This window comes from Lysinibacillus sp. NPDC097279 (assembly GCF_044761745.1).
Lineage (GTDB): Bacteria > Bacillota > Bacilli > Bacillales_A > Planococcaceae > Lysinibacillus.
In genome coordinates, this window is the sequence record NZ_JBIWDA010000002.1 from 498,232 (window position 1) to 555,902 (window position 57,671).

Here is a 57,671-nt window from a genome sequence, read left to right on the forward strand (position 1 = left end):
CAGGCATCCAGCATGAACTAACACCACATACTTTACGACATTCCTTTGCTACCCATTTAGTGGAAAATGGGGCAGATTTACGTGCAGTACAAGAGATGTTAGGTCATGCAGATATTTCTACAACCCAAATTTATACACACATTAGTAAAACGAGACTATCGGAAGTATATAAGCAGTACCATCCACGTGCTTAACGCAAAAATAAGTGATGGATAGAGTCTCTACCCTGTATAAAAGAATAAATATTTACCTTAGTCGGATGTCTGACCTTTATCCTTTAGCTTGTTTTTGGTAAAATGGAGTCGTGAGATTAGGAGGCAACAATTATGAATAAACCATTTAAAAAAATCCATGTCGTTGTAATGGATTCAGTTGGGATTGGTGAGGCACCAGACGCAGCTCAATTCGGAGATGTAGGCGCACATACATTAGGCCACATCGCTGAAAAAATGAATGGGCTTACAATGCCCAACATGGAATCGTTTGGCTTAGCGAATATTGAGCCACTTCAAGGCATGCAAGCAGTAGATGCACCAAAAGCATACTACGGGAAAATGCAGGAAGCATCTGTTGGGAAAGACACAATGACAGGGCACTGGGAGATTATGGGTCTTAACATTGATAAACCATTTAAAGTGTATCCTGAAGGATTCCCTGCTGAACTGATTGCGGAGCTTGAGCAACGTACAGGACGAAAAGTTCTATGTAATAAGCCAGCAAGTGGCACGCAAGTGATTGATGACTTTGGACAGGAACATATGGACACAGGGGCAATCATTGTCTATACATCTGCTGACCCTGTATTACAAATTGCAGCACATGAAGAAATCATTCCACTTGAAGAGCTATATAAAATTTGCGAAATTGCACGTGAGTTAACATTGCAGCCAGAGTACTTAGTAGGACGCGTAATTGCTCGACCATTTATCGGTACACCAGGCAACTTTACACGTACGCCAAATCGTCATGATTATGCGTTAAAGCCATTTGGTCGCACAACGATGAATGCATTAAAGGATGCAGGGTTAGACGTCATTGCAATCGGTAAAATTTCTGATATTTTCAATGGTGAAGGTGTTACGGATGCAGTACGCACAAAAAATAATATGGACGGTATGGATCAATTTGCAAAAGTTGCACATCGTGATTTCCACGGGATTAGCTTCTTAAATTTAGTAGATTTCGATGCAAACTTTGGCCATCGCCGTGATCCACTTGGCTATGGTAATGCATTACAAGAATTTGATGCACGCCTTCCTGAAATTTTAGAGGCAATGAAAGAAGATGATTTACTGATGATTACGGCTGACCACGGAAATGATCCGACATTCCCTGGCACAGATCATACACGTGAATATGTACCATTAATTATCTATTCACCACGTTTTAAAGGTGGTAGCGAGCTAGCTCTACGTGAGACTTTTGCAGATATTGCCGCAACTGTCGCTGAAAACTTCAATGTAGAAGCACCACCATTCGGTAAAAGTTTCTTAAACGATTTAAAATAAGGAGGAATTTTCGATGAATATGGTGCAACTATTTGAAAAGAAAAAACAAGGTAAGGAGCTTTCGCAGGCAGATATCCAATACTTTGTTGAAGGCTATACAAAAGGTTCTATTCCAGATTATCAGGCTAGCTCTTTGCTAATGGCCATTCGTTTAATCGGTATGACAGATGAAGAAACGTTTTATTTAACGAAGGCAATGATTGAATCTGGAGATGTCATTGATTTAACTTCGATTGAAGGCTTTAAAATAGATAAGCATTCAACAGGCGGTGTCGGTGACAAAGTAACGTTAATCGTTACGCCAATCATAGCTTCACTAGGCATTCCAGTGGCGAAGTTTAGTGGTAAAGGCCTTGGTATTACAGGTGGTACAATTGACAAACTAGAATCGATTCGAGGCTTAAAAACAGAGCTGTCTTCACAAGAATTTATTGATAATGTTAATAAACATAAAATTGCTGTTGCTGGTCAAACAGGTAATCTAGTGCCAGCGGACAAAAAACTTTATGCATTGCGTGATGTAACGGGTACAGTCGATTCTATTCCGTTAATTGCTGCGTCTATTATGAGTAAAAAAATTGCAAGTGGCGCAGATGGCATTGTGCTAGATGTGAAATGTGGCTCTGGTGCATTTATGAAAACGGAAGAAGAAGCTAAAAAATTAGCTGAGGCGATGACAGCAATTGGTGAAAAACTAGGGCGTAAAGTAGTCGCACATATTAGTGATATGGATAATCCACTAGGAAAAATGATTGGTAATAAGCTAGAAGTAGTAGAAGCTTATGCTTTACTAAGTGGTCGCTTAGAAGAGACACATGCTGATTTACTAGAGGAGTGTATCATTATTTCTTCACTTATGTACCAGATTGCAGCAGGAGTAGATGAAACAACAGCAAATGCGGCAGTCAAAAAAGTGCTGGAAGATGGCACAGCAGCTGCTAAGTTTGAGGAGTTTATTGTGGCACAAGGCGGAGATTTAGCGGATATCGTGCAAAATGATACTGCTCATAAAATTGCTGTCACAGCGGCTTCTGATGGCGTTGTAGAGTCTATTAATGCATTGATGATTGGTGAAGCAAGCGTAAGTCTCGGCGCAGGTCGCTTAACGAAGGAATCTGCTCTTGATTATGATGCGGGCATCCAGCTAGTTGCGAAAAAAGGTGACCGTGTATCAACTGGCGAAGCGATAGCATATCTTTATTCAAACAGTGAAATCAACGAGGAAACAGTTGATAAAGTACAGCAAGCTTATACAATTGCATAATTAATCAAATAAAAAGAATACAGAAGTTGAAGATAAAAAAGGCGGAACGCCATACGGGAACATCCCCTTTAGAAAACATCAACGACAACGCAAAAAGTGTTCGATTGACGGCAGTCAATCGAACACTTTTTCTTTTGTTTTTCGGCTGCCCTTTTACTAAATAACTACATAAAAAGGCGTCCTTCACAGTTACACTTACAAAAAATGTAGACCACGTTTAAAACTTTCTTATTTATCCCATACTGCACATAACCTTAAAGCAATAAGAATGTCGATTTTACACTATTTCGAAAGACTTGGCACTAGTTCTGTCAACAGCAAGGATTTGTCAAAAGGAATGTGGAATTGCACGAGGAGGAGGCGATGTTCATGCATTTTCAATTAGAAATGGTAACAAGAGAGACAGTGGTTGTACGTTTATTTGGGGAGCTCGATCATCATGCAGTAGAGCAAATTCGAGCTAAAATTTCTGCAGCAATATTTCAAGGCGCAGTAACGACCATCATTTGGAATTTTGAACGACTATCGTTTATGGATAGTTCAGGTGTTGGCCTTGTCCTTGGTCGAATGCGTGAATTAGAAGCAGTGGCTGGACGAACAATTTTATTAAATCCATCGCCGACAATGCGAAAAGTATTTCAATTTTCTGGTTTAGGGCCGTGGATGATGGATGCAACAGAGGAAGAAGCGATTGATCGAGTTAGGGGGATTGTAAATGGATAACGAAATGACATTAACTTTTTTAGCAATTAGCGAAAATGAAGCTTTGGCACGTGTAGCCATTACAGGCTTTATCGCACAATTAGACCCAACAATTGATGAGCTATCAGAATTTAAAACAGTTGTCTCGGAAGCTGTTTCCAATGCGATTATCCACGGTTATGAAGAGGATGGTAAAGGTGTTGTTACAGTCCATGCAAAACGTGAGGATGATATTGTAACCGTATCTGTAATGGATAAAGGGGTTGGTATTGCAGATGTAAGTCAAGCAATGGAACCTTTGTTTACAACGAAAAGTGCAATGGAACGTTCGGGAATGGGCTTTACAATTATGGATAGCTTTTCAGATCAGCTGACAGTCATGTCTCAATGGCAACAAGGCACAACAGTAACGTTTACGAAAAAATTTTACTCGGTTCGCACAGCGGTAATGTGAGGTTGCTATCGTGAAGCCGATAGAACAGTCGTCCGATAAGCTTTTGTCACAGGAGGAAATGCGTGATTTAATTGCGCGTTCACAACAGGGCGACCATGAAGCTCGTAAACGAATGATTGAGGGGAATACGAGACTTGTATGGTCCATCGTCCAACGCTTCACTACAAGGGGCGTGGAGCTCGAAGATTTATTTCAAATTGGCTGTATAGGGCTTATGAAATCTGTAGATAAGTTTGATTTAGCATACGATGTGAAGTTTTCCACATATGCGGTGCCGATGATTATCGGCGAAATACAGCGGTTCTTAAGGGATGATGGCATGGTGAAGGTTAGCCGCTCTATTCGTGAGCTCAACTTTAAAATACGCCATGCAACTGACGAATTTATTAAGAACAATGAGCATCCACCGACCATTCAAGATTTAGCACAAGTACTTGGGGTGACGACGGAGGAAATCGTCACGGCTTCGGATGCATTAAGGGATCCTGCTTCCTTACATGAGCAATTGTATGAAAGTGAAGGGGATTCCATTACGTTAATGGACCAAATGAAGGATGAAAAGTCTGAGCAACCATTTGAATATATTCCGCTCAAAGAAGTGCTTACAAGATTAGATCCTCGAGAGCAATCCATTATTTATTTACGCTATTTTTCAGATTGTACACAAACGGAAATAGCCAACAGGCTTGGTATTTCACAAGTACAAGTATCTCGTTTAGAGAAAAAGATTTTAGCGCAGTTAAAAAGCTGGATGGCCACAAGTGCCACAGTGGAGCATGGAGTAGAAAAAGACATCTAAGAAAATGGTGACAGCATGACAAATAAACTATTTAACAGCTTAGAAGAAGCCGAAGATTTTCTTAAAGAGCAATTTGGGGACGGCGAATCATTTGACGTTGGCATTAAGCATTTATTTGTCAAAGATTTGCCGGTTCTTTGTGCATATATAAGTGGACTTGTAGATGGGGAAACCTTAACACAGTTACTATCAAGTATGTTACCTGAAGAAGACATCGATATTGACGATGAGAAAGAATATTTTGAAACACTTTTCAACTTCCATGGCCGTTCTGAAGAAACAGAGCGTAAAGCCTACCTGCTCGCCATTTTAAGTGGACAAGTAACATTTATTACGAAAAGTGGTTACTGTTATGTTGCTGAGCTGCGAAATTATCCAGGACGATCACCTGAGGAGCCTGATAATGAAAAGGTAATACGTGGTTCAAGGGATGGCTTTACGGAAGGGATTTCACAAAATACAGCTTTAGTGCGTCGACGCATTCGCAACAGTAATTTACGCTTCGAGCTACATAAAATATCCAAAATCGGTCAGACCGATGTCGCAATTGCGTTTATGAAGGATATTGCAAATGAGGAAATGCTCGATAAATTGCGACAGCGTCTTGGTCAAATTAATCATGATGGTTTGACGATGGCCGATAAATCTCTAGAGGAGTGGCTATTTAAACAAAAGTTCCACCCCATACCATTTGTGCGTTATACAGAACGACCTGACATTGTCGCTGCTCATTTATTAGAGGGGCATGTGGCCATCATGGTGGACACGTCACCTTCTGTTATTTTAGTACCTATTACAATTTTTCATTTATTGCAGCATGCTGAAGAATATAGACAAGCGCCAATTGTTGGGACATTTGTTCGTTTTATGCGTTATTTCGGAACGGTTATGGGGTTACTATTATTACCATTGTGGTATTTATTTGTAACGAACGAATCGTTATTACCTGATTCCTTGTCCTTTTTAGGTAGTCAGGAAAAATCACATATTCCAATATTACTGCAAATCCTAATAGCTGATATAGGGATTGAATTTTTAAGGATGGCCGCCATTCATACCCCTACGCCATTATCCACTGCAATGGGATTAGTAGCAGGGGTCATCATTGGACAAATCGCCATCGATGTTGGCGTTTTCTCATCGGAAGTTGTGTTATATACAGCCGTAGGAGCAATATTTACATTTATTATTCCATCTTATGAGCTAAGTATTTCCATTAAGCTCTTTAGAATTTTCTTGCTCCTTATGACTGGCATTTGGGGGGCGGATGGATTATTCATTGGGATATTTATATTATTCACGTATTTATGTTCATTGCGTCCGTTACAAGCGCCGTATTTATGGCCGCTCGTACCATTTTTCCCGACAGCAATGCTTCGGGTAATTATCCGTTTCCCAATGACGTCGGATGCATTAAGACCATTTATCGTCGATTCCAAACAGCGAAAAAGATCATAGGAGCCGTTGCACTCACTTTTTTCATGTGATAAAGTTCACCTATAGTATTTTGTGATTTTTGCAAAAATTACTTTTGTTAGCAGGCCAATATGTAATGGTCATGCTAATGAAAAATAATGCCTCGATGGAGATGTTTTTAAACTAGGTTTTTAGACACCCACGAGGCGCAAATTCACAAAATGGAGACGTGAAAAAGGGAGAGATGCAAATGCATTTATATGGAACACAAGCGATTTCTGAAGATGGACATTTAACAATAGGACAAGTAGACACACTAGAGCTTGCAAAAGTATACGGTACACCACTTTTTGTGTACGATACAGCGCTTATACGTAAACGCGCACGCGGCTTTATCGATACATTTAAAAAACTAGGTGTAAAGGCAGAAGTAGCTTATGCTTCAAAAGCATTTGCATGTGTAGCGGTGTACCAATTAGCAGCAGAGGAAAATCTATCATTGGATGTTGTCTCGGGTGGAGAATTATTTACAGCATTAAAAGCAGGATTCCCAGCAGAGCGCATTCACTTCCATGGCAATAATAAAAGTATTGCAGAATTAGAGCTAGCCTTTGACTCAAAAATTGGTTGTATTGTAGTAGATAACTTCTATGAAATTAAGCTTTTAAAAGAAATTTCAGAGCGCCGTCAGCAAAACATGCGTATTTTGTTGCGTGTCACACCAGGTGTTGAGGCACATACACATGATTTCATTACGACAGGGCAAGCAGATTCTAAATTTGGCTTTGATTTAAATAACGGCCAAGCAGATGAAGCGTTTGAGCAAACATTTAAACATGAATACTTACAACTTCTAGGCTTACACTGCCATATCGGTTCTCAAATCTTTGATACAGCGGGCTTTGGTTTAGCGGGAGAAAAATTAATCGACAAAATTTCTAGTTGGAACAAGACTCACGGTTTTACGTGTACTGTGTTAAACTTAGGTGGGGGCTTTGGTATTCGCTATACAGAAGAAGATGCACCGCTTGAGCCACAAGTATATGTTGAGGATATGATTACAGTTGTGAAAAACAAAGCAACTGTACTTGGACTAACGATGCCAGAAATCTGGATCGAACCAGGTCGTTCACTTGTTGGCGATGCAGGCACATCACTTTATACAATTGGTTCTCAAAAAACAGTACCAGATGTACGTAACTACATTGCAGTTGATGGCGGAATGAGTGACAATATCCGTCCTGCACTCTACGATGCGAAATACGAGGCGGTTATTGCAAGTAAAGCCAATGCACCAAAAGAAGAGACGTACACTGTAGCTGGAAAGCTTTGTGAATCGGGCGATAAATTGATTATCGATGCAAAATTACAAGAAGCAGCTTCAGGTGATGTACTAGCAATCTTCTGTACTGGGGCATATGGCTATTCGATGGCGAGTAACTACAATCGTTTACCACGTCCAGCGGTGGTATTTGTAGAAAATGGACAGCACCAATTAGCCATTAAACGTGAAAGTTATGAAGATATTGTACAAAATGATCTCCCGTTAACGTTAAAAAAGGGTGAATGAATTTGAGAAAAAATAAATGGGTTTTATTAGCGTCCATGACGACATTTATTTTATTGTGGGGCGTTGTCTATTGGGTGTTAGCATCAAAAGGTATTCTCGGCCCTGGTTCGTAAGACAGAAATTGGCTTGCGGTAATAGTACAAATCGTGTAGGATAGTCAAAGATTATGTACAGCTAGAAAAAGAGGGAATAGACAAATATGTTAATTCGATATAAAAAAGCTTTCGAGAAAATAGCGATGGGGCTACTCTCGTTTATGCCTAACGAAAAAGACATTAAAAAGCTCACAGAGACAATCCAATCTTATGAAAATGATGAGAATTGGGTATTATATTTATGGAAAAAGAACGATGAGTATGTTGGAATCGTCGGGCTTGTAGTTGACAATAACACGGCAACTATTCAGCACGTCTCTGTAGTTCCATCCTATAGAGGTGAAGGTGTAGCCAAAGAGATGCTACAAGAAGTAGCAGATCTTGGCCAGTACGAACAAGTACGTGCAACGGATGAAACCCGTGAATTTGTGCAAAAATGTATAAAATGTAATGAAGAAAAAGCAGACGAAAATTAACGTCTGCTTTTTCTTTGTTTGCTTTCTTGCCGCTCAGCAAGAATATGTGAGCGATCACGTAGCATATGTTTATGAAGAAGATAGTCAGAGCTACTTTCAGGTAAAAGCAATATGCGTGCCATCACTAAATCATGTAAAGCAGGCATTAGCGGTAATTGAAACGCCTGAAAGGACTTGCCCGTTTGAATATGGTCTAGAGTTTCCGTTAATTGTGCGAGAAGAGTGGTGTAGTCTATTTCATTAAAAAATACATTGCCTTTATTAAGTTGAAAATTGTTGAGTGCTTTATGTAGGATTTTGAAAGCACCCGTTGCGTTGCCGCGACGCCAATGATATAATCCTGTCGCTAATTGAACATAACCTACAAGAGGATGATTTTTATTGCCAGGCGCGATGTCCTTCCAATATTCCTCAAGTACTTCATGGCATTCAAAAAAATCCCCATTGCCATTGAAATAGGCACAGTAATCTATAAATAAAGTATGGTGCTGTGGATGCATTTTGGACTCCTTTCCACTATACTAAAAGAACATTGAATATCAGGGTGGTAAAATAATGTCTTACGAAGTAAAATTAGAAGCCTTTTCAGGACCTCTTGATCTATTATTGCACTTAATTCACAGATTGGAAATTGATATCTATGATATTCCAATGGCAGAAATTACGCAACAATATATAGATCATATCCATGCAATGCAGGTTCTGGAATTAAATGAGGCGAGTGAGTATTTAGTGATGGCTGCTACACTTTTAGCCATTAAAAGCCGTATGCTCCTACCGATACATGAAGGAGAGCTAGAGGATGCGGAAATTGAAGTCGATGGACCTGACCCTCGTGAGGAACTGGTGCAACGTTTAATAGAATATAAAAAATATAAAGAAGCGGCAGGCAATCTACAGGAGCTTGAATCGGATAGAGCGCAGGTGTTTACAAGACCACCTTCAGATTTATCGGGATTGGCTTCAGATGAGCAAATGGCGTTGTTCGATATGAATGTCAATATATATGATATGCTTGGCGCCTTCCAAAAGCTGATGCGCAGAAAAAAATTGAAAAAGCCATTGAAAACAACTGTCACGAGGCAGGAGCGCTCCGTTAAGGATCAAATGCGTTCTGTTGTGAATTCTTTACGTTCTACAGGTGGACGTGCGTCATTTTTCGAGCTTTTTCCCTATGAAGATAAACCAACATTGATTTTAACGTTTTTATCACTGCTTGAACTGATGAAACGTCAGATTGTCCTTGTTGAGCAAGACGGTAATTTTGAAGAACTAACGGTCACATTACAGAAGGAGGAATGGGATGATGACGAAAACAATGATCCTACAAAGTAGAATTGAAGCTTTATTATTTGTTGTAGGAGATGATGGCTTAACGATTAAGCAATTAGCACAGCTACTTGGTGATGCGGAGGAAGTAGTTGCACAAGCTATGGATGCTTTATGTGCAGCATATGAGAAAGATGAAAATAGAGGAATTACAATTAAAGAAATGGCTGGTGTTTATCAGTTAATTACAAAGCAAGAGCTTGCAGATACGATTCAAAAATTAGTTGAGAATCCCACTGCACAATCATTATCTCAGGCATCCTTAGAAGTGTTGGCTATAGTGGCATATAAACAGCCTATTACAAGGGTGGCAATTGAAGATTTACGTGGCGTAAAATGTGAACGACCACTGCAAACACTCGCTTCCAGAGGGCTAGTGAAAGAGGTTGGCCGTTCAGAAGGAACTGGACGTGCCATTTTATATGGTACAACGAAAGAGTTCTTAAATTACTTTGGCTTAAATAGTATTGAAGAAATGCCTCCATTACCTGAGGAGGAAAATGGAGATGCAGAGCAAGAAACGGATTTATTTATGACCAAATTCCAAGAAACTTTTAATGGCGTTAAGTAATTGAGGAAATGTGCTAATCGCTTTCCTTTTTAGGTTCATCGTTATACTTATCTATCACTTATAATAAGGAGTGGCTTGTTGCTACGGTTACTACGAGTATTGTTGTGCATGATTGTAGTGGGGATTTTAGTTTTTCCACAAAACGGTTTGGCAAGAGGCGGAAGCGGCCATGTTGTGTTAGACGGCGACACAGGTCGTGTATTATCAGGGACTAATAGTGATGCAAGGCTCCCAATCGCAAGCTTAACAAAAATTTGGACAGCTCTCGTTGCTATTGAAAACAGTGATTTACAAGATGAGGTAGTCATTTCTCCAAGGGCTGCAATGGCTGAAGGCTCTTCTATTTATCTGCAAGCGGGTGAGACGGTAACAGTTGAAACTTTGCTCTATGGCTTAATGCTGCGATCGGGCAATGACGCTGCAACAGCATTAGCCGAACATGCTGGCGGTTCAGTTGAAGGCTTTGTCAAATTAATGAACGAACGAGCGGTTATTGCTGGTCTCAGAAATACAGTTTTTATGAATCCATCTGGCTTGCATCATGACGAGCATTTATCATCTGCAAGGGATACGGCTGAGATGTTGAGATTAGCACTTCAAAACAAAACCTTTGAAAAAATTGCATCTACTATCCTTTATCGAGCTGACACAGAAAACGGCATGCTTTGGGAAAATAAACACCGCTTATTACGAGAAGGCTCAGGAGTCGCGGCAGATATAGATGATGAAACAGAGCAACCTGTTAGTTCGTTAAAATCAGCAACGGGCACGGCTTTTGCTGGAAAGACTGGATTTACAAAGGTAGCAGGAAGAACATTGGCAACCGCTTTTCATAAAGATGGGCAAACATGTATTGTAGTCACTTTAAATGCATCGGATGACTGGAATATCCATCGAGGCTTAGCAAATGAGGTTTGGCAAAATTATGATATGGAGACAGTTGTGAAAAAGGGCAAATACAATGTCAACAATAAACTGGCTATCCGTCTAGAGCAACCAATTCAATTGCAATTAAACAAAGAGGAAAAAAAGATAGTTAGGCAAGTACTTCAGGTGTCCAGAAAAAGAAAGGAAGCAGTGCTTTCGATATTTATTGGGGAAGAGCGTATTTATGCAACGCCTGTAAAAGTAGAATCAGCGGATCGTTAAAAGCGATGCGCTGATTTTTTATAATGACTGATAGGGAGAATTGTTTACTTGAAAGTATTTTATATTTATTGTAAATAGTGTAAAATAATGAGAGTTGTAATAGAGAAGCATTAGGAGGTAAACAATTATCGCTACTAGTGAAAAAAATCGTAAGCAAACGCAAATCGCTATCATCATTATTTTATTTCTTTCAAGCTTTACAGCACCCTTTATTTTGTTATTCCCCATTCAGGAGCTACTTTATCGACCGCAAGAATTTTACCTTTTTGAGACCGTTTTTAAAGCATATATTATTTTAATGTTTGCCTTAATTGCAATGGCCATAATTTTATTAATAAATATTTTGATTTCTACAACTACGAAAAAGGGAAGATATGTACAACGAACGATTGTTGGAACATCTTGGCTGCTCGTTCTTGTAATCTTATTTTTATGTATCAATCATTATCAAATTATTGACGAAAAAGGCTTACATATGAATCAATTTTTTAGTTTACAAGAAGACTCGACAAGCTGGGATGAGATTGTTAAAGTCGAACAAATAAATGTACAAAAAGATGGCGTTACAAAACCAGATAAGCTTATTTTTACGGTAAAAGATGGTTCTTCAATCGAACAATCTTTATCGTCGAAGTTATCAAAAGCGAAAACATATATTAATTATGAATTAAGTAAACAAGGCATGACAATCGAAAATGTATATAGTGAAAATGAATAATTAAAAAGCTGCCCAAGGAGGGCAGCTTTTTTAATTAGGTTATAAAATACACTATATGCGGAAAAATTGTGTGAGTGCCTGGCACTTTTTTTTAATATGCGGACTAAATACGATTTGCATTTTGTTGATTGGTCTATATTAGAAATAAATAGTGTATATCGAAGAATCTTTAGGCTACGTACAGAAAAATAATTGATAAACTAGCAAATAATACACTATTTAGAATTGTCGTATTACTAGTGCGTAATTAGTTTCTCTTTTATATTACACAAAAGTATGACATAATTTTCACAGATTGACGGGAAAAATAATCTTAAAAAGGTTACATTTTTAACTAGAGGTGAAAGAATGGAAAGATTACAAAAAGTTATTGCCTATGCTGGTGTCGCTTCAAGGCGTAAAGCAGAGCAATTAATTGTAGAAGGTAAAGTAAAGGTAAACGGTGTTGTTGTAAGAGAGCTAGGAACAAAAGTATCTAACTCGGATACAATTGAAGTAGAAGGTGTAAAGCTTGAGAAAGAAGATAAAGTCTACTACCTACTATACAAACCACGCGGAACAATTTCTGCTGTAACAGACGATAAAGGACGCAAAACTGTCACAGATTTATTTAAGCATATTCCGCAACGTATTTTCCCTGTTGGTCGTCTAGATTATGATACATCTGGATTATTATTACTGACAAATGATGGAGAGTTTTCTTATATGTTGACGCATCCAAAATTTAAAATTGATAAAACGTACATTGCACGGGTAAAAGGTATACCTACAATTGAGGGGCTAAAAAAGCTACAACGTGGTATTAAATTAGAAGATGGTAAAACAGCACCAGCAAAAGTGAGTATGACTTCTTTTGATGAGCAAGCGGGCAAGGCGATTTGTGAAATTACGATTCACGAAGGGCGAAATCGTCAAGTGCGTCGTATGTTTGAAGCAATCGGTACACCAGTCGTTAAACTGAAACGTGAACGTTTTGCATTTTTAGATTTATATGGCTTAACACCAGGAGAATACCGTGAATTGTCGAAACATGAAGTCAAGCAACTGCGTGTGTTAGCTGAAACGGGACAAATCGGCTAAATTGACACATTTGCGATGGGAAGTAAACATACGGTTATCCGTATAGTGAGTTTTTCACTTTCCACGTGTGAAAACGTTCATAAATCATTCATAATTAATAACTAAGTTAATTTGTATCATTTTGCTATAATAGGTGAGAATAGTCCACCAGTTTTAAATTTATCCAGCAGACGCTGAACAAAGTAAGTCTCGGGGAGATATAACAGATGTTTCTTGCAAAAAGGCGAAATATCGACATCATTACCTCGAGGCGTATTTGAGTAGGGGGTTTATTAACTTGGAGAAAAAGAAAAAACGTCTTGTAACCCGTACCATTATTTTAGTTATTTTGGCGCTTGCCATAGGGTACACTGTTTACGGGACAGCGACAAAGGATAAGGTAGAGTTAGTAGCAGTTGGCTCTGAGGCACCGAACTTCACGTTAGTAGATTTAAATGGAGAGAAACACAAACTGTCTGATTATAGAGGGCAGGGGGTATTTTTGAATTTCTGGGGAACTTGGTGTAAGCCATGTGAGAAAGAAATGCCAGCGATGAACAATCAATATCAAGTCTTTAAAGACCTAGGTGTTCAAACATTAGCTGTCAATATTGCACAAACAGATTTTGAAGTGCAAAATTTTGTCGATAAGTACGGTCTTACATTTCCTGTAGTAATTGATAAAACAAAAAGTGTTATGACTGCCTATAATGTTGGAAATTTACCTGCAACTGTTTTAATTGATCCAGATGGCAAGGTAGTTAAAATTACTACTGGAGAAATGACAGAGGCGAATATCGCTTCTTACATGGAATTAATAAAGCCAAAATGAGGGGTAATTGACGATGGAGAATATTATTTGTGCTTGTGGACATAGTAATCCGTTTGGCACGAAGCTCTGTGAGAAATGTGGTCGTCCTTTAACCGAAGAAGAAAAACAAAATAAAGTTGTCGATATGCGCTATGATGGTACGGCTATTCGCTCAAAAACGTACAACAAAACAATTGTCGATAAAATTTGGAATTTTTTCTCTAGTGTTAAAGTTGGAATCGCTTTAATTATTATCACATTAATAGCAGCTTCAATCGGTACGTTACTACCGCAAGAATTTTACGTAAAAGCTTCTGACATAGAAAAAGGAGCATATTACGAGGATGTTTATGGTTTCGTAGGGAAAATCTATTATACATTAGGTCTTTCAGATTTATATAGCTCTTGGTGGTTCCAAATTTTAGTAGGGATGCTTGCAGTTTCGATTATTGTTGCAAGTCTTGACCGTGGTATACCACTTTATAAATCATTGAAAAATCAACGAGTAAAGCGCCATGAAAGCTTTATGAAGCGCCAACGTATTATTGCTGAAGGGCAAGTGACGGAAAGCCCTGAAGAGACGCTTAATAAGGTCGAAAAGAAAATGACTGAGATGAAATATAAAGTTCGTCGAGATGGAAGTGCTTTGTTAGCAGAAAAAGGACGTTTCGCTCGTTACGGTCCGTACATAAATCATGTAGGCCTCATTATCTTTTTAGCAGGGGTTATGTTGCGTTTAGTTCCTGGTTTTTATGTCGATGAATCAATTTGGGTGCGTGAAGGTGAAAAACGTGCAATCACTGGCATGGAAGGTTATTTTATTGAAAATCATGAATTTATTTTAGAAACACATGATAATACACCACAAGGCGAACAGCTGAAACAAGGTGTAAACGTCGTTGCGAAAAACTTCCAAACGAATGTAACGTTATACAAACAGCCTGAAGATGCCATCGCAGGTGATATAGATAATCTAGAGAAGGTAAAAGATTATTCTGTTCGAGTGAACCATCCGTTAAAAGAAGCAGGCTACGCATTATATCAAATGGATTATCGTCTAAATGAATTAAAGCAAATGAATTTTGAACTAGTTAATAAAACAACTGAGCAATCACTTGGTACAGTAGAAATCGATTTAACAAATCCTAAAAAGGACTACGATTTAGGAAATGGTACATCTGTTAAACTACTTGTCTACACACCAGACTTCTCTGGTTTTGAAAATGGTGTACCGCAAACTGCGACGTCTGTTCCTAATAATCCAGCATTTCTATTTAAAATGACGACACCAGAAACACCAGAGGGTGAAACAAGCTTTGTTGCTATTAAACAAACACTAGAACCACTAGGCGAAAATCAATACAAAATGAAATTTACAAGTGTAGAAACACGAGATTTGTCAGGCTTTACGATACGTAAAGACCGCACAATCCCTATTTTATTTGTTGGTGGTATTATTTTCATGATTGGCGTTGCGATTGGTTCATATTGGAACCACCGTCGTCTTTGGTTACAAGTAGAGCCGGATGGTAAATTACTGATGGCTGCCCACGTAAACAAAAACATGTTTAGCATGAAAAAAGATTTAGATGCCGTGACTGCATTTGCTGGTCTACCACAATATCAAGATCAGTTAGATACCGCAGAAGAGGACGAAGCGTCCACAAGCCGTGGCAAAAATAAAAAGGAAGGTGACAACACCTTATGAGTTTGATTGACTTAAGTGGGAATCTATTATTTGTTGCATTTGTAGCCTATCTAGTAGCAACCTTATTATTTGGCGGTGCAATTAAACAATCCAATGCTTCAGGTAAAAATACTGATAAATGGGGTAAACTGGCAATCACAGTTACGATTATTGGTTTCCTAGCACAACTAGGTTATTTTATTACACGTTGGATTCATACAGGGCACGCTCCTGTAAGTAATATGTTTGAATTTACGACTGCTTTTGGGATGTTTATCGTTGCAGCATTCATTTTAATTTACTTTATTTATCGTCTGACAGCATTAGGATTTGTAGCGTTACCTGTAGCGCTTTTAATTATTGCATATGCGTCGATGTTCCCGAGCGAAGTAAGTCCATTAGTACCTTCATTACAAAGTTATTGGTTAACAATTCACGTAATTACAGCTGCAATGGGGCAATCAATATTAGCAATTAGTGCAGTTGCAGGATTAATTTATTTATTAAAAGTAGTTGATTTAAAGAAACCTTCAAAGCAACGTTTCTGGCTTGAAGCGGTTATGTACTGTTTAGTTGTTGTTATTGGGTTTGTTATTGTGTCATCTACATTTAGTGCTATGCATTACGAATCGAAATACACGTATCTTGATAAAGAAGGTGTATCTCGTCAAATTACTTACAATTTGCCACCGATTTTTGGTATGCACGATTATGAGGCAGTAGAGGAACATGGCATGTCGCCATTAGTAGAAATGCCTGCACTTATTAATGCGAAAAAATTAACAACGGTCGTTTGGTCATTATTAGTAGGGTCATTACTATACTTATTAATTCGCCTGATTGCACGTCGACGAATTAGCGCAATATTCCAGCCACTTGTTAAACGTGTAAATCTACAATTATTAGATGAAATTGGTTATCGATCTGTAATTATCGGTTTCCCAGTTTTCACGTTAGGTGCACTCATCTTTGCGATGATTTGGGCACAACTTGCATGGAGTCGTTTCTGGGGATGGGACCCGAAAGAAGTATGGGCTCTTATTACATGGTTATTCTATGCAGCATTCCTACATCTACGTCTATCTAAGGGCTGGGAAGGTGAAAAATCGGCTTGGTTAGCATTAATCGGCTTTGGTATTATTTTATTTAACCTAATAGCTGTTAACTTAATTCTTGCAGGTTTACACTCCTACGCGTAACAATGGGAACGAAAAGCCTTTTCGCTGCGGCGAAAGGGCTTTCTTTTCTTTTCAAGACGTTGTGTACCATGTACAATAGAGGGTAGAGAAAGTTTGGAAGAGAGGGATCGTGAAAGTGTCAGAGAATATTTCAGTATTAGTAGTAGACGATGAGGATCGTATTCGCCGCTTATTAAAAATGTATTTGGAGCGCGAAGGATACCAAGTCGACGAAGCAGAGAATGGTGAAGAAGCGATCGAGAAATCTTTAGAAAAAGAATATCACTGTATTTTACTAGATATTATGATGCCTGAAAAAGATGGGCTAGAAGTTTGTGCAGAAATTAGAGAACGTGCTGCTACGCCAATTATTTTATTAACTGCAAAGGGTGAGGAAGCAAACCGTGTACAAGGCTTCGAGCTTGGGGCAGATGATTATATTGTAAAGCCATTTAGTCCTCGCGAGGTAGTGCTACGTGTAAAAGCTATTCTACGTCGCTCACAAGCATTTTCACCTACAACAAATGCATCTTCATCTAAAGATTTAGTGGTATTCCAACACTTGATGATAGATCATGATGCTCACCGTGTAACTGCAGAGGGAATCGAAGTAAACTTAACACCGAAAGAGTATGAATTATTGTATTTCCTTGCAAAATCTCCAGACAAAGTATTTGACCGTGAACAATTACTAAAAGAGGTTTGGCATTACGATTTCTTTGGCGATCTACGTACAGTAGATACACATGTGAAGCGATTACGTGAGAAGCTTAATCGTGTTTCAGAAAACGCTGCAAAAATGATTGTCACTGTTTGGGGCGTTGGCTACAAATTTGAGGTTGTCAATGAATAGAATATGGAACAGTGTTGTCGGGAAGCTATGGGTAACCATATTGCTTCTCGTTTCATTTGTATTATTTGTTTTCACGGTTTTAATGCTCGAATTTCTTCAAAACTATCACATGCAGCAAGCGGAAATTTCATTGCGTCAAACGGCTGCAACAATAGCGAGTATAGTGGACGACAATGAGACAGCAGAATCGACTTCGCAATTATTAACAGATATTTTACCTGATGGGACAAATGCACTTATTGCCATTAATCATCTGGAAGTAACATTTGCGATGCAAGAAGGCGTTAATAAAGAAGAAATACAAGATGCAATTTTAGCGAATAAAGCATTCCACGAAGTATTTAAATCAGATGATCCTATCATTAAGGAAATGATGATGCCATCGTCGACTGATAAAGAAAAAATGGAATCGTATGTCGTGCTAGGTTTCCCATTAAATGTGGAAAATGAAGTGCATGGTGCGGTCTTTATTTACCAAAGTCCAGATGCGTTACATAAAACGTCAAAAGAGACTACGAAAATTGTCTTTTTAGCGGCGTTTATTGCTTTTGTGTTAACGACATTCTTTGCCTTTTTCCTATCATCACGTATTACTTCGCCGCTACGAAAAATGCGCGAGCTTGCGTTCGAAATTGCAAAAGGGAATTTCGAGGCTAAAATGCCGACAACGCAAAACGATGAAATTGGGCAGCTTGCAGTTGCATTCAATCAAATGGGACGCCAATTAAAGCACAATTTAGAGGTAATCAATCAAGAGAATGAGCAATTGTCCAATATTTTAACTTCTATGACTGACGCTGTTATTACGTTTAATCGTGATCGTACTATTTTACTTAGCAATCCACCTGCGGAACGCTTAATGCAAAAATGGTTTGTCAATAAAGGCTCTCAAAGTGCGAAGCCTATTCCGCCTGAGCTATATCATATGCTTGATCACGTATTAATGTTTGAGGATAAACTAGAAGAAGAAATTGAGATGGATGGAAATTATTATACATTTACGATTAGCCCGCTCTATAGTGGGGAATTGATACGAGGAGCTGTTGCTGTTATTCGTGATATGACAGAGCAGCATCGTCTAGAAAAGCTTCGCTCAGACTTTATTGCCAATGTATCACATGAGCTACGGACACCTATTTCCATGCTTCAGGGCTACTCAGAAGCACTAATGGATGATGATTTTATTCAAGATCAAGAAGAGCGCAATGAGATTACGAAAATTATTTATGATGAATCAAAGCGTATGGGACGTTTAGTTACAGATTTATTGGATTTAGCACGCATGGAATCTGGACATATGACACTATACAAAGATGAAGTACCAATTAACGCGACATTTGAGCGCATTACACAAAAATTTGCTCAAGTAGCAAAAGAGAAGCATGTGCAGCTCCTATTTAATAGTGAGTTTGATGAAGATGCGGTAATAAGCATGGATGAGGATCGTATTGAACAAGTGTTAACGAATTTAGTAGATAATGCACTGCGTCATACAGATGAGGGCTCTGTCTTTGTGAAAGTAGAGCAGGAGCCGACTTTTGCCAAAATATCTGTTCAGGATACGGGCCATGGAATTCCACAGGAAGATTTGCCGTATGTTTTTGAGCGTTTTTACAAGGCAGATAAAGCGCGTACACGTTCTAAAGGGGGAACGGGTTTAGGGCTTGCCATTGCTCGAAATATTGTAAAAGCTCATTCTGGGAATATTATGGTCGACAGCGTATTAAAAGAAGGTACAACCTTTACTTTCTATTTACCATTTGACTAACTTTGTCCGTTAAAAACCCATTGATTTGAAAAGTGTATTAGCTGACTTATGCCAATGCCTGTAAGCTTTTTGCATGGAGGTTTATACAGGTATTTGGCACATAGTGAAATTTTAAAGCAAAACATTAATTACGATGTAACTTGTGCGAGCGTTAGACGACAAATACTATGAGAACGGGGGTGGAGTGCTTTGAATGACTCCGTGTTCCATCGATTATACGATTCATACCATCAAGATGTGTTCCAGTTTCTTATTTATCTAGTAAAAAATCGTACACTTGCTGAAGATCTATCACATGAGGTGTACGTTCGTGTTCTGCGTTCTTATGAACAATTTGCAGGAAATAGCAGTGAAAAAACATGGCTTTTTGCCATTGCGAAAAATGTCGCAATAGATCATTTTAGAAAGCAGGCCGTGCGGAAAAAACATTCGCTCGATTTTTTTGACTGGGAAACGGAACAATTACATTCAACCACACCATCACCGGAAGAAATGCTACAGGCCAGTGATGAATTAATGCAGATAGAGTCTGCGCTTGAAATTTGTACAGGAGATCAAAAAATGGTTATTATTATGCGCTATTTCCAAGATTTATCGATTGCTGAAACGGCGCAAATACTTGATTGGACTGAAGCGAAGGTTAAAACGACGCAACATCGAGCCATTAAGTTTTTAAGGCAACAGCTACAACAGGTAAGGGAACAGGAGGCGAAAAGGCAATGACTCATAAACAATTTGACAACGATGAACAACTAGAACAAATGTTGAAGAATGCCCCGAAGCTGACTGATGACCGTTCGAAAGAAGAAGTGCTGAAGCGATTGCTTGCAGATGCCCGTCTGCAAGATAATATACATCTTCAAGAAGCAATGCAACAACCGACAGATTCAAAAGTGCTTGAAGAGCAAGAGCAGTCTATCGCTGTTCAAGAAAATGAAAGTATGAAGCCTGTGAAGCAGCGTAGAAAGAGTAAACTACCTATTTTTAGCAGTATTGCAGCAGTTTTTGTACTATCCGTAGCAGGGTACGTGTTTTTATCAAATAATAATCCAGTGAAGGACGAGGCAAACGCCCCTCCTGAAAACTTTTCTACGATGCAAGAGGATCAAGCAGTAACAGAAAGTGAAAATGCAGATGGTGTGATGAAAGCAAATATCGGTGCCGAACATGCACGAATGCTATCCCTTCGTACATCGGTTTACGAAGAAGATTTAGCAAATGCAGTCGTATTTAGAATCGGCTTACCAGGTGGCAATGCTGATAGCATACCAATGACCTATGTTATCCCGAATGAAAAAATAACGGCTGATTTTGGAAAGAAAAAGCCGACAACACTACAAATGTATGAAAAATACGCACCACAAATTGATGAGGAAGCGCTAGGTTTTGCTAACTATCATCCATACAAAGGTGAGTTGAAAGAAGAAGGAGAGACGCTAGTTCACGTCTTACCAGAAAAAAACGATTACGATGTAGCGTCAGCTTCCGTAACAAAATATTTAAGCTCGTTAAAGGATACGTTTACCGACTCAGAATATAAAGCGATCTCGTTAAAAAATGCAGATGGTACTCCTTATGAATTCTCACAGGCTGGTGAGCCAAGTGAGCCTATTCAGTTAACGAAAGATCATTACAACTATTATTTATATACAGAAGAAAATGGGACAGAATATTTATCGCCCGACTTCCACCAAACGTATCCAACTGTTACAGAGGCACTTATTGCCATGCGTGATAAAAGAGATGATATTTATGTACCCGTTGTCCCTGAAAATGTAACATATACAGTGAAAGAAGAAGAGGGGGGTGTTGTCATCACATTTGACGCACCGCTTGATTTGACGACAATGGAAGCAGTAAGAGCTACGCAATTAATCGAAGCCATGATGCTGACAGCTTCAAGCTTCGATAAAAAACTACGCTTAGATAACGTCGTACAGGAAAGCTGGGAAGGCTTTGATTTAACAAAGTTTTTACCCATGCCTGTAGGGGCAAATAAACAAACGATGCAGTAACAACAAAAAGCAGCTATCTATTGGGAGATAGCTGCTTTTTTGTGTGTTTCCGTGTCGGAATAATGCGGGAGGCTGAATCGCGGAATCTTGGTGCTGGAACGCGGAATCTTGTTGTCGAAGCGCGGAATTCGAGTGCTATAACGCGGAAATCAAGCTCTGAATCGCGGAATTCCAGTGCTAAAAAGCGGAATCCTTATGCTAAAGCGGAATCCATCGCACAAAGTTTAAAACATACAAATTTAATCGGGATTTTTTAAGCAGAAGTATTTACTTTTGTGCGATAAAACATTATAGTTAATTTATAAAATAATATTGATTCATCTTCGGGGCAGGGTGAAAATCCCGACCGGCGGTAATAGAGTTGTAAATCGCTAGTGTACTACAAACTACATTAGCTCGTAAGATTTACTACATGGCTCTTCAGCCCGCGACCTGTGCAAAGATTTTTTTGCATGGCTGACTTGGTGTGATTCCAAGGCCGACAGTATAGTCTGGATGGGAGAAGATGAAGGTACGATCGTCATTCGTTGTTACGAATTAAGCTATGTGCGAACGTTTTTTCAGTGTGTCTATGGATTGCACTGTTTGCACAAAAAAAGCTAGTAATGGCGCTATTTAATCATGCCTTTTCTCCCTTATGCTGATGTGCATAAGGGTTTTTTCGTGAAAAAACAATCGATTACGTCGTAACCTTTCTTCTTGCAAGATTGAATCAGCAAAGAGGAGAGAGTTTTCAATGAAGAAAAATATCAAACTGCAATCGTTTATTACGATTGGTATGCTGAGCAGTATCTCGTTTTTATTAATGCTTTTTAATTTCCCAATTCCGCCATTCCCAGCATTCTTAGAGGTGGATTTCAGTGATATGCCAGCATTACTTGCTGCTATTACAATGGGTCCAGTAGCGGGTATTTTAGTAGAGCTATTTAAAAATATATTGGATTGGATTTTCTCAGGTACGCCTACAGGGGTTCCAGTTGGTCATATTGCAAACTTTGTAACAGGTATATTATTTATTTTACCAGTATCATTTGTGTTTAATCGTTTTAAAACAATTGCAGGTCTTGTCGGAGGTTTGGCAACAGGAACAATCGTTATGGCAGTAGGTATGAGCGTTTTAAATTACGCAGTATTTTTACCGATGTACACGTATTTCTTAGGCATGGAGCCAGTAGTTGGCGATTCATTATATAAAATGATTATTGCAGGTATTTTGCCATTTAATATCGTCAAAGGTGTGCTATTAACAGCGATTATGGCGTTACTGTTCACAACGATGCGTAGATGGATTGAGCAACAACGTACAATGTATTTATCAAAATAATAAATTAAGCCTCGAGTTTATTCTTACTCGGGGTTTTTTGTTTATAGATCCATTAGCATGTGAAATCTTTGGAAATTGACTAGTCTAAATTACTATTTTAATGTACAATTAATGTGAGATTAGTTAGATTTGAGGAGATTGAAGAGATGAGTGAAAACAATGGACAATGGTCCAGTAAGTTAGGGTTTATTTTAGCATCGGCGGGTGCTGCAATTGGGCTAGGGGCTATTTGGAAGCTACCTTATGTCACAGGTCAAAGTGGGGGAGGCGCATTTTTCCTTATATTTGTGGTATTCACTTTGTTAATTGGCCTACCGATGTTATTATCTGAGTATATTTTAGGGCGTGGTACGCAATCGGAGGCGGTCACTGCTTATAAAAAAGTTGTTCCAACGAAACCTGCTTGGGCTTGGGTTGGACGCATGGGTGTACTTGGCTGTTTTTTATTATTAACCTTTTACAGTGTTGTAGGGGGCTGGATATTTATATATAGTGGCCTAGGTGTATCAGGGGCTGTTATTGATTCGACGGTTAATCCGAGTGAGCTATTTGGAAAAATTATTAGTACACCGTGGATTACGTTACTAGGTTTAGCGTTATTTACACTGGTAAATGTACTCGTCATTTCGCTCGGTGTGCAAAATGGTATTGAAAAAGCAAATAAGTGGATGATGCCATTATTATTTGTGATGTTCATCGTTCTTGTTATTCGTGCATTAACATTAGATGGGGCAATGGAAGGTGTGAAATTCTTCCTATGGCCAGATTTTACAAATATAACGGGTAAGGCGCTTTTAGAAGCATTAGGGCAGTCATTCTTTGGTTTGGCAGTCGGGTTCTCTTGTTTAGTTACATATAGTTCGTATTTGAAAAAGGATGTTAGTTTACCAAACTCTGCAGGTTCAGTAGTTATACTGACGGTGCTTGTGTCATTTTTAGCAGGACTAGCTATTTTCCCTGTAGTGTTTGCTTTTGATTTAGAGCCACAAGCTGGACCTGGCTTATTATTTATGGTGCTACCGACTGCATTTAGTCAAATGCCTTTTGGGGAAGTATTTTTAGCGCTGTTTTTATTACTGTTTTTATTTGCGACGTTAACGTCATCATTTAGTTTATATGAAATTATTGTTGCGGCATTTATAGAGAAGTGGCATATGTCACGTTCAGTCTTAACGTTGTTACTAGGAGTTATTGTCTTTATCGCTGCCATTCCGTCGGCTTTATCTTCTAGCTTGTTAGCAGATGTCTCCATTTTCGGGAAGTCGATTTTTGATGCTACTGATTATTTAGTGTCCAATTTAATGTTACCAATGGGCAACTTATTGATTGCGATTTTTATTGCTTATGTGGTCGATAAAAGCTTTGTAAAAAAGGAATTGTTAATGGGCAGTCAAATGGGGCAGGGTTTTTATAAGACATATCGCATATTAATGCTAGTGGTCGTACCGATCGTTATTATCGTTGTTTTATTAAATATGCTTTTACAAAAATAATTGAAGAGTAAAATTGTGTGAGTGCCTGTCACTCGTGCGCGCAACAAAAGCCGCAACACTCGCTATCATGCGATTTGTTGCGGCTTTGTTTTGAGTTCTCACAGAGGAATAGAAGAATTCAGAATTGTTTGCGTGCCAGGTACCTAATCTAATATTCACTTAGTGCGAGTTCACCTAACCAGCTTTTTTCTTTAATCATTTGCTGTGCTTGTAGTTCACTTTTTGCAATAGGGAATACTTTATCACATTGGGAGATCGCGAACAGTTTTCGAATAAATTCATCCGTCACAATAATGGCGATTTTCTGTTCGGCAATCGTAACTTTTTTTGCGAAATTAATAATCATGCCAAAACCGGTACTATCAATATTCGTGACATTTTGCATATCAATTACGTAGCCATGCTTTGGTTCTAAACTAATAGCATGAAGCTCATCTTTTAGCTCATCGATTAATCCGTATTCTAAATTACCTGTAAAGGCGATTGAAATGTAATCGGCTTTCGAATTAATATTTATCATATTATTCTTACTCATATCAATGCTCCTCCATATTATTTAGTGATCGATTAAAATTTAAATTTATTCACTTCGTTTTGTAGCTTTGTAGAAATTTCTGCCAATTCCTCTGATTTTAATGAGATTTCTGCTACAGTTGCATGTTGCTCTTCGGACGTAGCGGCCATTTCTTCAGAAGCTGCCGCAGAATCTTCAAGAATGCGGGAGATATCTTGTATTGCCTGTTGAACATTTAATGAATTGTCATTGACATGCGTGAATGCGGATTTCATTTGGTTCACACCTTGTTCTGTTTCAACAACATGTTCAACAATTTCTTGTAAGGCATGTCCACCTTTGCTAATGATATTCACTTGTTCCTCTACTGCAAGTAAATTACTTTCCATAGTTCGAACGGTCACAGCGGTTTCGGCTTGTATGTTTTTAATCAAATCTGTAATTTGACCAGAAGCCATACTCGACTGTTCAGCGAGCTGACGAACTTCAGAGGCGACTACAGCAAAGCCCTTTCCTTGCTCTCCAGCTCGAGCAGCTTCGATGGCGGCGTTTAAGGCTAATAAATTTGTTTGCTCCGCAATACCAGTTATGACAGTTATAATACCACCTATTTCTTCAGAGCGTTTGCCTAGTTTTTGAATCGAATCGGTAGCATATGAAACCGTATGAGTGACTGTATTTAAATGTTTGATTGCTTCATTGATAGCATCTTCTCCTTTTCGAGCGATATAAGTAGATTGAATCGCCCTATTTAAAGTTGTTTCTGCCTTTTTTAAACTATTGGTTACTTCCTCAATCGTTTTTTTCATCATTATGACAATACGTTCAGCCTGATCAGATTGAATGGTAGTACCATTTGAAATGTCGTTCATTGTTAAAGCAATTTGGTTTGAAGCTTCACTTGTTTGGTGCGATGATTCGGCTAATGTTTGCGAGGATTTAGCTATTTGATTTGCGCTATGCGAGACAATGGTCATAGTTTCTGTTAAACGCTGCTTCATATGATGAAAGGCTTGTGCTAAATTGGCGATTTCATCTTTTCCTTTAGGTTTTACTATTTTTACGTTTAAATTTAAATTAGCAAGTTCTTTAGCATTCAAACTTAGTTGATTAATTGGTGCAATAATTTGGCGCTGTAAAAACCAACTAATGCTAACAAACATTAAAATGGCAATGCCTAATGATATTGCAACATTTTCAAGTACATATTTTGTGGCGATGTTAATATAGGGTGCGGATGGTGTACCAGTCGACCACATGCCGATGATGTCGCCTTTGCTATTAAAAATTGGCTCTGTTGCCACTTGATACATACTACCTAATACATTTGTTGTACCGATAAAACGTTCTTTTTGCTCTAAAACAGCAGTAGTAAGCTCTTTAGGAGCCTTTGTGTTCACTTGACGTATACCATTTTCCACTATTGTTGTGCTAATGCGTGTATCGTGCTGAAAGATTGTCACGAAGTTACCGTCTGCTAAATTGCCAATTTCATCTACAATATCGAAATTACCAGCAATTTTTACATCTCCTTTATACAATTCATTATTTTGAATGTCCCAATCGCCAGGGATTTTAACATCAAAATATTGATAGCTTAATTGTAAATCCGATAAAAGTTTAGCATTTGCGCTTTCTAAAAAATTCTTTTTTGCTTCAAAAAAATCGATTACAGCTATAAGAGTAACCATTAACAAAATACAGGTAAGAATAAGTAAATTCATTTTTTTACGGATTGTCCATTTCACCAAAAGTCCCTCCTCATTACAGATGTACTTTATCCATGAATTTTTTTGGAAACACCGACTAAAAATTTGGTCCTTGAAAGATGTTTAAACCAAATAGAATCAACCATATTTTTGACGAAAAATAATCCTCGACCTCGATCTGTGTAGTTATGTACGTTAGGGTCGAATTGCAAAGCCTTCTCTATATCATTTTCAGTAATGCCTTGTGCTTCATCGATGACAGTTAGCTTAATCTCCTCATCGCTATGTAAAACTTGAATTTGAATTTTGCCGTCGGGAGAGGGAGAATCGATTTTTTCCATCGCTTCAATGGCATTAATCACTAATTCGTGTAAAACGAATCTTAATTCTCGACTGAAGGGTATACCATAAATATTTGTATAGTTTTCCATCACATTATCTATAAAATGAACTGCTTGTCGATTTGCTTGAACTCGCAGTGTAAATTCCATTACCAATCGCCTAACTTGTACTGCATTTACAATATCACTTGAAATAACCAGTAAAATATAAGCAAAGTTAAAGGTCATCGCCATTATATTGAGAAAGAATAGGAATGAAAACGCAAAAAATTATGTCATTGCTATACAAAAGTTATGTGTGATAAAGGAATGAATATCGTTGACTATGACGGTTTTCACCCTATGGTTTTGTCACCGTATAGTAGTAAATGCTTGTAACTCTATGTATCTTCTGAAAATGTTCATCCTTAATGTTGGTGACAGCACGTTGTATAGGAATGTTAAGACGATGCTCAATCATTTGCCTGGAGTTTGCGAAGTTTGGCTTCAATTTGGTAGATTAAGACCATTTGAAACGGAGTTTTTAGTTTATACTGGATGGAATCAATAGGTCTTTATCCACTGACGTCATTATTATAAAATTAAAGTTCGGAATATTCAAATACTTTAATAGGGGTTAATAGATATAATAGTAAAAATATCCTATTAGGTACTATTTAAATTATATTTCGTTTATAATGTACCAGTAAAATTTAAATAATGCAAGACTAATGTTATACATAAGTTTTATTTAATTAATCATTAAGTTTTATTTTGACGGAAGGGAATATATAGGTCTAATATAATATATTTATACATCTAAAATAAAGATAATTTTATTCGAAAAAATGTATGTAAGAAAACATTACATGCCCATTGCGCATTTTTATGGTTTTAGTGTACTTTAAAAACAGTTATAAAAAAACACGTTAAGAAAAATGACAATTGGAGTGGTGAAGAATGAAACATCATACAAAAGATGATATTATCCGCATGGTGAAAGAAGAAAATGTGAAATTTATTCGCCTACAATTTACTGATATATTAGGCTCAATAAAAAATGTGGAAGTACCAGTTAGTCAATTAGCGAAAGCATTAGACAATAAGGTCATGTTTGATGGTTCATCAATTGAAGGGTTTGTCCGTATTGAGGAGTCTGATATGTATTTACGCCCTGACTTAGATACATTCGTTATCTTCCCTTGGACAGCAGAAAGAGGTAAGGTAGCGCGCTTTATCTGTGATATTGCACGACCAGATGGTACAGCGTTTGAAGGTGATCCACGCTCCAATCTTAAGCGCGTATTAAAGGAAATGGAAGAGTTAGGCTTTACCTCGTTTAACCTTGGTCCAGAGCCAGAATTTTTCTTATTCAAACTAGATGAAAAAGGGCATCCAACGCTTGAATTAAATGATAGCGGAGGGTATTTCGATTTAGCACCTACTGATTTAGGCGAGAACTGTCGGCGTGATATTGTGCTTGAGTTAGAGGGCATGGGCTTTGAAATTGAAGCGTCTCACCACGAAGTCGCACCTGGTCAGCACGAAATTGATTTTAAATATGCAAGTGCTATTGAAGCGTGCGATAATATTCAAACGTTCAAACTAGTAGTAAAGACAGTCGCAGCACAGCATGGTTTACATGCAACCTTTATGCCAAAACCGCTATTTGGTGTGAATGGCTCAGGGATGCATTTCAATCTTTCATTGTTTGAAGGAGATACAAATGCCTTCTATGATGAACATGCAGAATTACAATTAAGCGAGACGGCTCGCAGCTTTATGGCAGGCATTATGAAGCATGTTCACGGCTTTACAGCAGTGACAAACCCTTTAGTAAATTCATATAAACGGTTAGTCCCAGGCTATGAGGCACCATGCTATGTAGCTTGGTCAGCTCAAAACCGCTCACCACTTATTCGCATCCCAGCAGCACGAGGACTTTCAACTCGTATTGAATTACGTTCTGTTGATCCAGCAGCGAACCCCTATTTAGCGATGGCCGTTATTTTAGCATCTGGACTTGATGGGATACGGAAAGGCTTAACACCACCAGATGCTGTCGATCGAAATATTTATAAAATGAATCGCGCGGATCGTGAATTAAATGGCATTGATAGTTTACCATCTTCTCTTGAATATGCATTACTTGAACTAGAGATGGATCATATCGTACGTGACGCACTTGGCAATCATATATTTGAGAAGTTCACAGAAGCGAAGGAAATCGAATGGAACAAATACCGCACACGCGTCCACAACTGGGAACGTGATGAATATTTGACAATGTATTAGGAAAGAAGTAATGAACTCTGTTTTGTTTTGATATATGAAGTTTAATATTTAACTAAAGCACCCGTTAGTTTGAACTGCACTCCGAATAATGGACACCTTAAAAAGTGAACTTATTCGGGGTTTTTTTTTTTCTAAAAATAAGTTCATTTTGCTTTTTAGAAATTTGACAGCAAACAGCATCATCATATTATAAGTTTTAGAAGTGAATAAATTTTAAAAATTAACATTAATATTAACATTCGTCAATATTGGCACGACTTAAAATAATATATATTTACTACGGGGAAATAAATTTTGAAGATCTATCGCTGACGGATCGCCGTGTGCGATGAAAGTTGCCTGCACGGTGAAGGCTCGTCATAAAACCGAGAGATAGAGAGGGATAAAACGAGAATAGCGTATTTTTACCTGTAACAAATGTGAGTGGAAGTTCAATAGATTTATCACCAGGTGGTGTTAGAAATACAATTACTTGGACAGATAATCAATCTTCTGTAGGAACGGTTACTTATACGATAAAACGTAACACAAGCAATAGTTTAGTAGGGGCAATTGTTTTACAATCAAGCATTGCGAGTGGTACACAACACTGGAATGATGATACAGCAACACCATTTACGACATATTATTATTTCATTGAAGCAACTAATGGTGTAGAAACGGCTGTAACTGCAGGTTATCAATTAAGAACAACTGAGAATAAGTATGCTTTAACTAAAAATTATAAAAATATCCATTTTGCCAATCTTGTATTTAATCCAGTAACAGAATCATTTGATGAAGTGTAGTATTTGCAAGTAGCCTAAACTTAGGCTACTTATTTTTAAGAGGTGAAATTAATGGAAATGTTAAATCTTACTTCGAGTAATTATAGTCTGTTTTTAAGTTTTTTGAACCCTAATCATTTTAAAAGGTTGCAATTAATGGACGCAAGTCTATGGGGAATAGGTTTAGTGAACCATACACATCCAATAGGTATCCTTATTGCAGACATCAATTTTGATAATAAGTCAGCGGCGATTACACATTTAGTTGTAAATGATAAGGAGAATGCCCATCATTTTGTTATGCAACTATATAATGAAGCGGAAAATTATTTTAAAAGGATCGGCTTTTTGATAACAGAAATAACGATTACGATGAATAGTAAATCTGATGACTTTATAAATATATTAACCAATCAAGGATGGCATGGGAATGTACAAGGCATAGATAAATATGTGCTGGATTTTAAGCGAATACAACAAAATGAGTGGTTATGGAATTTAGAAATCCCAACTAGTTTAACAGTAGTACCTTGGAGTCAGCATGTGAGTGAGATATTTAGAAAGGCAATTTCTAATAAGAATAAGTTTGATGATCATGTCTATCCTTTTGTTCAGAATTTAGGCGTTATCGATGAAGAATTTAGCTTTGCTTTATTTCTTGAAGAGGATTTAGTGGGGTGGTGTATTGCTGAGAGAGTTGCACAGAACATGATACTTTTACCACACTCTTATGTGAAGCGTTTGCCCGTTACCAGAGCGGGAGGAGGGGGGATGTTAGTGTATGCGCCTGTTGTCAAAAGGGCAATAGAAGAAAACATGTTCGTGACATTTTTTACTGATGGAGATAATACATCTATGCAAAACATTATTAATAGACGTTTTAAAGAATGTATTATACAAAAGAAATTATTAGTTCGTTTAGTAAAAAAAGAGAAGGTTACTATTATTCATTAGCCTCCTATTGAACCAAATCTCCATTGATGGATGGCGGTTAGGAATCGCTAGGTATGTTTTTATTGGATTTAGAAAAGCTACAGTTGGAATATGATAAAACCAGCTCTATTATATTAGAGCTGGTTTTTATGGCTAATGAATTTTAAGGAAGTCTTACTCCTTTGAAGTGTCATCCGTTTTATTTTCGTCATCCATGTGATCTTTATGTGTTGAAGGTGCTTCAGTATCGTTGGGTTCTGTTTTGTCTTCTTTCGATGTACCACAACCGAACAGTAATCCTGTTGTTAAAATTGCTGTAAAAGTACCGATAATTAATTTTTTCATAGTTCACCTCATAATAGATTTTGATAAGTTATTCTTGCCCTAAATTATGACTGTATATTCAATGCAAAAAACAAAAAAGTAAAGTTACTGAAGTAACCTGTGCTCTTGGATTAATGAATTCAACCACAAAAAAGAGCGTTAATCCTTCTTGGATAAACGCCCCATCGTTTACTGCATAGAATTTCGCACTTTCTCAGGAATCATGACTACTTCAGTTTGTAATTCTACAGGGTTAAAGGTCTTATTTTTTCATACAAGCCATTTTTCAGGGGAATTCATTCAACGCTCTGAAGAAAGTCACGAGCATCGATTCTTTGATCGTACCAATCTCCCGCATTTAAACAGCCATCAAGCTCGATTTATTCAAGATTGGGTAAACAACCAAGTAACGCGTAATGGAGTCGATCTGCAAATTCCATTACGCAGTTTAGAGGCGTTCTCTAGTCCAAATAGTTACCGCTTAGTATAGCTTACCTTTTGTTAATATAACTGCATTCCCACCGACCATTACACGTGGATTATTTTTATGTATTAATTTAGTCATAATCGTAGAAGGTCTGCCCATGCTTGCCCCTTGCAAAAATTTGTACTCTTGATTAAATTCGTTTAATACTTGGTTATGGAAAAGATAATAGGTTAATGCAGCATTTGAAGTACCTGTAGCAGCTTCTTCATCAATCCCATAGAGTGGGCAAAAGTTTCGACTCTCCGCAATTCCTTCTGCTGTGTCGAGCGTAAATGCATGGACTCCTCCTATGTTATTAATTTTTGAAAAATCAGCAAGTGCTTTAAAATCAGGATTTATCGCATGCAAAGCATCTTTTGTTTTTATTGGAAGCATAATATCCCAAAGTCCTGTACTTGCGGCTTGAGGTACTAAATTAAACGTTTGATCGCCTATTTGGCTTTTATTTATTTTGAAAAGCGCTGATAAGGAATCGTAATCATCAAATATTTTTCCAAGCTTAGGCTCAGCTTGCTCCATCATAATGAATGATTGTTTTAGCTCAACCGCAAGAGTGCCAGCGAGTGTTTTCATGTAGTAAGTATTGTTATCTTCAATTGCTTTGCTATCTAGTAGTGCTTTGAAGGAGGCAACTGTTGCATGCCCGCAAAGATCCACCTGTGAAGTCGGAGTAAAAAATTTTATTTCAAATTTTTTATTGTCTAATTTTTTGATAAAGGCTGTTTCTGAAAAGCGAACTTCAGTCGCGAATTTTTGCATAAACACTTCATTTAAATTTTCGTGGATAACGACACCAGCAGGATTCCCGCTAAACATTGTTTCAGTAAATGCATCGATTACATAATATAACAAATCTATTTCCCCTTTTAATAAATTATTTCGTAATTTTATTTTAACAATAATTAGTACACTATGGCTTGCAAAAGGGAATAAAGGAATATCTTAATTTTTTATAGAATAGAAATGGGGAGGTTAAAATAGAAAGGTGAGATAAGGGTGGGACAAATTAAGATTTATGGTGTTAAGGACAAATTAAATCCGATTAAGGAAACGTTATCGACTATTATTCATTCTTGTATGATGGAGGCATTAGCATATCCAGCAGATAAGAAATTTCATCGCTTTTTCCCAATGGATAAGGAGGATTTTTTGTTTCCAAGTGAAAGAACTGAAGCCTATACCATTATTGAAATTAGTATGTTTGAAGGTCGAACGATGGAAACGAAAAAACAATTACTCGCATTGCTATTTGAAAAAATTAACAATCTATTGAGTATAGCTCCTCAAGATATAGAAATTACTATTTTTGAAACACCTAAGCATAACTGGGGGATAAGAGGACTACCAGGGGATGAGTTAGCATTAAATTATAAAGTTAATGTTTGATTTTTCTTAGACGATTAATAAACTAGAAGAGGTGAACATTGTGCTAAGAAAAGGCTACTTTATAGACAAGGAAAAAAATCAGATTTATAACAATGAAGTAGTTGTGGCAAGTAAAATTTACTCTAATAATATTACGTTACAGGAACTTGGACAAATGATTTTTAATGGCGTAGTAGAAGACATATTTATCTGTAACTATCAAACGGAACGAAAAAGTACATTAGAGCGTTTATTCATACAGGATGTTAAGTCAGAATGGCATACTAAGTATAAAAATAACATTTGCCTTGATGATGAGGCATATTTAAATGATTTCCCAAATGGATATTGCTTTTTTGTTGAGCTTTGGGAAAGCGAAAAAGGTACAACTATTTTGGTATTATTTCAATATCATTAAAGGTCAAAAAAAGTGGAGATGATTATATTAGTGGCTTATGTTGCGCTACAAAAACGACAGTAAAAAAGTGTTAGATTGACCGCGGCCAATCTAACACTTTTTTTATATTTTTATAATTTAATCGTCCAACCAAATGTATCTTCAAGCGTGCCATTTTGGATGCCTGTTAATGTATCATATAGCATTTGTGAAACTTCGCCAATCTCACCGTTATTAATGACTATTTTTTCATCTCGCCATTTTAATTCTCCGACAGGCGAAATAACCGCTGCTGTTCCAGTACCAAATGCTTCTTCCAACGTGCCGTTATGATAAGCCTCTACCACTTCGTCGATTGAAATACGACGTTCCTCAACTGGAATGTTTTTCGCCTTTAATACTTGAAGCATTGAATTACGTGTAATTCCTGGTAAAATGCTCCCGTTTAATGCTGGTGTGATAACTGTTCCATTTATTTTGAAGAAAATATTCATGCTTCCTACTTCTTCGATGTAACGGTGTTCTTTACCGTCTAACCATAATGTTTGAGAGTAGCCTTCCTTATGGGCAATTTCTTGTCCTTTTAGCGCACTCGCATAGTTACCAGCTGTTTTTGCTTCGCCAGTTCCACCAGCAACAGCACGTACAAAATGTTGTTCCACCATGATTTTTACTGGATTAATGCCCTCTTTATAATAAGAGCCTGATGGAGACATAATGATAATAAATTTATAATTATTAGAGGGGTGTACGCCTAAGTGTGGCTCCGTAGCAATAATAAATGGACGGATGTAAAGAGATGTTCCTGGTGCTTTAGGAACCCACTCACGATCCAATGCTACTAACTGCTTTAACGCCTCTAACGCCAATTCTTCATCAATTGCTGGAATGACAATACGCTCATTCGAATGATTTAAGCGGCTAAAATTACGGTCAGGACGGAATAAAAGTACTTCATTATCCACTGTTGCATATGCTTTTAATCCTTCAAATACAGCTTGTCCATAATGGAAAACTGCTGCAGAAGGATCTATTGAAAGCGGCTGATACGGGATAATGCGTGGATCATGCCAGCCCTTGCCTTCTGTATAATCGACTATAAACATATGATCTGTAAAAAATTGACCAAAACCTAATTGGTCTACTGCTGGTTTTTCTTTTGGGTTTGTTGTTATTTCTTTTGTTATCTCTAACATCGTCATATCCTCCGCGTATTGTGTCATTAGATGAAATATCTATAATACTTAATAATACTGTTTATTTGAAATTAATTAAATACTAAGAATCTACTAATAATTAATAAAATTGCTCATTTATATACTTTCCTCAATAAATATCAACATTGAAAAGTTTTAAACCGTAGTGATTTGCGATAGGCTGTCACTTTCGGCTCACTAAAATGTTTATCCTTCTACTTAAAATTTTTATATATTGGTTCTTATAAAAAATTATGATTGAAGCAGTAGCACTATTAAGTAAAGGTTTGGAAAATGGGCGATATGTAGTAGACTATGCATACAACTGAGTGAACCAGTCCAAAGAAAGCATAAAAAGACAGGAAGAAAAAACTAGAATTCGGTAATCTTTAGACAAGGAGTGAGAGCATTTGAGTTTGAGTTGGATTGAGTCGATTCAAAAGGCAATAAATTATATAGAAGAGCATTTACAAGAAACGATTACAATGGAGCAAATTGCAAACGAAGTGAATGCATCTGTTTTTCATTTTCAACGAACATTTTCTATTTTAACGGATATGTCAATTGCAGATTATATTCGACGAAGAAGGTTGACATTAGCAGCACAGGAGTTAATTAATACTGACATCAAAGTAATCGATCTCGCCTTCCAATATGGCTACGACTCTCCTGAAGCTTTTACAAAAGCATTTCGAAAGCAACATAATGTAACACCGAGTGAAGCACGAAAACAGCAAGGACCATTACAATCATATAACCGCCTCGTAATCCAGGTGAGTCTGAAGGGAGCAGAACCAATGAAATATAATATTGTAGAAAAAGAGAAGTTCCAAGTTGTAGGAATGAAAAGAACGTATAATTGCCAAAATGGCGAGAATTTGCAGGGCATACCTCTATTTTGGGATGAAGTGAATCGTCAAGGAATAGACGAGCAATTATTTGCACTGAATGACGGACAAATTAAAGGGGTACTTGGTGTTTGTGTTCCTGACGAAAACTACAAAGAAAATAATTTAATGGATTATTGGATTGGGACAGATCACATAGGGGATGTTCCAGAAAATTTATTAGCGATGGAAGTGCCAGCATCGAAATGGGTTGTGTTTGAAGTACATGGTCCGATGCCAGATGCGATGCAAAATGCATGGAAGCAAATTTTCTCTGAATGGTTCCCATCCAATCCGTATGAGCCTGCTGGTACAGCAGAATTAGAGGTTTATACGGAGGAGGACCCATCAAGCGAAAATCTTTATTCGGAAATTTGGATCCCGATTAAGTAAAAGTACCCGTGGAGTGTCAGGCACGCAAACAATTAGTGGACTTTTTACAAAAATAGCACAAAACAAAAGCCGCAACATACCACGCATTAGCGTGGGTTGCGGCTTTCATGTGTGCCCGTGGCAGTGTCAGGCACGCAAACAATTCTGAAAACAAAACACCTATAAAAAATTATTGCGTAAATTAAAAACTTTGTGGAAAAGTCTAGCATCTCTCCCCATTTTACTGTTTGTGTTCATATGTGCTAATAAACATTGCTGAAACAATTCATCGCAGTTTTTTGTTCTACCGTATCTTGAATAACATTCATCATGCTTTTTACAGCAAGAATCAACAGCATTTGTTGGTGAACCAGGTCCTGAACATCCAGGTCCGCAATATTTATAGCCAGGATAACAAAATCTTAATCTTCTATTCCTCTTCACCATGGTCACCTCTTTTCAAAATAGTCTACATACTATAAAATATGTTGTCTTAATTTTTGAAAAGGGATGAAAAACTAATAGAAACACTAAAAAGATAGGGAGAGAATTTCACCATCATTTGGCACTACTATGGAATGCTCTAACTGATGCTCCCTTAGGAATGTCGAAAGTTGCGCTCTACTTAATTTGCAATGATTGATGGTTTCTAGATGTACAACAACAAGCTTAGTTTTTGGTGATATATGGGCAATATTTACAACATCTTTGCGGGTCATTGTGATCACAGTGCCCCATATCATTTCTGCCTCTGATGCATTTAAAATCGCTATATCAGGCTTTAAATCTTTGAATGCCTGTTCAATTGCGGGTGTAAAAATACAATCACTAACAATATAAACAGAGCCGTCTGTTACAGTACTTAAGAAAAAGCCAGAAACTTTTCCTAGTAATTTGCCAGTAAGGCCAGGTGCATGGGGCCCCTCAACACGTCTTATCTGAATCCCTTCCCATTCATAACAATCTTCTACTCGTATTACCTTTTTGAAACCTGCAGACTGCACCGCAGCGACATCTTTTGGCTGACAAAAGACAGGAATGTGTTTGTTAAGGATGGACATAGCTTTTTTATCCCAGTGGTCAAAATGACGATGTGTTAATAGTATTGCATCAATATCCTCAAAAATGTTCAACGCAACAGGTAATGGGGTTAATGGATTTTTACGATAGTTTCGAGTAAAGGGCACGGGTGCAAGTTCATCGACCTCGCTTAACATCGGATCAATTAATATTCGTTTATTGTTTAAAGTTAGAATGGATGTGGCGTGTCGAATATGATGAAATGAAATGGGCATAAAAGAACTCCTTATAATAATGTAGTCATGTAAGTAGTAAATACATATTTTATTCATTTTATCACATTATGGTATTCGTATTTGCCTGATAATAATTAGCGCAGGGTCATGGAAATGTTTTTTTATTGTTTGAACAAGAAACTACCATTTTACATAAATCGTTAAAATTATGAAATCCTACAGTTAAGGTTTTTGTAAGCTAATCAAAAAACTGCTGTAAGGTTGCGTAGCTATAATAGCCAAGACGAATGAAATTAAAGTAGTAAAAATAAGGAGTTGTACAGCATGAATCCATCCGTTTCGCAAAAAGAAAGAATTATAGCCTTAGATATTATTCGTGGTTTAGCATTGTTTGGGATTTTATTTATTAATGTAGGTGCCTACCAATTGATAGTTGAGGGCGTAGCGTTGCCTCCATATAGTAAATTCAATAGTATAATTGATACGCTTATTGATATTTTCATTGAGAAAAAATTCTTTTCCATTTTTTCATTTCTTTTCGGTGTTGGTTTTTATATTTTTGCTTCCCGTGCTGAAGCAAGAGGTGATAAGCCTCGGTTGCGTTTCGCAAGACGTTTACTAGCGCTATTTGTTATTGGGGTTGTTCATATCTTTATTTTCTGGGGCTCCATTTTGTCTATATATGCAGTCATTGGTCTTTTCTTATTACCATTTTATCGGGCGAAGATTTCCACAATTCGCAACTGGCTTTTTGGCATTATTGCTGTATATATTATCAGCATACTAGGACAAATGTTTTGGCCGAACTTACGTATCCTTTCATCGGTTTTTAATATATTCGGAAATGATATCTTAACTATTTTTATTATGTTTTTAACAGGTTTTCTAGTTGCAAAAGCAGACTGGATAAGCAACGTAAGACAGCATGCTAAACAAATAAAAACGGTGCTCTATGTAACTTTTCCTATAGTTATCGCTATATCTAGTTGGATTTGGATTGCATCTCAAAATGAGGATCCGAAACTTCATTTACTATTAGGTTTAGGCGTAGTCCCGACTACGTACTTTTATTTAGCTTGTTTATTCCTTGTTTTAGAAAATAGAAAAATAGTAACTTTTTTAAAGCCGATTGGTCGTGTCGGACAAATGGCATTCACAAATTATATTGCTCAAAGTTTTATAGGGTTAGCTATTATCGCTCTATTGGGGCTTGAAGTGCCCTCGACTTCCTATATTGTCATTATAGCCATGATGATTTTTATAATACAAATCCTCTTTAGTGTCATTTGGTTTAAGTTTTTTAAAATAGGACCATTGGAAAAAATGTGGAGATGGATGACATACGGAAAAAACATACCAACAAAATAATGATTTTAACGTCAGAGCACCATTGCTTTGGCGTTTTTTAATCGGAATAGTATTGTGAAATATAGAATAATAGCAAAGTAGAATTGCAAATAAGAAGAACTTGATATGCGATATCGAAAAATAAATATAGCTTTTACTTTTGAAAATATTCAACTCCAATATTAATAGGTAATCAATAATGCTTGTTTTTTTAAACTATTTTGAAAAAATGGAAACTATGCTAAACTTAGCATTAAGTGAATAGCAAATGCAGAATAAAGGTGCTCTTTTAAGAGCTTAATAGGGAATTCGGTGCAAATCCGAAGCTGTTTCCGCAACTGTATGTGTAGATGACCCCAGAAAATACCACTGTCAAACGAGGAAAAATGCCTCAAGTAGATGGGAAGGTTCTGAATAGGGTACACGAGCCAGGAGACCTGCCTTTATTTTATCGTATTAAATCTCTTCGGAAGCTAGGAGAACTTACGGCAAATAGACGAACAGGCAAATAGTATTTGAAGCCGTTTTCTGTTTTCCTTAGATGCTCTCTCTTTTATTAGAGAAGCATTTTTTTTATTTTCTAGTTATTGCAAGCGCATTCACCTATAAAATAATTGGGGGGAAAGAAATGGGCTTTTATAAAAAATGGTTGAATATAGCGATTGTCTTTATCTTATCATTTTCGTTATTATCACCAGTCGCATTCGCTGAGACGCAGCAAAATGATACAAGTGAGTTAGAAACAAATTCTACTATTCAATCTAATGAAGAATCATTAGAGAAAGAAATGACCGAGCAAACGGAAAGTGAACTATCACCTATTACCAGTAATGATAGTGCGACGATACTTAATAATACTGAACCTAAAGGTTATGTGACGGTTTCCGTAGAGAAGTTTACGTTGGGGCAGGGCTACATAAAGGAACCTGTTCGTGTTCCTTTTTATGAAGGGGATAATATAGCTAAAGTTATAGTTAACCTGTTAGGAGAAGGCAATTATGACATTACAGGTTCTGTAGAAGAAAGCTTCTACTTATCAGGTATCTTTGATCCTAATCCTGGAGAAGTGAGCGTCCCAAAATACATTCTTGATGAATCTGGGCCAGTTAATGGAAGAATAGAATCCGACTGGTTAAATCAAATGGATTATACAACTATGTCAGGTTGGATGGTAGCTGTAAATAATAACTTTATTCCTCGTGGAGCTTCTGAATGGTTCCCAGAAGATGGTGATATCGTTAGATGGCAGTTTACAGTATGGGGATATGGAGCAGATTTAGGTGGGGGCTTAGAGGGAAGTAGTTTAATTACTCCAGCGAATAAAGATGAGTTAACAGCGAAAATTGCTGAAATTAATAGCTCACCAAATAAAAACGAAATTTTAGCAAATGAACGAGTAAAGTCTACTTATGACGCCGCATATGTGCAGCTTAAAAATATGGAGAGTAGTCAAACAAATGTAGATGCAGCACTTACTCATCTAAATGCTGCTTTAAATGGAGAAGGGGAAGAAATCGTTAAAGCTGATAAAACAGCTTTGCAAACAGCGGTTCAACAAGCTGAACAAACAAAAGCATCTGTGAAAGTAAGTTTAGATGGAAAAGATGTAGCCCCTACTGATTATTGGGTTACTCAAGCTGAATTAGATGCATATGCAAATGAAATTATAGAAGCACAAGAACTAATCGCAGATGAAAATGCCAGTCAAGAAGAAATAGATGCGAAAGTTTTAGCACTAAATCAAGCTACAAATGCATTTAGTAAAAAACCTGGTTTACAAACAGATATTACTAGCACAGTGAAATTTACTGTTGCACCAAAAGCTGTGATACTAAAGCTTTATAATACGAATGAGCAAGAAATAAACTTAGGCTCTGGTGTTGAAGGAACATACAATGTTTATACAGCAACTATACCAGTAGGAAGTTATCGCTACGAAGGATTTGATAGCAATCATAACAGTGTTGGCGGTGGTCAGCTAACAGTAAAAGCAGAATCAAATCAAGAATTTCAATTCCGCCAGCTTAATTTTAAAGCTAGTAATACAAGTTGGAATGTTGATAGTGATTACTCTGTAAAAGTTGGGCAAGAAATACCGAACGAGACGTCATTAAAACTAGGGAATGTAACTACACAAGGACAGACTCCAGTATTAGCTCTTGTAGGGGAAAAAATCTACTATACGTTTGAGCCAGATGCAAAGCATACACAATATGTTCCATTTAGTAATAGCACTACTGTATCACTTTCGGCCTCAGCTCAAACAATTAGTGCAGCTATTCCGTTTTCTGGGGATGTTAAGTTTACAGTCCCTGAAGATGCTGAATTATTTGTAGGGAAAAAAATCAAACACTTTATTGCATTTGAAGAAGTCCTGCCTGAAGGGGTAGCCGTGATTAACTCGGATGGTACAAAAACTTTTTCTTTCAAGTTAATAAACAATGGTGATTATAACTACCGAGTTAGCCAAGCAGGAAAACTTACAAATGTAGGTACATTTAAAGCAAATGCTCAAAATGCATCATTGGCAATTACAAAACAACAGCTCTCAGTTCAATCGCCAACAGCAATTTTAAATAAAGGAACATATCTTGAAGGTAATATTTATTTAAATATCAATGAGCAAAATCATTTGAAGTTAAACCAAGGAGATAGCTTCAATTTACTAACATTACGTAGCTGGCAAGCATTAATAGAAGGAATTAACAACTATTTCTTTGAGCCTGATTTTCATTTTGAAATCATAACAGGTGATGATGTAATTCAAATTGATCCTGGTAAGCCAGGAAGTTATTCGACAGTCAAAGCATTGAAAAATGGTACAGCTGTTGTAAAAGTGACGTATGACGCATTGAAGGTTAATGGTTCTGGATACATTAGTGATGCAAATGATGCATTCAGTGCTATTTGGCCAGAAAATGTTGGTCTCTTTGTTGTGACTGTGGGTCAAGGTGACACAGGTATTATTACAGGTATAGAAAGTAACAAAGAACGTAATCAAAAAGTTAATGAAGGTAAAAATGGTGGCGACCTTTTAAACTTACAAAACGGTGTATTTGATGCTGATATCGATAGTGTCTACTATGTTCAAGGTGAACAGGGAGCATATTACACTTTCACTCCAACTTCTGGAAGCTCAGTAAGCGTTTTACGTCCAGAAATTAATCATAGTCTAGGGACAGCATCCTATGGAAATGGTGAATTTTCAACAGAGGGTGTTCAATCTAGTGAAAATGGTTCTTTCACAATTTTATTAACTGAAGGACGTAATATAGTTAAGGTTGAAAAAGATGGAAAAGCTGAATATCACGTGATGACAGCACGTCCGCTTGATGTAACAATTGAAAACTTAACAGCTGCAAATGAAAAAATAGTACCTGGAAATAAAGTAAAAGTTACTTTAAAAGGTTTGTCTTTCCCAGCGAATAAACTTTCTGGTATTTATAACTTCCAAGGTCAGCTGAGATTTTTCGCGGGTCCTGAAAATACACTTGTTTCGGGCGATGCAAGACAATACAATATGGCAACGCAGGCAAACAGTGTTACATTTACAATTCCACAAGGACATGAAGGTGAATACAAGTTACGTGATGGACATATTCGTCTGAGTTTTTATGGAAGTCCAATAGGTGAACATCATAATATTAACCCTATAACTGGAACTAGCCCTAATCTTAATGCTTTAGCTCGAGAAGGTTACTACAGCATCTTCCCTGAAATCACAATAATCGCAGATGAACAAGCAGTGATTGATAAATCAGTATTACAAAGTGCCATTGAGAAAGCAGAACAAAACAAGGGCTCTGTAAAAATAAGTACCGATGGGAAAAATATAGACCCTGCTGATTTTTGGGTTACTCAAGCTGTACAAGATGCCTATACAAATATAATTATTTCTGCCCAACAACTAATAGCAGATAATACAGCGGAACAAGATAGTATTGATGCGAAAGTTTTAGCACTAAATCAGGCCACAGCGATATTTAATGAAGCGAAAAAAGTTGGAATAAAATCTACTGCGGATACAACAACTTTAAAGGCTTATAAAACTGTTGGTCAATACATGGTAGATAAACTACCTAACCCTAAATTTAATAATGAGTGGTGGATAATTTCATTAGCTCGCGGAGGCTATGAAGTACCTAAAGAATATTACGAAACGTATTATCAAAATGTAGTTGACCATGTTGTTGCCAAAAATGGCGTACTAGATAAACGAAAATATACAGAATACTCACGTTTAATTATTGCCCTTACTGCTATTGGTAAAGACCCAACAAATGTCGGTGGTTATAACTTAGTTGAAAAATTGTCTGATTTTGACCAAGTAATTTGGCAAGGTGTAAATGGTGCGTATTTTGGATTAATTGCTCTTAACACATGGAACTTTGAGCTACCAAAAACAGCTACAACAACGCCTGAAAAGCTTATGGAGCACATTTTAAACAAGCAATTAGCTGATGGCGGCTGGGCTTTATCAGGAACGAAGTCTGATCCAGATATGACAGCTATGGCTATACAAGCACTAGCTCCATACTATAACAACAATTCAAAAGTTAAGATAGCTGTTAATAATGCATTAGATACGTTGGCTGCTATGCAATTAGAGAATGGTGGCTATAAATCATGGGGTATGGAAAATGTTGAAAGCGCTGCTCAGGTTGTTACTGCCCTTTCGAGCATAGGCATTGATGCGAATAAAGATCCTCGCTTTAATAAAGTAATTGCTAATATTATGACTTATTACAGTCCTGAAGATGGTGGCTTTAAACACGATTTAAATGAAAAGCAAGCAAACGGCATGGCTACCGAGCAGGTTGGCTATACATTAGCAGCCTATCATCGTCTGCTAAACGGTCAAACAGCACTTTATGATACGTCCGATACCAAGGCTAATAATCCATCTAACCCAGGAGAAGGAGGGAACCCGTCTAACCCAGGAGAAGGAGAAAACCCTTCAAACCCAGGAGAAGGTGGAAATCCATCTAACCCAGGGGGAAGTATCCCAAGTGGTCATGCAACATTTTTAATTAGAATTTCTTCTTCCGAGATTCCATTAAGAACAACTACTGTTCAACTAAATACTGGAGATACAGTATTCGATGCATTAAAACGTGTGACAACTGAAAATGGTATCGATTTAAGCTATCGAGAAACACAATATGGCACATATATTGATGGTATTGCGGGTCTTTATGAATTTGACCGCGGCCCTTTAAGTGGTTGGATGTATCGTGTAAATGGTCAATTCCCTTCTTATTCTGCAGGACTCTATAAATTATCATCTGGGGATTCTGTGGAATGGCTATACACACTTGATTTAGGTAAAGATATCGGTGGATACGTTGATGGTATCGAAAGTGGAGGTAAAGATGAAGGTGAAGAAAATAAAGAATGTAAAGAGAAAGAAACAGATAAATGTAAAGAAGAAGTAAAATGTAAAGCCGATGATAAACAATGTACTGAAGAAACAGAAAAAGATAATAAAGACGATGATGCAGTGTCTGAAGAAACAAATAAAGATAGTTCATTAGCTGAGATTACTATTGAAGATGGTAGTAACAAAGCAATTATTAAATCTGAAAATATTCAAGATTATATTAAAAAGAACATTCAAAAGGTAGTTATCCAAAGCAAACAGAATTTCAAGTTAGAAGTCCCTACTTCAATCTTTAATAGCATAAAACTTGCTGAAAATGAGGAGATAACAGTCGAAGTAACAAGGGATACTAAAAACAAAAAATTCTCTGTTGCATTCGGTATTGAGTCTACTAACGGTAAAACAAAGTCCATTACTTTAGGAAAAGAATATTTGAAAGTGACACTATTAGATAACGAAATCAACTCTAATACTGTCATTTTACAGCTAGTTGATGGGGAATATAAACCTGTTCCACATAAAATAGTAAATGGTGAAATTGTTCTGTTTACAAAAACTAGTGGTACATTCGTATTAACAGAAAATACAGTAACATTTAAAGACATTGCACAGTTAGCTAACAAAGAAGAAATAGAATTTTTAGCGAGTCGTCACGTAATCCAAGGAACTACACCAGAGACGTTTGAGCCAAATAAACCAATTACGCGTGCCCAATTCGCAGTATTAATTAGCCGCGCTCTAGGTTTACAAACTATAGGTGAAAATCCATTTAATGATACAAAAGGCAAATGGTATGAGGCTGATATTCAAGCCCTATACGAGGCAGGTATTACAAAAGGATCAACTGCTTCAACATTTAAACCTGATGCGCCAATAACACGTCAACAAGCAGCTGCATTTATGGCACGTATTCTAGAATATTTAAATAGTGATGTGAAGACCGCAGAAGAGATTAATTTCAATGATGCTAGTCATATTAGCGCTGAATACTTACCTTATATTAAGCTATTAAATAGCCTTGATATAATGACAGGTAAGCTGGATGGTTCATTTGACCCTAGCTCTCCAATTACACGTGGACAAACAGCGAAAATTTTAAAACGTACGTTAAATATCTCAGGCATTATGTAAATTTCTTCACTAACCCAAATGCATTTTGTATTTGGGTTAGTACCCTTTTATCGATGGAGGTTCTCTAATGAAAAGAATATCTAAGTTTATACTGGTACTTGTTTTGTTGCTTACTATGGCAGCACCAGTCTCCGCACAGCAAGCATCAACATTGGATAGTTATAAAATAACTGGTCAGTTTTTAGTTAACAAAGCACCTAACCCCGCTTTTGGTGATGAGTGGTTTGTTATTGCACTTGCAAGGGGAGAATACAATGTTCCAAAAGGCTATTTTGAAAAATATTATGAAAACGTCGAGAAGCATGTAAAATCTGTAAAAGGAGAATTACACAACCGTAAATATACAGAATACTCACGTTTAATTATTGCACTTACTGCTATTGGAAAAGACCCTACTAATGTCGGTGGCTACAATTTAGTCGAAAAATTGAGCGACTTTGATAAAGTTGTATGGCAAGGTCCGAATGGGGCTTTTTTTGCACTAATTGCTTTAGATACGTGGAGCTTTGAGCTTTCCAAAACAGCAACAACTACACGAGAAAAACTTATCCAGCATATTTTATCAAAGCAATTGCCTGACGGCGGTTGGGATTTATCTGGTGTGAAAGCTGATCCAGATATGACAGCTATGGCTATTCAAGCGCTTTCCACTTATAAAGATAGATCAGATGTGAAGGTTTCTATTAATAAAGCACTGGATGCTTTAAAAAACTTGCAAGGAGCTAATGGTAGTTATCAAAGCTGGGGTACTACAAATTTAGAAAGTGTTGCCCAGGTAATTACAGCACTTGCTAGCTTAAATATTGATGCGAACAAAGACCAACGCTTTAATAAGCTATTTACAAGCTTTTTTACGTTTTACAATGCCCAAGATGGTGGATTTAAACATGTTTTAACTGAATCAGTAGCCAATGGTATGGCAACAGAGCAGGCCTCTTATACATTGGCAGCATATAACCGTCTGCTTTTAAGCAAAACAAAGCTATATGATACATCTGATAAAAAGCCAAATAATACGTCAACGCCAGGCAAGCCAAACCAGCCTACAGCTCCTTCGACTAAGGTAAGTTTTAAGGATATTCAATCGCATTGGGCGAAGTCTGATATTGAAGCTGCAGTAGACAAAGGCTTATTAAAAGGTTATGAAGACAATACATTCAAACCAGATAACAATTTAACTCGTGTACAAGCGGTATCAATTTTAGTACGCGCTCTTCATCTGACAAGTTCCGGAAATGCACCATTCACGGACATAAACTCATATAATACTGAAACAAAACAAGAAATTGCTGCTGCTTACGAGGCAAATTTATTAATAGTTAAGTCAAATAAATTTCTACCTGCCTCACCAATTACTCGTGAGGAATTAGCAATAATTCTAGCAAATGCTTATACACATAAAACAGGAAATCCGTATGTATCCAATGTAATGGCACCTTTAAATGATATTGCGAAGTTATCAAAGGAATCGCAACAAGCAATTACATTCTTATATGATTTTGGAATTGCGCAAGGCTCCAATGGTGCGTATAATCCAAAAAACTTTATAACTCGCGCCCATGCGTCTAAAATGTATGTCAATTTCTTAAAGGTTGTCGAAGAGTAATATGAAAATAAAATTACCCTTATTACTATTATTATTGCTCACTTTCTTTTTAACCGCATGTAATATTCAAACGGTAGAGAAATTTGAACAAATGCAAGAGCAGGAACGGAGTGTTGAACCCCATTCTAATACTGAACAACAAGAAGTATTAGATGAAACACCTTCAGCTGACGAAGAGAAACAAGCTGAAATGAAGTCAGGAATTGATGAGAACTCCAAAAATGAGAAAAAGCAGGACAAGTCTAAGGAAGAAGTACAGCAAGACAACCAAGAAGTAGTGGAACAACCAAAAAAGGAAGCTGAGAAAAAGCAAGAAGTCACTACAACTCCAAATACAAGAACTGAACAAGCAGCTACTAATAAAACGGACGATAAAGAAAAAACAAACACAGTTACACCGCCAAATGAAGTTCAACAACAACCAGTTTCACAAAAACGCACTGTAACTATTGCGATTCGCGTTGATACATTACTAAAGCATTGGGATATGTTAGATGCTAATCTCCAAAGTGAGAAATACGTACCTAAGAATGGAATTATTTTGAAGCCAACAACATACGAGCTGCTTTCAGAAAAGGATACTGTTTGGGATGTATTACAGCGTGCAACGAAGGAATATAAAATTCAGATGGAGTTCCAAGGAGCAAACGAAAATATTTATAATAGTGTCTATGTAGAGGGGATTAATCATTTATATGAATTTAGTGCGGGAGAATTAAGTGGTTGGATGTATAAAGTAAACGGAGTTTATCCTAATTATGGCTGCAGTCAGTACGTATTAAAGGATGGCGATGTAATTGAATGGCACTACACGGTTGATTTAGGACGCGATTTAGGAAATCGTTGGGATGGTAACTAATGAAGACATTTGAGACATATCATCCTATTGTTCTTTTTTCTTTTTTTGCCGCTACTATTGGCTTATCCATGTTTTTTATGCATCCAGTCTATTTAGCTATTACAATTTTCTTTGCGATAAGCTTAAATTTAGCTTTGCACAGGCAGCTTTTTTTTAAGGATTGGAAAATATATGTACCTTTGTTTTTCATAATGGCGATTATTAACCCTCTGATCAGCCATAATGGTCAACTTGTATTACTTTATATAAATGGCAATCCACTTACGTTAGAGGCAATCACATATGGTATCGCAATATCTACAATGATTGTTTCTATTATGCTGTGGTTTAGCTGTTATAATACCCTAATGACGTCAGATAAGTTTATTTATTTATTTGGAAAAGTGTCTCCAGTAATCTCATTAACATTGTCGATTTCATTGCGATTAGTGCCACGTTTTAGGCGGCAATTAAAGCAAATTGTCCTAGCGCAAAAAGTAATCGGAATGGATTATACGGCAGGCTCTCTATGGCATCGCATCAAATGTATAATTCGTATTTTATCTATTTTAATTACTTGGGCGTTAGAAAATGCTATTGATACTGCTGATTCAATGAAAGCTCGTGGCTATGGTGTGACTAAGCGGACTGCGTTTTCTATTTTTATTTTTGAACGTAGAGATGGCTATGTTTTGGCAATAATTATATTGCTCTTTAGTTGTAATATAGTGGCGAGTTTCATAGGTACAACAACATTTTATTTTTATCCAACTTTCGGAATAGTTAAATGGGATACTACAAGTATCTTGTTTTATATGAGCTATTGCATTCTACTCGCTATTCCATTAGCAATCGAAATAAGGGGGGCCTTAAAGTGGCGATCGTTAAAATCGACAATGTAAGTTTTACTTACCCTAATGAAGCAAATCCTATATTAAAAAATATTAACTTAAATATTCAGCAAGGTGAATTTATCGTGCTAATAGGACAATCAGGTTGTGGAAAAAGTACTTTGCTCCGCCATTTTAAACGCGATTTGCGACCGCATGGTTCAATGACAGGTAATATTTTTTATAAAGATTGTGACTTAGAACAGTTAACTGCTGAAGTGGCTGCAGCGGATATAGGCTATGTATTTCAAAATCCTGATAACCAGATTGTTACTGATAAAGTTTGGCATGAGCTTGCCTTTGGACTTGAAAGCTTAGGTGTCGATACCTCAACAATTCGCAGGAAAGTAGCTGAAATGGCAAACTTCTTTGGTATTCAAAAATGGTTCCATCATAAAACGACTGAGCTTTCAGGCGGCCAAAAGCAACTTTTAAATTTAGCATCCATAATGGTTATGCAGCCGAAGCTACTACTGTTAGATGAACCCACATCGCAACTAGATCCAATAGCTGCATTGGAGTTTATCCAAACACTGCATCGTTTAAATAGAGAATTAGGTATTACAATTATATTAATTGAGCATCGTCTAGAAGAAGTGTTACCCCTTGCGGATCGAGTATTTATTATGGATGAAGGAAGTATATTGTTTGACGGTCCACCTAAGGAAATTTTAAATTCTCTCCCAGAGAAACACGCCATGATAACGGCATTACCAGCGGCTACTAAAATTTTTCACTTATTGAATGGTTCAGGGCATATTCCACTTACTATTCGCGAGGGCCAACGTTGGCTTCAGAGCCAGCAATACACTTCTGCTCAGTTGCTTACTATTCCGACAAAATCGCAACATAAAACAGAGATTGTTTTAGAGGCAAACGACGTTGCGTTTCGTTATGAAAAGAAAGATCTTGATATTGTTCATCATTTTAATTTACAAGTGAGGGAAGGAGAATTTTTAACTATAATAGGAGGGAATGGAACAGGGAAATCTACAGTTCTTTCTATTTTATCTGGACTACAAAAGCCTTATCATGGCAAAGTGATGTTATTAAATAAAGCTTTGAAAAAATATAGTAATCATCAATTGTATCACCAATATTTGACTTTACTACCCCAAGATCCAAAAACACTATTTGTACAAAAAACTGTACAACAAGAGTTAGATGATATGGTGCGTTTACATAAGGTTACAGATAAAAAAGTTCAGGAAACTATCCAATTGTTTCGATTAACTCATTTATTAAATCGACATCCATATGATTTAAGTGGGGGAGAACAGCAAAAACTAGCTCTCGCAAAACTTTTGTTAATAGAACCTAAAATTCTGTTGCTAGATGAGCCGACAAAGGGGCTGGATGCACATGCAAAAGAAGAACTCGCAGATTTATTAAAAGGTTTACAAGCTAAAGGTATGACAATTATTATGGTGACGCATGATATTGAATTTTCTGCACAACACAGCAATAGATGCGCTCTATTTTTTGACGGTAGTATTGTATCTGAGGGTGAACCGCGCGCGTTTTACAGTGGAAATAATTTTTATACGACTGCTGCTCATCGAATATCAAGAGATTTATTGAGCAATGCCATTACATGTGAGGATGTAGTAACTCTATGCAAAAAAACATACGTATAATTATTTCATTCATTGTTATTTTTATTTTAATTCCAATAACATTACTTGCTGGTATTACGGTAATGGCTGACCGAAAATATTATTTTATTTCGTTGGTTATTATGATTTTGGCGTGTATTCCATTTTTTCTATCTTTTGAACGTAGAAAGCCTCAGCCGCGTGAAATTTTAATCATTGCAGTAATGTCTGCTATATCTGTGGCAGGACGTGCCTTATTTATAGTTACCCCTGGCTTTAAACCTGTTGCAGCTATTACAGCTATTACTGGTTTTTCACTCGGAGCAGAAGCGGGTTTTTTAACAGGGGCTATTTCTGCACTAGTATCGAATATGTTTTTTGGACAAGGTCCTTGGACACCGTTCCAAATGTTTATGTGGGGAATGATTGGGTTTATTGCGGGCTTGTTAGGTAAAACAGGCGTAATGCATAAAAAAATCCCTCTTATTATATTTGGTATTTCAGCGGGTGTATTTTTTTCGTTTGGAATGGATATTTGGGGGACTGTATCCATATATGGTGTTTTCAGCTGGGAGGCTTACTCACTGGCATTAACTTCAGCAGTTCCATTTACAATAATTTATGCTATTTCTAATGTGATTTTTCTACTTTTATTAACTAAACCGATTACCGAAAAACTAGAGCGGATAAAAAATAAATATGGAATATTACAATAGACTTCTATTTCTCTTTTTTACTAGCTGTCCCTTAAGTAAAAATCCACTTAGCTTTCCATATACGTAGGAGGCTAAGTGGATTTTTTAGTTTATTAATCGCTCCACCCTTTACAAACATCAATCCATTGCTGGTAAGGTGTATATGCTTCTAGTTCCTGAATGGTAAGTTCAATTGCAGAATTGCTGCTACCACAGGCAGGGAATACCGTTGCGAAACGTTTGAGCGACTCATCTAAGTAAATAGCAACCCCTTCATTGATACCGAACGGGCAAACTCCTCCGATATCATGACCAATCCGTTCATTGACTTCTTCCTTAGCCAGCATTTTAGCTTTCGTTCCAAATACGACCTTATATTTTGCATTGTCAATTTTAGCATCGCCCGCAGCTACAATTAAAATAGCGCCGTCATTCACTAGAAAAGATAATGTTTTAGCGATACGCTCTGGTTCGCAGCCAAGTGCCTGTGCTGCCATTTCAACGGTTGCAGAGCTTTCACTCAATTCCTGTATTTTATGCTGTAAATTCCATTGTGCGAAATGTTCGCGTACTTTTTCAATTGCCATATGTAAAACCTCCTTGCAGTCTTCGTCTATTTTAACATAATTTTCAGAATTTAAGGCATCTAATTGCTAATATGAGAAAAGATAGAAAATTTGAAATTAAAATTCGAGAATATCTGATAAAATATAATATAAGGAAAAAAAGGAGGTATTTACATGGATTATCAACCTATTAGTTTAAGTGCAAAGTTATCAAAGTTTACTGAGCAGTGGTCTCCTAAAGTCATTGCTGAAATGAATGACTATCAGTTTAAGCTAGTCAAAATTCAAGGGGATTTTGTATGGCATCAACATCAAGAGACAGATGAAGTATTTATCGTACTGGATGGAGAGATGGTAATCGCATTTCGAGATGGTGAGGTCAAACTAGCTAAAGGAGAAATGTACGTCATACCAAAGGGCGTAGAGCATAAGCCTTTTGCTGAGAAGGAATGCCAAATAATGCTAGTGGAGCCTAGAGGCGTTGTCAATACAGGAGATACAAATAGCGAAATGACTGCTGAAAATGATGTTTGGATTTAAAGTGAAAAAACTTCGCTAACGGCTAAAGTGTATCGCCGATAAAGCGTCGGGAATCGCCGCTAGCTCGGAGCAAAACGCCGATAAAGCGTCGGGAATCGCCGCTAGCTCGGAATAAAACGCCGATAAACCCCCGGGAATCGCCGCTAGCTCGGAGTAAACCGCCGATAAAGCGTCGGGAATCGCCGCTAGCTCGGAGTAAACCGCCGATAAACCCTCGGGAATCGCCGCTAGCTCGGAGCAAAACGCCGATAAAGCGTCGGGAATCGCCGCTAGCTCGGAATAAAACGCCGATAAAGCGTCGGGAATCGCCGCTAGCTCGGAGTAAACCGCCGATAAAGCGTCGGGAATCGCCGCTAGCTCGGAGTAAACCGCCGATAAAGCGTCGGGAATCGCCGCTAGCTCGGAGCAAACCGCCGATAAAGCGTCGGGAATCGCCGCTAGCTCGGAATAAAACGCCGATAAAGCGTCGGGAATCGCCGCTAGCCAGGAGTAATCGCCGATACCCGTGGTCAAATCGCCACAAAAATTGGGCAAATCACCACTATAAGAACATATCAACCTCCATTGGAGTGAACGTATCGTATGGATAAAAATTTTAAAATTAGAAAAGCAGTCGCATCAGATGCAAAAGGAATAGCGAAAGTACATGTCGACAGTTGGAGAACAACATATGCTAACATCGTTCCCGATGAATACTTAACAAATTTATCGTACGAAAATCGAGAACAGAATTGGATAAAAAATATTTCAAATGATGCTGTATTTGTAGCGGAAAATAACGTAGGGCAAATTATTGGTTTTTCTTCGGGCGGTAAAGAAAGAAGCGGTAACTATATTGATTTCGAGGGTGAATTATATGCCATTTATCTTTTAAAAGAATTTCAAGGACAAGGTGTTGGGAGAGCACTTGTTACAGCAATCGTTGAAGAATTGAAAGGGCTGGGATTGCGTTCTATGCTTGTGCTTGTCTTGAAAGATAATCCTTCCCGTCATTTTTATGAAACACTTGGAGGGAAGATGATAGATACTGTTGAAATTCAGATTGCTGGCAAAAAACTCGCGGAACTCGTTTATGGTTGGGAAGATATTCGGAATATATTTTAATTCCCCATAAGAAATAATAAAATTATATGAAAAATATGGTAAAATATAAGTTTGGGAAGGTTGTATTTTATTGATAAAATTACCAAAAATAATTGCTGTATTTATACTAATATGCACAATTCTAACGCTTGCTTCCTGTACACAAACAGAGGAATCTCATAAAAAAGAAGATGTTGAAAGTATCGTTACATCTTTTGAACACCCTCAATCAAAGCAAAAGTATAAAATAATCAATGCCTTTAAACTTTATGACAACTATCAAGATAAGGTTGAAAGTAACCCAAACCAATCAAAACGAGAAATTTATCAAGATGAGGTTATTGAACCTATCTATAGTGATTGTTTTGACAAGGGCGAATATCTTCATATGGCACATTATGCACTAAACGTAGCGCCCGACCAATTAACAGAAAATCAATTATTGAGTAAAAAAATTGATAGGGAAGAAACAGAAAAGCTTATAAAAGAAGCTCTTTTCAAATCTTCATCTCTTATTCCATCCGAAAAAGAAATGACTGTATGTGTTTTTCCTGCCACTAATGTAAACGCTTATATGGTAACGGTGGGGGCGGGGAAGATCACAGTGCTATACAATAAAGATTATACAGAAGAGGATATAAGAATTGGCATATCTCACGAATATCATCATAGTATTTGGGCTGAGAAGTATGTGAAAAAAGGTATGCAATTCACGGTTTTGGATAACATGGTTTTGGAAGGGAAAGCAGTTATGTTTAGTAATTTAGTTTATCCTGATTATCCTAATGATTATGATAATATATTGTACTCTGCATACGACAAAGCTAACTGGTCAAAAGTTGTAGGAGATTTAAATAGTACTAACTTAAAGCGGTCACAAGAAATTAATTTTGGAGGGGATGACCTACCATATTCATATGGTTACAGTGAGGGCTATAAAATGGTTAAATCCTATCTTAAATTACACCCGAATGTAACGCCAGAGGAATGGACCGCCCTAACCGCAAAAGAAATTTTTGAAAAGGGCAATTACATCGAACATTATCAATGAGGGATGGAAGATGGAGAAAATACCTATAATAATTGCATTATTTAACCTACGATATATAACTATTAATTGTATTTATGGACTTTAATCGTCTAATCAGTAAATATATTGAGGGAGTGTCATACTTGAGGAATACAAGACTTTTCTTATTTACTGCAATTGTCGTTTTTTCATTATTTCCATGTCATGTAATGGCAACAAGTTGGGCATATCCTTTCGTTGTTTGGGACGATTATATTTATGTCATTAGTGATGAATATGTAGAAAAGATTAATAAGGAAATTGGAGAAGTCACGAAGTATTCAGATATGGAACAATATGAAGGCAACTTTTCAAATGTCTATCCAAAAGGGACGAAATATTATTCAATTGATGGGATAGATACAGACACTGCAATTGCAATCCACATAGGAAATGGTCTTTATATAAAAGCAATTAGAGAAGGCGAGTATACTTACCAAAAAAGTAACATCTACTATATCTATAGAGGTTTGGGAGCATTTGCGGTTTTAATTGTCGGATTTATTATCTTTATTCAAACTAGAAAAAATCATGCACAATAGGGGTACTCTTTAAAACTATGAGGAGGTATTACTTATGAAATATATGAAAGGCTTATATGTAACGCTTGCACTAATGATGCTAGTTATTTTGGTAAGCACAACAATATTTGATGATAAATATTCAGGGATATCGATGTTCATTTGTTTAGGCTTATTTTTAATTGGATCAACGTTTTTTATTAATGCCAAACAATTAAAAGAGAGAAAATAAATTGAGTTATGAAATTGTAACATTACCAGCCTATCGGACAGTAGGATTAAAATGGGAGGGGACATTTTCTGAAATTGTGCCGAATTTAAAAAACGTCATTCAACAAGTTAAAGACTGTGCTGATGAGGTAGGGAATAAGATCAACCCTCATGTTCTATTAGGTTTATCTTATCATGTGATTGAGAATGGATTCGTACATTACTCGGTGTATCAAGTGAGTGAAGAGCAGGAAATTCCTGCTGGCATGATTGAACTACGGGTTCCTGAATGGACGTATGTGAAGACGACACATTGCAAAGGGGAAGATGTTCAAAAAACCTATACGGATTTACATCAATGGTTATTCGATAGTGACTATACCGCATACAAAGAAGCTGGAGTAGTTTACTATGATCTTAACATGCCGATTAAGCATGAACATTATCCAGTTGACCATGACCCGAATCATCCGCATTTTGATATTTATATACCAATTGTAAAAAAATAATGGGCGCAATTCTCGAATACATAATTGTGCTCTTTCTTTATGTATTGAGCAAAATAATTAAACTATAGTTCACATTGTTCATGTTTATAATTACATAAAAGATGAGGTGTATAAAAATGTATAAATATAAGTATGTAGAAGCAAAGGTTGCTAGTTTATTAACAATGGAGAGTCATAGAGAATTAATCGATAAATATAGTAAAGAAGGCTGGAGATTTGTTGCTGCTATTCCTAAAAGTAGCGGGTCATATGGTCAGATTAAAGCAAATGATTTAGTTTTTGAAAAATATGAAGAAGAAGAATAGATTTCTTTTCTAGGAATTAATAATGTAGGTATACTCCAAAAAGGTTTTTTATGAAAAAAATGGTATAATTAAAAAGCCTAAAAATGCACGCATACTATTTTAGGTAATCGTTGTTAGAGGAGGCGTTCATTATGACAAATACAAGATTTTATATTCTTAATGGCAACAAGGGGATAACGACTCATTAACTGGCGTTTCCCCGTATTTTGAAAGGGGAAAATAATGATGAATGAAAATGTAAAAATTGTAGAATTAAATGCAGAAAACTGGTACGAATGTTGCACGTTAGAGATTTCTATGGAGCAACAAAAATACATTGAACCGAATGCCATATCAATAGCTCAATCAAAGTTTGAGCCCTCTTTAAAGCCATATGCTATTTACTTTGAAGAAAAAGTGGTCGGTTTTTTAATGTACAATTCTGTTCAAGAAGAACTTGATGGTTATTGGATATATAGAATTATGGTGGATAAGGACTTCCAAGGCAAAGGTATAGGTAAAGCTGCAACTAAGTTAATGATTTCAAAGATGGCTACATTACCGAACTTCAAACACATTGTTGTTGGTTATCATCCTGAAAATGTGGGAGCACATAAGCTATACGCGAGTCTAGGCTTTATCGATGAAGGTCATCGGTTCGGTAAGGAAATGGCTGTAGTTAAACATATTACAGTGTAACAAGTTGTAAATATTTGCGACAAGAAAGGACCAATTATCGGTCCTTTCTTATTGTCCTGACGAAGGGCTAAAAGATATAAAGAATGGAGTGAACAATGATAGATTTAGATTATTATTTACCGAATACATTTCCAGGGCTAACGTTGGTGCCTAGTCTTTATCATCAATGGCATATAGGTATGCACTTTGAACTAGGAGCGGGGATGTATCAATTTAAAGACGATGGTCGTCTCCATCTGGAGATGTTCGACTACGTATATAGTCAGGCGATGGCTATTTTCAACGAACTTTTCTCTGATTCAGATGAGATGTTTCTTGTTACGAATGTTTATCAGCACAAGTCTTTCGAATCGAAGCAAATGAATGTTTATCAACAATATATAAAAAATAAAGATTTAAAACTCAGTTTGAGGCAAGAAACATTGCCAAATGTATTTGATGATGAGGAAGCGGATAATTATTTTATTTCCAGATTTTCCTTAAAGTGCTGTAAACAAGACATTAAATATCCATTACTTATTAAAGCAGCGTGTAACGAAGATTTCCCGCTAAAACCAAAGTTTCGATCGGCTGCGAGCTATCCAGATGTGTTTTTTATAAACATCACTAAAAATGTTATCTTTTTTATTTATGATGATAGAGGCTGTGAAGTTATTGCAACAAATAAGAAAACGATATTTCCCGTATATGAAAAATACAGTGATTGGCTCGCTGAGTATTCACGAGATAAGATGGTCAACTGTTTTACAATAAGAAATAAGAGGTGAAAAAGTGGATTATTTCGTAATAAAAGATGTGAAAGATTTTTTACATAAGAATCTTATTCTTTCTAAACGATTAACTAATAATGATGCGAAACGATTGAACCTTACTAATACCTATTTAGAAGATGAAGAAGAAAATTTCCTTCCAAAACAATGGTTTTGCAGTTTGGCTATAGCGCAATGGGAAGATGTTGAAATATTTGTACAAGGAGATAATGATAAGCCTTGTACAAAATTTATTGACTTAGCGGAACGAATATTCGATCAACTTCATCAACATGTTAGCAGTGCTTTCATGTATTTAAAAAATTTCTTTCCTGCTCTAGAAGTGGATGATTTCTATTTATCCACCATAACATTTGGCAAGATCATTAATTTTGATGATCGATTTTTCACAGGTTTTAGTATAGCTTTTTATAGTGAGTATCCGAAAGAATATCAGTATAAAGTAAAATTCAAAGAAGATGGTTGGCCTATTGGTTTTGAAGGTGGTCCATTTTAATGGAGGGGGATGACATGGCTGTAGATAATAAATGTTTTACCGATAGGCTCCTTAGCTATGAAAATGCCTTGATATATTATATCGGGGCATTTTCCTTAAGCGTTGCTTCCTTTCCCCTTTCTCGATGACTTCAAGACGACCCCAATGAAAAAGAAAAACAAATATACATCAATATACGTATCGTAGTTTCCGCGAACTTCGTTTAAATACCCCATTACAATGAATAATTTTAATAACAACAAAATGATTCCCATAAATAAAAATATATTTGCTAATAAATTTTTATTCAAATTTTCCGCACCTCACTTTTCTCCACACCAACTTTTACCTTAATTTTAATACATTCATTTCATTTATTAAATAAATTATGGAAATACAATA

Annotated in this window: 59 protein-coding genes and 2 riboswitches (1 of these 61 running past the window's edge); of the genes, 47 read left to right on the top strand and 12 right to left on the bottom strand. The window is 36.9% G+C overall.

The genetic code is table 11. The features are described 5' to 3' along the window. The 9 genes from xerD to ACIQ1H_RS12575 all read left to right on the top strand — a co-directional run. A protein-coding gene (gene xerD, locus ACIQ1H_RS12535; protein WP_402889150.1) for a site-specific tyrosine recombinase XerD crosses the window boundary here: on the top strand, window positions 1-194 show its end. It extends 709 nt beyond the left edge of the window; only the last 194 of its 903 coding nucleotides appear in the window; its start codon lies beyond the left edge, outside the window; the stop codon is at window positions 192-194. A gap of 132 nt (window positions 195-326) precedes the next feature. Then, window positions 327-1,508 carry a phosphopentomutase gene (gene deoB, locus ACIQ1H_RS12540; RefSeq protein ID WP_402889152.1) on the top strand — a complete coding sequence of 394 codons (1,182 nt, stop codon included), beginning with the start codon at window positions 327-329 and terminating at the stop codon, window positions 1,506-1,508. 13 nt (window positions 1,509-1,521) lie between these two features. Further along, the gene (locus tag ACIQ1H_RS12545) at window positions 1,522-2,772 is read left to right on the top strand and encodes a thymidine phosphorylase (protein ID WP_402889154.1); all 1,251 of its coding nucleotides are present in this window, start codon (window positions 1,522-1,524) and stop codon (window positions 2,770-2,772) included. Between the two features lie 369 nt (window positions 2,773-3,141). After that, entirely contained in the window at window positions 3,142-3,495 is a 354-nt protein-coding gene (gene spoIIAA / locus ACIQ1H_RS12550) for an anti-sigma F factor antagonist (RefSeq protein WP_173478262.1), read from the top strand. After that, window positions 3,488-3,928, top strand: coding sequence for an anti-sigma F factor (gene spoIIAB, locus ACIQ1H_RS12555; RefSeq protein ID WP_173478263.1), 441 nt, complete (start codon window positions 3,488-3,490; stop codon window positions 3,926-3,928). The genes spoIIAA and spoIIAB overlap by 8 nt, the downstream gene beginning before the upstream one ends. 10 nt (window positions 3,929-3,938) lie before the next feature. Beyond that, complete coding sequence (locus ACIQ1H_RS12560; protein ID WP_337981793.1) at window positions 3,939-4,727, top strand: SigF/SigG family RNA polymerase sporulation sigma factor; 789 nt, start codon at window positions 3,939-3,941, stop codon at window positions 4,725-4,727. Between the two features lie 15 nt (window positions 4,728-4,742). Next, window positions 4,743-6,185: a spore germination protein gene (locus ACIQ1H_RS12565; RefSeq protein ID WP_173478265.1), complete on the top strand. Its 1,443-nt coding sequence runs from the start codon at window positions 4,743-4,745 to the stop codon at window positions 6,183-6,185. A gap of 208 nt (window positions 6,186-6,393) precedes the next feature. Next, window positions 6,394-7,713, top strand: coding sequence for a diaminopimelate decarboxylase (lysA, locus tag ACIQ1H_RS12570; protein WP_402889157.1), 1,320 nt, complete (start codon window positions 6,394-6,396; stop codon window positions 7,711-7,713). Between the two features lie 199 nt (window positions 7,714-7,912). Then, window positions 7,913-8,284 (top strand): GNAT family N-acetyltransferase, encoded by a 372-nt coding sequence (locus ACIQ1H_RS12575; RefSeq protein ID WP_402889158.1) that lies wholly within the window; start codon window positions 7,913-7,915, stop codon window positions 8,282-8,284. Here the strand turns inward: ACIQ1H_RS12575 and ACIQ1H_RS12580 are convergent. Then, entirely contained in the window at window positions 8,281-8,784 is a 504-nt protein-coding gene (locus ACIQ1H_RS12580) for a DUF309 domain-containing protein (RefSeq protein ID WP_402889160.1), read from the bottom strand. The genes ACIQ1H_RS12575 and ACIQ1H_RS12580 overlap by 4 nt on opposite strands. Window positions 8,785-8,839: 55 nt before the next feature. Between ACIQ1H_RS12580 and ACIQ1H_RS12585 the strand changes: the two genes are divergently transcribed. From ACIQ1H_RS12585 to ACIQ1H_RS12650, 14 genes are all read left to right on the top strand, one after another. Further along, window positions 8,840-9,619, top strand: a complete 780-nt coding sequence (locus ACIQ1H_RS12585; protein WP_139859742.1) for a segregation/condensation protein A — start codon at window positions 8,840-8,842, stop codon at window positions 9,617-9,619. After that, window positions 9,591-10,184, top strand: coding sequence for an SMC-Scp complex subunit ScpB (scpB, locus tag ACIQ1H_RS12590; protein WP_139859748.1), 594 nt, complete (start codon window positions 9,591-9,593; stop codon window positions 10,182-10,184). The genes ACIQ1H_RS12585 and scpB overlap by 29 nt, the downstream gene beginning before the upstream one ends. 78 nt (window positions 10,185-10,262) lie before the next feature. Next, window positions 10,263-11,333: a D-alanyl-D-alanine carboxypeptidase family protein gene (locus ACIQ1H_RS12595; protein ID WP_402889162.1), complete on the top strand. Its 1,071-nt coding sequence runs from the start codon at window positions 10,263-10,265 to the stop codon at window positions 11,331-11,333. A gap of 214 nt (window positions 11,334-11,547) precedes the next feature. Next, the gene (locus tag ACIQ1H_RS12600) at window positions 11,548-12,051 is read left to right on the top strand and encodes a hypothetical protein (protein ID WP_402889164.1); all 504 of its coding nucleotides are present in this window, start codon (window positions 11,548-11,550) and stop codon (window positions 12,049-12,051) included. A gap of 348 nt (window positions 12,052-12,399) precedes the next feature. Then, window positions 12,400-13,131 (top strand): pseudouridine synthase, encoded by a 732-nt coding sequence (locus ACIQ1H_RS12605; RefSeq protein ID WP_173478269.1) that lies wholly within the window; start codon window positions 12,400-12,402, stop codon window positions 13,129-13,131. 277 nt (window positions 13,132-13,408) lie between these two features. After that, window positions 13,409-13,942, top strand: coding sequence for a thiol-disulfide oxidoreductase ResA (gene resA, locus ACIQ1H_RS12610; RefSeq protein ID WP_173478270.1), 534 nt, complete (start codon window positions 13,409-13,411; stop codon window positions 13,940-13,942). A 13-nt stretch (window positions 13,943-13,955) separates the two neighbouring features. Next, complete coding sequence (resB, locus tag ACIQ1H_RS12615) at window positions 13,956-15,629, top strand: cytochrome c biogenesis protein ResB (RefSeq protein ID WP_402889166.1); 1,674 nt, start codon at window positions 13,956-13,958, stop codon at window positions 15,627-15,629. Next, window positions 15,626-16,807, top strand: coding sequence for a c-type cytochrome biogenesis protein CcsB (gene ccsB / locus ACIQ1H_RS12620; RefSeq protein ID WP_173478272.1), 1,182 nt, complete (start codon window positions 15,626-15,628; stop codon window positions 16,805-16,807). Before resB ends, ccsB begins: the two co-directional genes overlap by 4 nt. Window positions 16,808-16,922: 115 nt before the next feature. Next, window positions 16,923-17,639: a response regulator transcription factor gene (locus ACIQ1H_RS12625; protein ID WP_024361488.1), complete on the top strand. Its 717-nt coding sequence runs from the start codon at window positions 16,923-16,925 to the stop codon at window positions 17,637-17,639. Then, entirely contained in the window at window positions 17,632-19,407 is a 1,776-nt protein-coding gene (locus tag ACIQ1H_RS12630) for an ATP-binding protein (RefSeq protein WP_173478273.1), read from the top strand. Before ACIQ1H_RS12625 ends, ACIQ1H_RS12630 begins: the two co-directional genes overlap by 8 nt. 189 nt (window positions 19,408-19,596) lie before the next feature. Beyond that, the gene (gene sigX / locus ACIQ1H_RS12635; RefSeq protein WP_173478274.1) at window positions 19,597-20,130 is read left to right on the top strand and encodes an RNA polymerase sigma factor SigX; all 534 of its coding nucleotides are present in this window, start codon (window positions 19,597-19,599) and stop codon (window positions 20,128-20,130) included. Further along, window positions 20,127-21,422 carry an RNA polymerase subunit sigma gene (locus tag ACIQ1H_RS12640; protein ID WP_402889169.1) on the top strand — a complete coding sequence of 432 codons (1,296 nt, stop codon included), beginning with the start codon at window positions 20,127-20,129 and terminating at the stop codon, window positions 21,420-21,422. The genes sigX and ACIQ1H_RS12640 overlap by 4 nt, the downstream gene beginning before the upstream one ends. A 315-nt stretch (window positions 21,423-21,737) precedes the next feature. Further along, window positions 21,738-21,933, top strand: a riboswitch (FMN riboswitch). Between the two features lie 225 nt (window positions 21,934-22,158). Further along, a complete protein-coding gene (locus ACIQ1H_RS12645; RefSeq protein WP_173478276.1) occupies window positions 22,159-22,746 on the top strand; it encodes an ECF transporter S component in 588 nt (195 codons plus the stop codon). Between the two features lie 146 nt (window positions 22,747-22,892). After that, window positions 22,893-24,239 (top strand): sodium-dependent transporter, encoded by a 1,347-nt coding sequence (locus ACIQ1H_RS12650; protein ID WP_402889171.1) that lies wholly within the window; start codon window positions 22,893-22,895, stop codon window positions 24,237-24,239. A 148-nt stretch (window positions 24,240-24,387) separates the two neighbouring features. On the opposite strand, the gene ACIQ1H_RS12655 is transcribed toward ACIQ1H_RS12650, so the two are convergent. The 3 genes from ACIQ1H_RS12655 to ACIQ1H_RS12665 are packed head-to-tail and all read right to left on the bottom strand — an operon-like array spanning window position 24,388 to window position 26,953. Then, a complete protein-coding gene (locus ACIQ1H_RS12655; protein WP_402889173.1) occupies window positions 24,388-24,774 on the bottom strand; it encodes an STAS domain-containing protein in 387 nt (128 codons plus the stop codon). Window positions 24,775-24,806: 32 nt separating this feature from the next. After that, window positions 24,807-26,501, bottom strand: a complete 1,695-nt coding sequence (locus ACIQ1H_RS12660; RefSeq protein ID WP_402889174.1) for a methyl-accepting chemotaxis protein — start codon at window positions 26,499-26,501, stop codon at window positions 24,807-24,809. Window positions 26,502-26,530: 29 nt separating this feature from the next. Continuing rightward, window positions 26,531-26,953, bottom strand: coding sequence for an ATP-binding protein (locus tag ACIQ1H_RS12665; protein WP_402889175.1), 423 nt, complete (start codon window positions 26,951-26,953; stop codon window positions 26,531-26,533). Between the two features lie 789 nt (window positions 26,954-27,742). Between ACIQ1H_RS12665 and glnA the strand changes: the two genes are divergently transcribed. The 3 genes from glnA to ACIQ1H_RS12680 all read left to right on the top strand — a co-directional run bounded on the left by glnA (window position 27,743) and on the right by ACIQ1H_RS12680 (window position 30,798). Next, window positions 27,743-29,077, top strand: coding sequence for a type I glutamate--ammonia ligase (glnA, locus tag ACIQ1H_RS12670; protein ID WP_402889176.1), 1,335 nt, complete (start codon window positions 27,743-27,745; stop codon window positions 29,075-29,077). A 419-nt stretch (window positions 29,078-29,496) separates the two neighbouring features. Further along, window positions 29,497-29,865: a hypothetical protein gene (locus ACIQ1H_RS12675; protein ID WP_402889178.1), complete on the top strand. Its 369-nt coding sequence runs from the start codon at window positions 29,497-29,499 to the stop codon at window positions 29,863-29,865. A 51-nt stretch (window positions 29,866-29,916) separates the two neighbouring features. Next, window positions 29,917-30,798 (top strand): hypothetical protein, encoded by an 882-nt coding sequence (locus tag ACIQ1H_RS12680; RefSeq protein ID WP_402889180.1) that lies wholly within the window; start codon window positions 29,917-29,919, stop codon window positions 30,796-30,798. A gap of 153 nt (window positions 30,799-30,951) precedes the next feature. Here the strand turns inward: ACIQ1H_RS12680 and ACIQ1H_RS12685 are convergent, their stop codons facing one another. Then, window positions 30,952-31,122: a hypothetical protein gene (locus ACIQ1H_RS12685; RefSeq protein WP_173478282.1), complete on the bottom strand. Its 171-nt coding sequence runs from the start codon at window positions 31,120-31,122 to the stop codon at window positions 30,952-30,954. Window positions 31,123-31,324: 202 nt separating this feature from the next. On the opposite strand from ACIQ1H_RS12685, the gene ACIQ1H_RS12690 reads away from it, so the two are divergent. Further along, window positions 31,325-31,591, top strand: coding sequence for an NUDIX hydrolase (locus tag ACIQ1H_RS12690; protein ID WP_402889182.1), 267 nt, complete (start codon window positions 31,325-31,327; stop codon window positions 31,589-31,591). Here ACIQ1H_RS12690 and ACIQ1H_RS12695 read toward each other — a convergent pair. Then, on the bottom strand, window positions 31,583-32,440 hold the full coding sequence (locus tag ACIQ1H_RS12695) for a PhzF family phenazine biosynthesis protein (RefSeq protein ID WP_402889183.1): 858 nt from the start codon (window positions 32,438-32,440) through the stop codon (window positions 31,583-31,585). The genes ACIQ1H_RS12690 and ACIQ1H_RS12695 overlap by 9 nt on opposite strands. 144 nt (window positions 32,441-32,584) lie before the next feature. On the opposite strand from ACIQ1H_RS12695, the gene ACIQ1H_RS12700 reads away from it, so the two are divergent. Further along, window positions 32,585-32,974 (top strand): tautomerase family protein, encoded by a 390-nt coding sequence (locus tag ACIQ1H_RS12700; RefSeq protein ID WP_402889184.1) that lies wholly within the window; start codon window positions 32,585-32,587, stop codon window positions 32,972-32,974. 40 nt (window positions 32,975-33,014) lie between these two features. After that, window positions 33,015-33,371 carry a hypothetical protein gene (locus ACIQ1H_RS12705; protein WP_402889186.1) on the top strand — a complete coding sequence of 119 codons (357 nt, stop codon included), beginning with the start codon at window positions 33,015-33,017 and terminating at the stop codon, window positions 33,369-33,371. A gap of 110 nt (window positions 33,372-33,481) precedes the next feature. Here the strand turns inward: ACIQ1H_RS12705 and ACIQ1H_RS12710 are convergent, their stop codons facing one another. Then, window positions 33,482-34,552, bottom strand: coding sequence for a branched-chain amino acid aminotransferase (locus ACIQ1H_RS12710; RefSeq protein ID WP_402889500.1), 1,071 nt, complete (start codon window positions 34,550-34,552; stop codon window positions 33,482-33,484). Between the two features lie 410 nt (window positions 34,553-34,962). On the opposite strand from ACIQ1H_RS12710, the gene ACIQ1H_RS12715 reads away from it, so the two are divergent. Continuing rightward, window positions 34,963-35,826, top strand: coding sequence for an AraC family transcriptional regulator (locus ACIQ1H_RS12715; RefSeq protein ID WP_402889502.1), 864 nt, complete (start codon window positions 34,963-34,965; stop codon window positions 35,824-35,826). A 159-nt stretch (window positions 35,827-35,985) separates the two neighbouring features. On the opposite strand, the gene ACIQ1H_RS12720 is transcribed toward ACIQ1H_RS12715, so the two are convergent. Both ACIQ1H_RS12720 and ACIQ1H_RS12725 read right to left on the bottom strand, forming a co-directional pair. Further along, the gene (locus tag ACIQ1H_RS12720) at window positions 35,986-36,252 is read right to left on the bottom strand and encodes a phospholipase A2 family protein (RefSeq protein WP_402889187.1); all 267 of its coding nucleotides are present in this window, start codon (window positions 36,250-36,252) and stop codon (window positions 35,986-35,988) included. 83 nt (window positions 36,253-36,335) lie between these two features. Next, a complete protein-coding gene (locus tag ACIQ1H_RS12725) occupies window positions 36,336-37,100 on the bottom strand; it encodes an MBL fold metallo-hydrolase (protein WP_402889189.1) in 765 nt (254 codons plus the stop codon). A gap of 285 nt (window positions 37,101-37,385) precedes the next feature. On the opposite strand from ACIQ1H_RS12725, the gene ACIQ1H_RS12730 reads away from it, so the two are divergent. The 7 genes from ACIQ1H_RS12730 to ACIQ1H_RS12760 all read left to right on the top strand — a co-directional run bounded on the left by ACIQ1H_RS12730 (window position 37,386) and on the right by ACIQ1H_RS12760 (window position 50,564). Next, complete coding sequence (locus ACIQ1H_RS12730; RefSeq protein ID WP_402889191.1) at window positions 37,386-38,429, top strand: DUF418 domain-containing protein; 1,044 nt, start codon at window positions 37,386-37,388, stop codon at window positions 38,427-38,429. A 241-nt stretch (window positions 38,430-38,670) separates the two neighbouring features. Then, window positions 38,671-38,867, top strand: a riboswitch (cobalamin riboswitch). A 169-nt stretch (window positions 38,868-39,036) separates the two neighbouring features. Further along, a complete protein-coding gene (locus ACIQ1H_RS12735; protein WP_402889193.1) occupies window positions 39,037-44,919 on the top strand; it encodes an S-layer homology domain-containing protein in 5,883 nt (1,960 codons plus the stop codon). A gap of 67 nt (window positions 44,920-44,986) precedes the next feature. Continuing rightward, a complete protein-coding gene (locus ACIQ1H_RS12740) occupies window positions 44,987-46,525 on the top strand; it encodes an S-layer homology domain-containing protein (protein ID WP_402889195.1) in 1,539 nt (512 codons plus the stop codon). A gap of 1 nt (window position 46,526) precedes the next feature. Beyond that, entirely contained in the window at window positions 46,527-47,384 is an 858-nt protein-coding gene (locus tag ACIQ1H_RS12745; protein WP_402889197.1) for a DUF4430 domain-containing protein, read from the top strand. Then, entirely contained in the window at window positions 47,384-48,265 is an 882-nt protein-coding gene (locus ACIQ1H_RS12750; RefSeq protein ID WP_402889199.1) for an energy-coupling factor transporter transmembrane component T, read from the top strand. The genes ACIQ1H_RS12745 and ACIQ1H_RS12750 overlap by 1 nt, the downstream gene beginning before the upstream one ends. Next, window positions 48,238-49,890, top strand: coding sequence for an ABC transporter ATP-binding protein (locus tag ACIQ1H_RS12755; protein ID WP_402889200.1), 1,653 nt, complete (start codon window positions 48,238-48,240; stop codon window positions 49,888-49,890). The genes ACIQ1H_RS12750 and ACIQ1H_RS12755 overlap by 28 nt, the downstream gene beginning before the upstream one ends. Beyond that, window positions 49,869-50,564, top strand: coding sequence for an ECF transporter S component (locus tag ACIQ1H_RS12760; protein WP_402889201.1), 696 nt, complete (start codon window positions 49,869-49,871; stop codon window positions 50,562-50,564). The genes ACIQ1H_RS12755 and ACIQ1H_RS12760 overlap by 22 nt, the downstream gene beginning before the upstream one ends. Before the next feature lie 92 nt (window positions 50,565-50,656). On the opposite strand, the gene ACIQ1H_RS12765 is transcribed toward ACIQ1H_RS12760, so the two are convergent. Next, window positions 50,657-51,130 (bottom strand): YbaK/EbsC family protein, encoded by a 474-nt coding sequence (locus tag ACIQ1H_RS12765; protein WP_402889203.1) that lies wholly within the window; start codon window positions 51,128-51,130, stop codon window positions 50,657-50,659. A 153-nt stretch (window positions 51,131-51,283) separates the two neighbouring features. Between ACIQ1H_RS12765 and ACIQ1H_RS12770 the strand changes: the two genes are divergently transcribed. Beyond that, window positions 51,284-51,649, top strand: coding sequence for a cupin domain-containing protein (locus ACIQ1H_RS12770; RefSeq protein WP_402889205.1), 366 nt, complete (start codon window positions 51,284-51,286; stop codon window positions 51,647-51,649). Between the two features lie 15 nt (window positions 51,650-51,664). Here ACIQ1H_RS12770 and ACIQ1H_RS12775 read toward each other — a convergent pair whose 3' ends face one another. Then, window positions 51,665-52,207, bottom strand: a complete 543-nt coding sequence (locus ACIQ1H_RS12775) for a hypothetical protein (RefSeq protein WP_402889207.1) — start codon at window positions 52,205-52,207, stop codon at window positions 51,665-51,667. Between the two features lie 24 nt (window positions 52,208-52,231). Here ACIQ1H_RS12775 and ACIQ1H_RS12780 point away from each other — a divergent pair, with 24 nt between their 5' ends. The 9 genes from ACIQ1H_RS12780 (at window position 52,232) to ACIQ1H_RS12820 (ending at window position 57,290) form a co-directional block, all read left to right on the top strand. Beyond that, the gene (locus ACIQ1H_RS12780; protein WP_402889209.1) at window positions 52,232-52,753 is read left to right on the top strand and encodes a GNAT family N-acetyltransferase; all 522 of its coding nucleotides are present in this window, start codon (window positions 52,232-52,234) and stop codon (window positions 52,751-52,753) included. Window positions 52,754-52,826: 73 nt separating this feature from the next. Then, a complete protein-coding gene (locus ACIQ1H_RS12785; protein ID WP_483869771.1) occupies window positions 52,827-53,783 on the top strand; it encodes a DUF2268 domain-containing putative Zn-dependent protease in 957 nt (318 codons plus the stop codon). 122 nt (window positions 53,784-53,905) lie between these two features. Then, window positions 53,906-54,343 (top strand): hypothetical protein, encoded by a 438-nt coding sequence (locus ACIQ1H_RS12790; RefSeq protein ID WP_402889213.1) that lies wholly within the window; start codon window positions 53,906-53,908, stop codon window positions 54,341-54,343. Between the two features lie 34 nt (window positions 54,344-54,377). Continuing rightward, a complete protein-coding gene (locus ACIQ1H_RS12795) occupies window positions 54,378-54,554 on the top strand; it encodes a hypothetical protein (RefSeq protein ID WP_402889215.1) in 177 nt (58 codons plus the stop codon). A 1-nt stretch (window position 54,555) separates the two neighbouring features. Continuing rightward, the gene (locus ACIQ1H_RS12800) at window positions 54,556-55,041 is read left to right on the top strand and encodes a GyrI-like domain-containing protein (RefSeq protein ID WP_402889217.1); all 486 of its coding nucleotides are present in this window, start codon (window positions 54,556-54,558) and stop codon (window positions 55,039-55,041) included. Between the two features lie 116 nt (window positions 55,042-55,157). Then, on the top strand, window positions 55,158-55,346 hold the full coding sequence (locus tag ACIQ1H_RS12805; protein ID WP_173478297.1) for a DUF4177 domain-containing protein: 189 nt from the start codon (window positions 55,158-55,160) through the stop codon (window positions 55,344-55,346). A 222-nt stretch (window positions 55,347-55,568) separates the two neighbouring features. Then, window positions 55,569-56,024: a GNAT family N-acetyltransferase gene (locus ACIQ1H_RS12810; RefSeq protein WP_402889220.1), complete on the top strand. Its 456-nt coding sequence runs from the start codon at window positions 55,569-55,571 to the stop codon at window positions 56,022-56,024. Between the two features lie 95 nt (window positions 56,025-56,119). Beyond that, entirely contained in the window at window positions 56,120-56,791 is a 672-nt protein-coding gene (locus ACIQ1H_RS12815; protein WP_402889221.1) for a DUF3885 domain-containing protein, read from the top strand. A gap of 4 nt (window positions 56,792-56,795) precedes the next feature. Further along, the gene (locus ACIQ1H_RS12820) at window positions 56,796-57,290 is read left to right on the top strand and encodes a hypothetical protein (protein WP_402889223.1); all 495 of its coding nucleotides are present in this window, start codon (window positions 56,796-56,798) and stop codon (window positions 57,288-57,290) included. Between the two features lie 95 nt (window positions 57,291-57,385). On the opposite strand, the gene ACIQ1H_RS12825 is transcribed toward ACIQ1H_RS12820, so the two are convergent. After that, a complete protein-coding gene (locus tag ACIQ1H_RS12825) occupies window positions 57,386-57,580 on the bottom strand; it encodes a hypothetical protein (protein WP_402889224.1) in 195 nt (64 codons plus the stop codon). Window positions 57,581-57,671: the final 91 nt, after the last annotated feature.

Coding starts and splice junctions, on each gene's coding strand:
- ACIQ1H_RS12545 (WP_402889154.1), top strand. CDS start 1,522: ATGAATATGGTGCAACTATTTGAAAAGAAAAAACAAGGTAAGGAGCTT.
- ACIQ1H_RS12795 (WP_402889215.1), top strand. CDS start 54,378: ATGAAATATATGAAAGGCTTATATGTAACGCTTGCACTAATGATGCTA.
- ACIQ1H_RS12815 (WP_402889221.1), top strand. CDS start 56,120: ATGATAGATTTAGATTATTATTTACCGAATACATTTCCAGGGCTAACG.
- ACIQ1H_RS12580 (WP_402889160.1), bottom strand. CDS start 8,784: ATGCATCCACAGCACCATACTTTATTTATAGATTACTGTGCCTATTTC.
- ACIQ1H_RS12640 (WP_402889169.1), top strand. CDS start 20,127: ATGACTCATAAACAATTTGACAACGATGAACAACTAGAACAAATGTTG.
- ACIQ1H_RS12630 (WP_173478273.1), top strand. CDS start 17,632: ATGAATAGAATATGGAACAGTGTTGTCGGGAAGCTATGGGTAACCATA.
- ACIQ1H_RS12770 (WP_402889205.1), top strand. CDS start 51,284: ATGGATTATCAACCTATTAGTTTAAGTGCAAAGTTATCAAAGTTTACT.
- ACIQ1H_RS12760 (WP_402889201.1), top strand. CDS start 49,869: ATGCAAAAAAACATACGTATAATTATTTCATTCATTGTTATTTTTATT.
- lysA (WP_402889157.1), top strand. CDS start 6,394: ATGCATTTATATGGAACACAAGCGATTTCTGAAGATGGACATTTAACA.
- ACIQ1H_RS12665 (WP_402889175.1), bottom strand. CDS start 26,953: ATGGAATTTACACTGCGAGTTCAAGCAAATCGACAAGCAGTTCATTTT.
- ACIQ1H_RS12565 (WP_173478265.1), top strand. CDS start 4,743: ATGACAAATAAACTATTTAACAGCTTAGAAGAAGCCGAAGATTTTCTT.
- ACIQ1H_RS12720 (WP_402889187.1), bottom strand. CDS start 36,252: ATGGTGAAGAGGAATAGAAGATTAAGATTTTGTTATCCTGGCTATAAA.
- ACIQ1H_RS12805 (WP_173478297.1), top strand. CDS start 55,158: ATGTATAAATATAAGTATGTAGAAGCAAAGGTTGCTAGTTTATTAACA.
- ACIQ1H_RS12810 (WP_402889220.1), top strand. CDS start 55,569: ATGATGAATGAAAATGTAAAAATTGTAGAATTAAATGCAGAAAACTGG.
- scpB (WP_139859748.1), top strand. CDS start 9,591: ATGACGAAAACAATGATCCTACAAAGTAGAATTGAAGCTTTATTATTT.
- ACIQ1H_RS12605 (WP_173478269.1), top strand. CDS start 12,400: ATGGAAAGATTACAAAAAGTTATTGCCTATGCTGGTGTCGCTTCAAGG.
- ACIQ1H_RS12690 (WP_402889182.1), top strand. CDS start 31,325: ATGACTACTTCAGTTTGTAATTCTACAGGGTTAAAGGTCTTATTTTTT.
- ACIQ1H_RS12745 (WP_402889197.1), top strand. CDS start 46,527: ATGAAAATAAAATTACCCTTATTACTATTATTATTGCTCACTTTCTTT.
- ACIQ1H_RS12765 (WP_402889203.1), bottom strand. CDS start 51,130: ATGGCAATTGAAAAAGTACGCGAACATTTCGCACAATGGAATTTACAG.
- ACIQ1H_RS12725 (WP_402889189.1), bottom strand. CDS start 37,100: ATGCCCATTTCATTTCATCATATTCGACACGCCACATCCATTCTAACT.
- resB (WP_402889166.1), top strand. CDS start 13,956: ATGGAGAATATTATTTGTGCTTGTGGACATAGTAATCCGTTTGGCACG.
- ACIQ1H_RS12645 (WP_173478276.1), top strand. CDS start 22,159: ATGAAGAAAAATATCAAACTGCAATCGTTTATTACGATTGGTATGCTG.
- glnA (WP_402889176.1), top strand. CDS start 27,743: ATGAAACATCATACAAAAGATGATATTATCCGCATGGTGAAAGAAGAA.
- ACIQ1H_RS12575 (WP_402889158.1), top strand. CDS start 7,913: ATGTTAATTCGATATAAAAAAGCTTTCGAGAAAATAGCGATGGGGCTA.
- ACIQ1H_RS12680 (WP_402889180.1), top strand. CDS start 29,917: ATGGAAATGTTAAATCTTACTTCGAGTAATTATAGTCTGTTTTTAAGT.
- ACIQ1H_RS12650 (WP_402889171.1), top strand. CDS start 22,893: ATGAGTGAAAACAATGGACAATGGTCCAGTAAGTTAGGGTTTATTTTA.
- ACIQ1H_RS12750 (WP_402889199.1), top strand. CDS start 47,384: ATGAAGACATTTGAGACATATCATCCTATTGTTCTTTTTTCTTTTTTT.
- spoIIAA (WP_173478262.1), top strand. CDS start 3,142: ATGCATTTTCAATTAGAAATGGTAACAAGAGAGACAGTGGTTGTACGT.
- deoB (WP_402889152.1), top strand. CDS start 327: ATGAATAAACCATTTAAAAAAATCCATGTCGTTGTAATGGATTCAGTT.
- ACIQ1H_RS12685 (WP_173478282.1), bottom strand. CDS start 31,122: ATGAAAAAATTAATTATCGGTACTTTTACAGCAATTTTAACAACAGGA.
- ccsB (WP_173478272.1), top strand. CDS start 15,626: ATGAGTTTGATTGACTTAAGTGGGAATCTATTATTTGTTGCATTTGTA.
- ACIQ1H_RS12710 (WP_402889500.1), bottom strand. CDS start 34,552: ATGACGATGTTAGAGATAACAAAAGAAATAACAACAAACCCAAAAGAA.
- ACIQ1H_RS12730 (WP_402889191.1), top strand. CDS start 37,386: ATGAATCCATCCGTTTCGCAAAAAGAAAGAATTATAGCCTTAGATATT.
- ACIQ1H_RS12585 (WP_139859742.1), top strand. CDS start 8,840: ATGTCTTACGAAGTAAAATTAGAAGCCTTTTCAGGACCTCTTGATCTA.
- ACIQ1H_RS12780 (WP_402889209.1), top strand. CDS start 52,232: ATGGATAAAAATTTTAAAATTAGAAAAGCAGTCGCATCAGATGCAAAA.
- ACIQ1H_RS12655 (WP_402889173.1), bottom strand. CDS start 24,774: ATGAGTAAGAATAATATGATAAATATTAATTCGAAAGCCGATTACATT.
- ACIQ1H_RS12735 (WP_402889193.1), top strand. CDS start 39,037: ATGGGCTTTTATAAAAAATGGTTGAATATAGCGATTGTCTTTATCTTA.
- spoIIAB (WP_173478263.1), top strand. CDS start 3,488: ATGGATAACGAAATGACATTAACTTTTTTAGCAATTAGCGAAAATGAA.
- ACIQ1H_RS12740 (WP_402889195.1), top strand. CDS start 44,987: ATGAAAAGAATATCTAAGTTTATACTGGTACTTGTTTTGTTGCTTACT.